This is a genomic window from Cyclobacterium sp. 1_MG-2023 (assembly GCF_030546805.1).
Classification (GTDB): Bacteria; Bacteroidota; Bacteroidia; order Cytophagales; family Cyclobacteriaceae; genus Cyclobacterium.
The window spans coordinates 1-57,671 of the sequence record NZ_JAUOPC010000010.1 but is presented as its reverse complement, the minus strand read 5'-3'; the positions used below and the strand labels follow the sequence as shown (position 1 = coordinate 57,671).

Sequence of the window (57,671 nt, the reverse complement as noted above, 5' to 3'; positions counted from 1 at the left end):
ATGGTTTACAACAATCCTGATTTAAAAGGAGTTGACGATTACTATGGACAATCTCTTCAATTCAGGAATGACGAAGGGACAGTATTGGTCGTAGATACCATTAGAAGTTGGTTCTCTTGGCCTCATTACAAATTGTATATTCCGGAACCTCAAAACATCCGACCTGCAGGGGGACATAGTGACTGGTATATTTTTAGGTTGGCAGAGACTTACCTATTAAGGGCCGAAGCCTATGTATGGAAAGGTGATTTAGCCAATGCTGCCAATGACCTAAATGCTGTAAGAACTCGTGCAGGAGCAGCACCTTACGGACCTGAAAAAATGAATATTGGAACTATCTTGGACGAAAGAGCAAGAGAGTTGTATTATGAGGAGCCTAGGAAAACTGAGCTTACCAGGATGGCGTTTATTTTTGCTAATACCGGTAAAGAAGCTTACAACGGAAAAACCTATTCCTTGGATAATTTCTCGGAAGACAACTTCTTGTATGATAGAATCATGTCTGTTACGGATTTTTACAATAAAGGGGTTTTTACTAGACATGGGGACACTTATACCTACAGTCCCTATCATGTACTTTGGCCAATTCCTGCACCGGCCATAAACAGTAATACACAAGGGATTATCAATCAAAACAAAGGATATTCAGGGTATGAGAACAATGTACCCCCTCTCACCACTATCGAAGAAAGTTCGAATGAATAAATTTTAAGGTATTTACACGTTAATAGCCCGGTTACTAATCAGTAGTCCGGGCTATTTTTATTAAGACCTTATCCCACCCACCTAAATAATCAATGTGAAAAATAATGTAAAACAAACTTGACATTATGAAAATTACACTTATCTTTGTGTAAAGTTTACTTTACAAAATGATTAGAATATGGAAACTCAAAATTGGAAAAATAACCGCAAACAGATCACCAAAAATTTAGCAGTTTGGACAAGTTTTTGGTTAATCACCCTCGCTTTGGTAACCTTTGGACACCAGTTTTTGTGGGATGAAAATCCCCTATTTACTTGGATAGGCTTTTTGGTAAATTTGTTCTTCGCCGGAGGTTTGTTATTGGCAAACATTCGCTTTCTTAAATCACTCGATGAATTGGAAAAGCAAATCCAATTGGAAGCCATGGGCATTGCATTGGGTGTAGGAGTATTTGGAGGAATTTCATTTAACCTTATGGACAATACCAATTTAATTCCGGTAGATGCTGAAATTTCATTTTTGGTCATTGCCATTAGTCTCACTTATATGGCTGCCATTGCAATAGGAAAAAAGCGATATCAATGAAAAATAATCTGAAAGTTCTCCGAGCTCAAAATAATTGGACACAAGCAGATCTCGCAGACAGCCTGGCTGTTTCTCGGCAAACCATAAATGCCATTGAAAAGGGGAAATTTGATCCTAGCCTCCCACTTGCCTTCCGCATTGCTAAACTTTTCGATTGCACAATCGAAGAAATATTTGATGATGAAAGCGAAGTTTAATGAATACCATTATAACTTAGGTCTGACAAAAACCATCGGTTCTGCTGGTTGAAGCTATTGATAATTTTTTCTTGTAAAAGGAAATAAAGCATTCAATCAGAAGCCACTGATTTTATTTTCTTCGAAGAAGCTTTATAAATAGTGGCTACTTTACGCATTGCCTTTGCTAAGGTTCTTTCAGCTTTTTTGTAATTTCTCCAATTGTCCATCAATTTATCGGCAATTTGCTTGCCCTCGGTTTCTTCTATTTCAAACACCCATTCTGCCAAGCCTAGATCATAATACATCTGTCCTTTTATAGTATCTTCAGGCTGTCTTAAATAGAACATCGGGGTACCCTTGGCTGCTGCAATAATGGGGGAATGGCACTCAAAACTAAGCACCGAATGTGCCCTTGCATATATTGACGCTGCTTCATCGGGCAACCAATAAGCCCTTTTGATTACCTTGCTCTTAACATCATCAGGTAAAGGATCAATCAATAGTTCGTTCATTATATCGACCTGGTAGGTCATTTCCGGGCATATCAATACTTTATTTCCAGTTTCTCTAACCCATTCGATCATTGCCATTCTCATTTTGGCATGATCTACTTCTTTATGTTTTTCATTGGTATCTTCCACTTCCTTGATTTTTTCGGCAGACCAATTGACTTTTTTGAATTTATGGTATGGGGTATACCTGAGCCTAGGAATCACACAAATAAACTCCTTCTCTATTAATTGGTGGTTTTCTAAAAATGAAAGGGCTTTGTCATCATCAGAAAGGTCAAAGAAAAACGTAGCGTCGGGTGCAAAAGATATGTTCTTTCCGGAAAGCCCATGTTTCTTTAACACCTCCAAGGAAGCTGTTTCTCTAGTAAAGATAAAATGGGCTGCATCAAGTACTATTTTAAGTGCAGGAGAAATGGATTGAATCGTTGTCCCAAATATACCAAAGGGCTTGTCTGTGTACCTCATCCATGCTTCTAAGTTGTCTTGTCCCACTACAGACGGGCCGGAACCATGTACCAAAATATCCGCCTTTTCCATGGCATCAATTACTTCCTTATCTTTCACAATACCGTCTCTAGCAACTGATCCGTAGATAATTTTTACATCCGGATAGTTTTTATTGAGGAGAGCCTTTACTTTTTCTCCGCGGGATTTTTTCCACAAGATGATTTTATAGTCAGGAAGGAAAGTTTTCAAAACATGAATCAACCCCGGAGTATGGGCAATGTCCCCTATGTTTACATCCTGCCAACCGGAAACTAGCAGAATCGTTTTTGGTGAATCCACCGAACGATTTTCACCTAGGGCATTGGTGATTCCGGCTATCAACATCCCTGAGGACAGAACACCAATATTTTTTAAAGCATTTCTTCTTTCCATTTTTCTTATTTGTGATCAAGTTTATAACCAGGGTGACTAGGCTTTGAAATGAGCAGTACAATCGCAAATACAAAAGCATAACGGTGGGTTAAAACACAGCAAAACTATGAACAAACCGGCCTGCCTGCAGCAGGTAGAAATCTGCATAGAAGCACCTGAATAGAATCCGATTTATCACCTAATAAAAGTACTATCCCTTATATAAGGTCAAAATACCAAAATGATTTTATTAATGCCAATTAAAAACTAAAAGCTTGGAAGTAAACCAAAAGAAATCAGGAATTTATCCGATAGGTATATCTAGGAAGTATTTACTCAGATTTTAAATATAGAAAAGAAATACTCCGTGTTAGGAAAAAAAAAACTCCTCAACCGAAAAGGATGAGGAGTCAAATATTTATAGAAATAAGGGTTTACAAACCAAAAACAGAAGGCAACCAAAGGGTAAGCTCAGGTACCAATGTTATGATAAGTAATCCTAGTAACATGGCCACAAAGAAGGGAAGTAAGGGGAAGAAAACTTTGGCGATGGTGGTTTTGGCCACTCCCACCCCTATAAACAATACTGAACCAACAGGAGGCGTACAAACCCCAATACATAAATTCAATACCATCATGATTCCAAAATGAACAGGATCTATTCCTAAAGTTACCACTGCAGGCAAAAAGATCGGTGTAAAGATCAAAACTGCCGGAGTCATGTCCATAAATGTTCCTACAAAAAGTAAGATTAAATTAATCATAATTAATATTACAAACTTATTGTCACTCATGGTCAATAATGCTGAGCTTATTGACTGAGGGATATTTTCGCTGGACATTGCCCATGACATACTCATTGAGGTAGCGATAAGTAACATCACTATGGCCGTAGTTTCTGAGCTTTTCAATAAGATAGCCGGAAGATTTTTCAATTTTATTTCGCCATATATAAAGGACAAAACCAAGGTGTAAACAACAGCAATTGCTGAGGCTTCTGTAGCTGTAAATACGCCAATAACGATCCCTCCAATCACGACCACCAAAAGCATTAAGCTTGGAAATGCTGCCAAAAATTTGGAGGCCAACTCTTTAATACTAGTAGGCTCACCTGCTTTAAGCTTGTGCTTTTTGATAAAGATGGCTGCAGTAATCATCAAGAACATCCCGATTAGCAAGCCGGGTATATAACCGGCGATAAATAAAGCGGCAATAGAAACGCCTCCACTTGCCAGAGAATAAACAATCAATACATTTGATGGCGGAATGATCAAACCGGTGGTAGAGGCAGTAATATTTACTGAGGCACCAAGTTCCCTAGGATAACCTTCTTTTTCCATTCGTGGGCCTAATATCCCACCAATGGCAGAAGCAGCTGCAGCAGCAGATCCTGCTATGGCACCAAATAACATGGCTGCGATTACATTCACGTACAATAAGCCACCCGGAAGTCTTCCGGTCATGGCCTTGGCCAAATCAATAAGCCGATTTGCTATTCCTCCTTTGTTCATTATTTCGCCTGCCAGAATAAAAAACGGAATGGCAAGTAGGGCAAAGCTATCCAAGCCAACTCCCATTCTTTGGGCAATGGTGGTGGCAGAAGGAACTGAGGCTATGGTCACCGTTAGGGTAAGAAAACTTGAAAAGCCTAAGGCCCAGGCAACGGGCACCCCTATGCCCATCAGAATAATAAAACTAACGATCAGTATAAGTATGCTTAAATATTCTTCCATGGTTTAGCTATTTTGGGAATCTTTTTGGTTCATTAATATTTTAAGGTCTACCAGTTGGTAAAAAAGCACCAATAACCCTGAAAATGGGATCATCATATACACATAAGCCAATGGCAATTGAAGGGTAGCGGATTTTTGTTCCAAAATAAAAGTTATATAAACCAAGTTAGTCCCTCCCATGATCATCACAGGAATTACAAATAATATAATTACCACATTGATGACCATTAATAATTTCCTTTTGGCTTCACCCGTAAGTTTGGTTGGCAATATATCAATCGCCAGGTGATTGCCTTGTCCGGCCACATAAGCAGCTCCAAGCATGCCTAGCCAAACCAATAAATACCTTGAAAGTTCATCTGTAAAAGAACTTGGAGATTGGATTACATACCTGGAAAAAACCTGCCAGGTAACATTCAGCACCATTACGGCCATGATGACCATAAGCATGACCCCTACAATTTTATCTAATTTCGATTTAAAACTGACCATCCCTTAATATTTTCTGATTTCTTGTACCAATTTATACATTTCCGGATCCGATTCTTTCATCAATTCATAGACCTTCTCTGCCTCTTTTCTAAAAGGCTCTTTGTCCGGATACAAAACCTCTACACCGGCTTCCTCTAAAATTTTCATTGATTCAGCAACAGATTCTTCCCATAGTTTGTATTGATAAACTGCCGATTCATCTGCAGCCTCTTGCAACCATGTTTTTTCCTCTTCGGATAACAGGTCCCAAACTTTGGTACTTACAATCATCATATCAGGAATAGCCGTATGTTCATTTAAGGAATAATACTTACATACTTCATAATGGCGCGAAGTAACAAAGCTGGGCGGGTTGTTTTCTGCCCCATCCACAATTCCTTGCTGCAAGGCCGTATATAGCTCACCGAATGATACGGGAGTTGGAGAACCTCCAAAACTCTGCACCATATTTACTGCAGTAGGACTTTCCATGACCCTAATCTTCAATCCTTCTATATCTTGAGGAACCATTACCGGCTTGTCTTTGGTATAAAAGCTACGTTTACCACCATCATAAAAACACAAGCCTTTCAACCAGTATTTCTCTCCGGCTGCCAAAAGCTGCTTCCCAATTGGGCCTTCCAATACCCTTGCTTGTTGGGCATCATCCTTGAATAAATAAGGCTGCCCTAATATTTTTATTTCAGGAGCAAATCCCTCCATGGCGGCAGTAGAGACCTTTGTCATGGCCAAGCTACCTATTTGAAGCAATTCCACAAGTTCTCTTTCCGTGCCTAATTGTTGGTTGGGATAAACTTGTACAATCATTTTTCCATCGGATTTTTCTTCGGCTTTTTCAGCTAAATAGAGCATGGCCGCATGAACAGGGTGGCTGGTATCCAATCCATGACCGAGCTTCAATACCCTAACCCCTCCGGGTTTTGAGCAGCTCACCAGTAGGGCTGCCAAGAACAGCATACTGAGGTAGATTGGGAAATTTGTCATTTTTAATTTCAGCATATGAATTGCAATCTTATTTGGGTTTCTATTATTTTACTTCTTAAAATTATGTGAATTAACTTTTATTACAATAATTCAAGCACATTATCTCTCGGTAAATAATATAGACGGTAGCGTCAATAACTTCAACCTATTTATCTATTCACTGACTAATAATGAATTAGCATGTCTTTTTATCAAAAAACACTTTCCTTAGCTTACACAACATGCCAATACCAATCTTATGATGGCTTACTCTTTTCAAGGCGGACTAAAATTGAAAATCCTATAATCAACCGTCAAAATTAATGGGGAATTAAAAAAAAAGAAGCCCTGAGCCTCTTTTCTTTTAATTTATTTATAAATTGTGCAATCGATTGCTCAAGATAATCAAATAATTGAAATGGTGCATAAAGTTTTACGAATTCATCCTGACGACAACGTTCTGGTTGCTTTAACCGACCTTAAAAAAGGCGAAATTATCCAATTTGAAAACAATGAAATTAAATTAAAAAATAGTGTTTCTGCCAAACACAAATTCACCATTTCCGACTTGGATCAGGGTGAGCAGGTGTACATGTATGGAATTATTGTAGGAAAAGCCTTGTCTCCGATAGCATCGGGAGAAGTCATTACTACCGCTAACCTGGCCCATCAAACGGCTGCTTATACCGGTAAACGCAAAGATTTTAAGTGGGATGCACCAGATGTAAGCAAATGGAAAAACAGAACATTTGATGGTTACCACAGGCCTGACGGACAAGTAGGTACTGCCAATTATTGGCTGGTAGTGCCATTGGTTTTCTGTGAAAACCGGAATGTGGAAATCATGAAACAAGCCTTTGTGGAGGAATTAGGTTTTGCTAAACCTAACCCCTACAAATCCTTTGTTAAGCAAATGAAGCAACTTTACCTGGAAGGCGACAAGGAAGGTTTGGAACAAGTAGGTGTAGAAACCTTGGAACAAGCAGGTGAAGATAAGCTATTTAAAAATATTGATGGAATAAAATTTCTCACACACAATGGAGGTTGTGGGGGAACAAGGCAAGACTCTGAAGCGCTCTGTGCTTTAATTGCCGGCTATATCAACAATCCGAATGTGGCAGGGGCTACCATTCTAAGCTTAGGATGCCAAAATGCCCAACCGGCAATCCTTAAAGAGAAATTAGCCAATATCGATCCGGATTACAAAAAACCTGTGATCATTTTAGAACAACAGGAAGAAGGTACGGAACCTCAATTACTTACCAAAGCCATCCAGTCCACCTTCTTGGCCATGACGGAAGCAGACCAACTGGAAAGAAAGCCTGCCCCTTTAAGTCAATTGACCATAGGGCTGGAATGCGGAGGTTCGGATGGATTTTCAGGAATTTCTGCCAATCCATCCTTGGGTCAGGTATCAGATATAATGGCTGCTTTGGGAGGAAAAACCATCCTTTCCGAGTTTCCGGAACTTTGTGGTGTAGAACAAGAATTGATCAATAGGTGTACTACTGATGAGAATGCTGAGAAGTTTGTTCGTTTGATGCGTGCCTATGCAGCCTCAGCTGAAGCGGTGGGTTCAGGCTTTGATATGAATCCCAGTCCGGGAAATATTAAAGATGGCTTGATTACAGATGCAATAAAATCTGCCGGGGCTGCTAAAAAAGGGGGCACCTCCCCCATTGTTGACATCCTAGACTATACTGAAATCGTCACTAAACCCGGGCTTAGTTTGCTATGCTCCCCAGGGAATGATGTAGAAAGTACCACCGCTATGGCCGGTTCCGGTGCCAATATCATTTTATTTACAACTGGCTTGGGTACCCCTACAGGAAACCCCATTACTCCGGTGATTAAAGTATCTTCCAACCATAAGCTTTCTGAAAAGATGTCTGACATAATAGATGTCAATACCGGAGGAATTATTTCAGGAGAAAAGACCATTCCTGAAATGGGAGATGAACTATTGGAGTACATCATTAAAGTGGCGAGTGGTACCATTAAAGCAAAAGCCGTTTTGTTGAATCAGGATGATTTTATCCCTTGGAAACGAGGCGTATCTCTTTAAATTAAATAGTATAACCATAATATAAAATGTCTCAATTATTTTCAGTAAAAAACAAAGTCATCATCATTAGTGGTGGAACTGGTGTTTTAGGCAAAGCAATTGCCAAGCATCTGGCACAAGAAGGTGCACAGATGGTAATCCTCGGTAGAAATGAGGAAAAGGTCAGTGCACTGGTTAATGAAATCAAGGATGATGGAGGATATGCTTATCCGGCTATAGCAGACGTAACCGACGAAAAAGCCTTATCCCAAGTAAAAGAAGCACTTGAGAAAGAGTTTGAACAAATAGATGTTTTGATCAATGCAGCAGGAGGAAATATGCCAGGGGCAACCGTAATGCCTGATCAAATGCTTACAGACCTATCTTCTGATGCAGTAAAAACCATCATGGACCTTAATTATATGGGTACATTTTTACCGATCAAAAACTTTTTGCCCTTACTAACAAAAAACAAGAAAGCATCCATAATAAACATCTCATCCATGGCCGCCAGCCGACCTATGACCCGTGTGATGGGCTATGCATCAGCAAAAGCAGCCATAGACAATATGACGAAATGGATGTCAGTGGAATTTGCCAAGAAATATGGCGCAGGGTTACGCGTAAATGCAGTAGCTCCGGGTTTCTTTTTGACTGCTCAGAATGAAGCTTTGCTAACCAATAAAGATGGAAGCCTCACCCAACGGGGCAATCAAATCATAGACCATACACCTATGGGTCGATTTGGAAGTCCGGATGAACTTTTTGGTGCAGTGCAATGGCTTTGCAGCGAAGGATCCCAATTTGTGACAGGAACAATTACAGAAATAGATGGGGGATTTAGCGCGTTTTCAGGAGTATGAGTGATAAGAAGCAACCAATATATATGGAGCAAACCATGCGTTGGTATGGTCCAAATGATCCGGTACAATTGTCAGACATCAGGCAGTCGGGTGCCACAGGCATCGTAACTGCTTTGCATCAAATTCCAAATGGGGAAGTCTGGTCCAGGGAAGCCATCAAAGAAAGAAAAGATATCATTGAAGCGGCAGGATTGACTTGGTCAGTGGTGGAAAGTGTACCTGTACACGAGAACATCAAAACTCGATCAGGAAATTTTGAAACCTATATCAAAAACTATCAAGAAAGCATAAGAAATTTAGCTGCAGAAGGCATTGGTACCGTCTGTTATAACTTTATGCCTATTTTGGACTGGACAAGAACCAACCTTGCCTATGAGGTGGAGAATGGTGCCAAAGCCCTGCGTTTTGAAATGAAAGCAATTGCTGCATTTGACTTACATATTCTACAGCGACCCGGTGCTGAAGCAGAATACAGTGAAAGCATGCAACAAAAAGCCAAAGCCTATTTTGACGCCTTGACTGAGGAAGATAAACAACAACTGGTAAACAATATCATTGCCGGTTTACCGGGTGCTGAGGAAGGGTACTCAGTTGAAGACTTCCAAAATGCATTGGACACTTTTAAAGATATTGATGCAGAAAAATTGGGAGAAAATCTCAACTTATTTCTGGATGCTATTATTCCGGTGGCAGAAGAGAATAAGGTACTAATTTGTATCCACCCTGATGATCCACCTTTCCCTATTTTTGGATTGCCAAGGGTAGTAAGCAAGGCAAGTGACTATGATAGAATTCTGGCCAATAATAACAGCCCATTCAACGGATTTACCTTTTGTACCGGCTCATTGGGTATTAGGCCGGACAATGATTTGCCTGCAATGGTAGAAAAATATGGCGAGCACATTCATTTTATTCATTTAAGAAGCACTCAGCGGGATGAAGAAGGCAACTTCTATGAAGCCAACCATATGGAAGGAGATGTACCAATGGCTGATGTGGTAGAAGAAATAGTGAAATTACAGCAGAGAATTGGAAAATCACTTCCTATGCGCCCTGATCATGGCCATCAAATGTTGGATGATCTTGGTAAGGTAACCAACCCCGGCTATTCTGCCATAGGAAGGTTAAAAGGACTTGCAGAACTTCGTGGTTTGGAAATTGGCATTGCCAGAAGTATATTAAACCGGTAGATTGCAAGTATAGAAAACTTTAAAATTTAACAAACCTGAAAATAATTATGAATAATTCAAATGATTCCAGAAGAGATTTTATTAAAAAATCTGCTATGGCTACCATGGGAATTTCCGCTTTAGGAGCTGTAGGCTTTTCCGCAAAAAGCTATGGAAATATCATCGGTGCAAATGACAAATTAAATATAGCTATTGCCGGATTAGGTAGAAGGTTAGGCGCTTATTACGAGCCTATCGGACAAAAATCAAACAATGTAAACCTTAAATATCTTTGTGATGTAATGCCTTCACAAAGAGTAAAGGCCGCTAAAAACTTCGAAAAGCACATTGATTATAAACCAATATTGGAAAATAGTATTTTCAAAGTATTGGAAGATAAAGAAGTAGACGTATTGATTAATGCCACTCCGGATCACTGGCATGCACCGGGTACTTGGTTGGCTTTAGAGGCCGGAAAACACGTTTATGTGGAAAAACCGTGTAGTCACAACCCTTATGAAGGAGAGCTATTGGTAGCTTACCAAAAGCACTACAACAAGGTAGTTCAAATGGGTAACCAACAACGTTCTTCTCCTGAAAGTATTGAAGTAATCAAAGCCATCCATGCAGGTGAAATAGGTAATGTCTACAAAGCCACCGCATTTTATAATTCAGGAAGAGGTGAAGTTCCCCTTCAAAAGAAAGCAAGTCCTCCAAATGGATTGGATTGGGAATTGTTCCAAGGACCTGCACCAAGAAGAGAGTATACCACTGAAACTTGGGATTATAACTGGCACTGGTATGGCTGGGATTATGGAACAGCTGAGTCAGGAAACAATGGTACACACGAGCTAGATGTTGCCAGATGGGCACTACAGGTAGACTTCCCTGAGAAAGTAATTGTGGACTCAGGAAAATACCATTGGCCAAATGATGGATGGACCATGTATGATACCATGGATGCTGTCTTCAAATTCTCCAATAACAGAACCATTCAGTGGGATGGAAAAAGTAGAAACGGGCACAATACCTATGGACCGGGAAGAGGAACCATTATCTATGGTACAGATGGATCTGTTTATGTAGACAGAGGTGGATACAAGATGTTTGATAGAAGAGGAAAGGAAATCAAAAGTAGTGCATCTGAAAGCAAGGAAGCCGGAACTGCCCTAGGTGGAGGTGGTAGCATGTCCACTTTGCATATGGTTAACTTTTTTGATGCGATCAGAGGAAAAGCCACACAAAATAGCCCGATTGATGAAGGTGCAAAAAGTGTATTGCTTTGCCACTTGGCCAATATCGCGTCAAGAACCGGAGAAGTACTTACCTGTGATTCTTCCAATGGTCACATCACCAATAGCAAAAAAGGTAAAGCCCTTTGGAAAAGAGAATATGAAAAGGGATGGGAGCCAAAGCTTAAGGCCTAACCCATTGATTTCAATTGATAAAAATATAAAATCCCTGAAAAAATTTTCAGGGATTTTTTTTGCTCATTGTTAATAGAATGAATTTTAAAAAAAATGGATTATTCAGTCATTCTCTAATTCGGCTTGAGTCTGAACCTATTTAATACGTTAGTATTTTAAGTATTCAATAAATTTGATTTCGAGATCGCTTACCTGGCTTAATTATTTGGAAGTCTTTTTTCCTTTGCCCAATGCATTTAGGTATTTGGCATACCTATTCATTACCCAAAGGTGCAGCCTTGCTTGTGTATTTACATAAATCAACCAAGGGATCTTGGGAACAAATTCATGTATGGCCGAAATAATATATTTCCCACCTAAAACCTCTCTAAATTCCAACCAACCATAATTGGCTCGGCTTACCAAGTAACCTCCGGTAATGTAAAAAAGTTGCCTTTTTTTATCACTCCTGTCCTTTACCCAGGACAATTGAAGCATTGGTTTTTTGATAGAAAATAAATAAAAGCTAATCACTTTATTCTCATCTTCTCTGGCTTTAATTATAGACTTAAAAAAAGTTGGCAACCAAAGCTTGTATCTATTTGCCGCCCAAAAAGCACTTCTACTTCGAATATTGGGCATTCTCTGAATACTTCTCACTGTATTTTTCTGGGTCTTAAGTGCCCTAAACTTCGGTAGAACAGGTTCTTTTTTTGCTTCTAAGGCTATTTTCACAGCTTCATCATAACTTTGGTAGGATATATTAGCGGCCTTAAAAGACAATTCATCCGACACTGTCATGGTATGTTTCAAGCTTTCCACCAATGGTGATACCAATTGAGTAGGGCTTTCGCCAAAATAGCCGACCCATAATTTGGAAAAACCCGGAGAGAAAAAAGGAACAGAGAAAATCCACCTTTTTTTTCCCATTACCACTGCGGTGCGGATCAGCATTTCCTTATAACTCATCACCTCAGGATTCCCTATTTCTATGGCTTTGTCATACACCGCTTCATTCCCCAGACAAGAATCAATTATAGTGAGAGTATCTCTAAGAGAGATGGGTTGTGTCTTTGATTCTGTCCATTTTGGACAAACCATTACAGGAAGTTTTTTCACCAGATTTTTGATCATATCAAAGGAAGAACCTCCTGGCCCTACAATTATACTGGCCCTTAAGGCTGTAAGTGCTGCTGATCCGGTCGATAATGTTCGTTCAACCTCCAAGCGACTTTTCAAATGTTGCGACCATTCTTCTTCAGGTTCTCCTTTAGGCAATATACCTCCCAAATAAATGATCTGCTCCACGGAATTGGCTGAAGCAGCTCTCGCAAAATTGTCCGCCAGAAGGAGGTCTGTATCCTCAAAACTCCCTTGATTGAGCCTGGTGGTAGCATTCATAGAATGTACCAAATAAATGGCATAGTCCACACCTTTGAGAGCCTCTGTAGTGGAGGAAATCGAGTACAATTCCACTTGCCTCCATTCGATTTCTTCCTGAGGATTATTTACTACCTCTTTTCTACTTAAGCCAACAATATGGTAACGGTCTTTGAACCTTTCCATAAACCATTTGCCTATATACCCAGTTGCACCAGCTATGGCTACAACTTTTTTTCTTTCTATAGTCATACTTATATCAACTAGTACCAGCTTAAATTGTTAGTGCTTCTCTAAGTTATTCCTATTTTTGCTTTTATCTTTCTTGAAGTAAATAAAAAACCAATAGTTATGCATAAGTTTTTTCAATTTTTGGTGGTAGCAATGACCCTATCAGTTACAGCAATGGCACAAGAGGAAGCAGATTGGGATGTTTCAAATCCAAATGGTGATTGGGATTTTGACTGGATAAACTTCACCACTGAAGAGGGAACCTGGATGAACCTTGATATTAGCCCTGATGGCAGCACGATAGTTTTTGATCTGCTTGGAGATATTTACTCCATTCCAATCAAAGGTGGTAAAGCGAAGGCCCTTAGAACCGGAATGCCATTTGAAGTGCAGCCTAGGTTCAGCCCGGACGGAAAATGGATTTCCTTTACCTCAGATGCCGGAGGGGGAGACAATATTTGGATAATGAAAGCAGATGGATCTGAAGCCAAACAAATAACAAAGGAGTCTTTTCGTTTGTTAAACAATGCAGATTGGATGCCTGATGGAAATTTTTTAGTTGCTCGAAAACATTTCACCTCAGGAAGGTCTTTAGGCGCCGGCGAAATGTGGCAATATCACATTTCAGGAGGTACAGGTTTGCAACTTACCAAAAGAAAAAATGATCAGCAGGATGTCAATGAACCTTCTATATCTTCCGATGGCAGGTATTTGTATTATAGTGAAGACATGTCTCCTGGAGGAAGCTTTCAATACAATAGAGATCCCAATGGACAAATTTATGTGATCAAAAGGTATGATTTTCAAACCGGAGAAATAAAAACCATCACTGGAGGCCCGGGTGGAGCAGCCAGACCACAAATCTCCCCTGATGGAAGCAAGCTGGCCTTTATCAAGCGGGTAAGAACGAAGACCGTGTTATATATTCATGACCTCAAAACCGGTGAAGAGTGGCCTGTTTACGACCAGTTAAACAAGGACCAGCAAACCGCTTGGGCCATCTTTGGCGTTTATCCGGGCTTTGCTTGGTTACCTGAGGGTGAAGAATTGGTTATCTGGGCGAAGGGTAAACTCCATCGGATTAATACTTCCACCCGTTACCAAAGCATTGTTCCTTTTTCTGTAGATGTGAATATGCCCTTGGCCAAATGGGTTCATTTTGACCATCGTATTGAGCGAGAGGAGTTTTCAGCTAAAATGATAAGGGATGTGAGCACCTCCCCTGATGGTCAAAGCATCGTTTTTAGGGCGCTAGGCTATATATGGACTAAAAAACTACCCAATGGAAAACCAAAAAGGCTGACTAGTGGTGAAGATTTTGAAGCTGAACCCTCTTTTTCTCCGGATGGCAAAAAAATAGCTTTTGTTACCTGGAATGATATAAAAAAAGGGGCCATCTTGGAAATTGACCTAAATAGTAAAAAAATCTCCCCTCTAACAAAAGAAAAAGGAATTTACAGACACCCAAGCTATTCACCGGATGGTAATACATTGGTTTACAGAAAAGAGGGTGGAAACTTGGATCAAGGAAGAACCTTTGCTAAAAATCCCGGACTGTACCTTTTAAATCTTAAATCGGGTCACACTAAATATTTAAATGTCATGGGTGATTTTCCAAGCTTCACTCAAGACGGAAAAAGAATTTTCTTCCAAACCGGAGGAAAGTTTTTTGGAAGCCTGACCAAAAGCTTAAAATCAATCGACTTAAACGGACAAGATGAGCAAACGCATGTGGCCTCTAAATATGGCAACCGTTTGGTTCCAAGTCCGGACAATAAATGGGTTGCATTTATCCACTTACATAAAGCCTATGTGTCACCATTAGTACTTAACGGGCAAACTATAGACCTAGACAACAATAGTAAATCTGTTCCTGTGGCATTACTTGATAAAGATGCCGGATTGTACCTGCATTGGTCAAAGAATAGCGAAACTGTACATTGGATTTTAGGAGACAAATATTTTAGTTCAAATTTGACGGACAAGTTTCCTTTCTTGGCCGAGGGTGACATGACAAATGATATGGAACAAGAAGGCCTTGAAATAGGGCTTACCGCTAAAGTAGATCAACCAAAAGGGAGCATAGCGTTTACCGGGGCCACTATCATTACCATGGAAGGTGAGGAAGTAATTACAAATGGCACCTTGGTAGTTGAAGGGGCTGAAATCCTATCGGTCGGTAAAAGTGGAGAAGTCCAAATTCCTAAAAATGCCCTTGTCTATAATATGGAAGGTAAAACCATTATGCCTGGAATGGTGGATGCACATGCCCATATTGGTGCTTTCAGAGATGGGCTTACTGTTCAGCAAAACTGGCAATTGTATGCCAACCTTGCCTATGGTGTCACTACTTCTCATGATCCTTCTGCCAATAGCGAAACGGTATTTACATTGGCTGAAATGATCAAAAGTGGCCAACTAGTGGGACCAAGAGTATTCAGTACAGGATTTATTTTATATGGTGCAGACGGAGATTTTAAGGCTGTTATCAATAAGTTAGCGGATGCTAAATCCTCCATTCGGCGTACAAAGGCATTTGGCGCTACATCTGTCAAGTCCTATAATCAACCAAGAAGAGATCAGCGACAGCAGGTGCTGCAAGCCGCCAGAGAATTGGGGGTCAACGTGGTGCCAGAAGGAGGCTCAACATTATTCCACAACTTATCAATGGTACAAGATGGACACACAGGTATAGAACACAATATTCCCATTGCTCCGGTTTACAAAGACGTGATTGAGTTTTGGAAAAGGTCGAAGGTGGGCTATACCCCTACCCTAATAGTCAATTATGGAGGGCTTAATGGAGAAAATTATTGGTATCAAAAGACGAATGTTTGGGAAGATAAAAAACTTCTGCGCTTTACTCCAAGAGGGCTAGTGGATGCTCGCTCCCGTCATCGAACCATGGCTCCGGATTCCGAATATGAAAATGGCCATATACTCACTTCCAAACAGGTACAGTCACTTGCTAAAAATGGGGTCAAAATCAACTTGGGTGCCCATGGTCAATTGCAAGGATTGGGTGCACATTGGGAGCTTTGGAGTCTGGTACAAGGAGGAATGTCAAACCATGAAGCTTTAAAAGCAGCCACCATAAATGGAGCAGCTTATATAGGAATGGATAAAGACATTGGATCCATCAATGCCGGAAAATTAGCCGACTTAATTATATTGGACGAAAACCCACTGGAGGACATCCAAAATTCCAATTCAATTTCACATACCATGATTAATGGAAGGCTTTATAAGGCCGACACCATGGATGAAATAGGCCATGAAGCAAAAAAGCGTAAGCCTTTCTATTGGGAAAACAGCCTTTTTCATGAAGCATTCCCTTGGCATGAAAGCATACGAACGTATATGCAGGGTGGTTGTGGCTGCCATGCACACACGAGCCAATAATTAATTGGCTTTATCTATAAAATAAAAGGGGTCTTGTTTCAAATACTTGATCCCTTTTTCCCATATGGCCGAGGCCAACATTACAATGCTTTTGGCTTCCAAAATCTTGCCTGTTCTGTACTCAGAAGGCTCAAGCACATTAAATAGCCGATCATATCGTTGCTCGTAGCCTTTAAACCCATGTCTTTGATAGGTTTTCTGGATCGATTTCCCGTCAGAAAATTGCAAAATATGGTTTACTTTTTCTCCAAATAAATAGGGTGGAATGATTTTCTCTTCCACTGCATGCATGGAAGTATTGGGTCTCGTGCCGCAACCCAAGAACAAGACTTTCCCACCAACAATAGGTAGTCTGGCAAAAGGTGAATAGGGACCACAGGGTGTTTCATCCATGAAATGATCCTTTAAAAGAAAAGTTGCTTTAGCTCCGATTCCGCAAACCGAATGGGTTGGATGAATACTTCTTTTTACACCCGGATATGTTCTAAAGAACTCTGTCAGTGCCCCGACACAGGAAGCTGTATTCTGTTCATTAAAAACAGGCTGTGATTTATTCACGGTTTTATAGGATAAACTAGGCATTAGCAGGGTTCCCTTCTCTCCTATATGCTCGAGAAAAGTTTGAACAAAAATATTGGCCCGATCCGGAAACTTCCCAATGGAATTAAGGGAAGCATGTACCAGCACATGATCTCCTTTTTTTATTCCTAATAAGGATAAATCCCTCCTTATTTGCTTCACATTATCATTCATAAGCAATATTAAAAAGCCAAATCAATTAAATTTCCACTGTACCCAAAATGGTGAACAAAATCTCTTTGCAAAAAGATAGCTATTTCAACTGATATTAAACCTAAAAATAGGATTAGGTTTTTTTACAAATCCACGGTATAAGGCTTGATAAGGGAATATTTACCAATCAAAAAGCTTCCCGGTTTTGCTTGAAAGCAAAACCGGGAAGCTTTTATTGAATTTAAAATAAATTTAATTTTTCTACTGTTAAGAAAAATTGCCCTTTATTTAATTCTCATTTACTTAAGAAGGATGAGTACATCCAAACCAATTTTTCTTGTTCGCTAATATAATCACTCATCAAGGCATTGGTACCTTCATCTTCTGCATCGGCAGATAGCGCCAATAGTTCACGCTGTCTTAGTATGATGGTTTCAAATGCTTCTAATATGCTCTGAACCCCTTCATTCCCATCAGAAACATTACTTACACTTTTAATTTTAGCTACCTTTTTATAGTCATCAAAAGTATGTAAAGGAGTTGCACCCAGTGTTAATATCCTTTCTGCTACTTCATCTACCTTAACCAATAGATCGTTGTACAATTCTTCATACTTCATATGCAGTTCAAAAAACTTCTCACCTTTAATGTTCCAATGTAGCCCTCTAGTGTTTTGATAAAACATCATATAATCTGCAAGTAAATTGTTAAGCCCTTCAGCAAGGGATTTACTTTTAGCAACATCAAGTCCAATTTGATTCGTGTTTTTCATTTTGGTTTATTTTTAAAAATTAATACTAAATTTTACTTTCCAAACTGTTCCAAGCTCCACCATTGTAAACTTCTTTAAAGCCCTTGGCCTTCAGAATTCTTTTGGCTGAGGCACTTCTCATACCACTTGCACAACAAGTGATTATGGGTTGGTCTTTATCATTTAACCTGCCTAGATTGTTATTTAACGTATCTAAAGGCATATTGGTTGACTTTTTAATGTGCCCTCCTTGAAATTCTTTTTTGGTCCGAACATCTACGATTACAGCACCGCTTTTCATTAAATCGGCAAAATTAACTTTAGGCCCAAAACCAAGTATTTGTTTGATTGAATTTAGCATTGTCTTAGACAGTTTGTGTTTGGAAATAATTAACATCCAACCAAGATCCCCCATTGCAACATTCTATTCCCTGTTGTTTCAAAAATTGGGTGGCTTGTCCACTTCTACCCCCGCTCGCACAGCACAGAATTAAAGGCTGACTCAATGATTTAAGTTCCTCTTTTCTGCTTTCAAGTTCTTGTAAGGGTATATTGATTGAACCCGCTGCATTGCCGGCACTAAATTCCATTGGGGTCCTAACGTCTACGATTGTACCTCTATTTTCCTTAATTAACTTTCTAAAATCCATTATAATTCAAGTTTAAATTCCCATTATTAAAACCAACTTAGACCACCGAACCATCAAGCCAGATAGCACAATGTCGTTTGAACACATTTTAATAGACGTGGTTTGTTATAATAAATTAAATTTCATAACTACCCTATCAAAACAATATTCCGTCTATGTTTGATATTGTAAAGGTGCAAAATCTTGATTCCATTTTCAGGGACTTTTGTTACATAAGAAATTAAAAGCATCATTAAACCAATATAAGAACGATAGAAAATAAACTAGTGGATAGGGCTTTAAATATAGAAAAACCACTTGTTACATTTACTGAAAAATTAGTCAATTCAGGATAACTGTTTATCATATCCAATATTCCCAAATACTCCAAATAATCTACCAGTCCGGCAAGTATGGGTAGTTGACAGACATAGAAATAATGCGCATAAAGCTTGTTCAGTTTATTAAGAAAACAAGTCATCAGTAGGCTATAAGAAATACCAAAAAGCGAAGGAAACAACCTATCTACTGGCAGGTGTACAGTAAGCTCCTACCTTCCCTCAAGGCCTTGAATAAGTGGTTTTTGGGTTTATTTGATTGGGAATAAAAAGTATTACTTCATAATGGAAAATCCGATAATAAATAGCCAAAATAAACTCTTTCCACCCTTGAATAAAAGTCTAATTTGAGCTTAACCCCAAACAATAGGTATTTAAACCAATATGTACTCCGAAATCCAAATCTATTTTACCTCCGATTCACTTCAAGTCAAATAACCACAATCCCAAATGCTACTCCTTTAGAAATCCCAAATGCTTACTTGCCTTATTAATCCAAATACGCGCAATTAATTCATGGCCGGCCGGCATGGGGTGTACGCCATCCCACACCCAATATTTTGCAGGGGCCTTTTGGAGAGAAGTATCAAAATGTTCCTGTAAAGCTATGTGAACACAATTATAATCTTCAGCCAACTGCCGAACCATTTTTTGCATTACTTTCATTACCTCTTCCCACTGCTGCTTTTTCTCCTTTGGCCAATCATCTATTAATAAGAAAGGTTCACATAAATATATTGAAGTATTGGGGAGCTCTGCTTTAGTTTTATGGAGCAATTTTTTATACTTCTCCTGCCATTCTTCTAAAGTATATTCATTTGCAATAATCCTTGAAACATCATTTACGCCAATCAGTATGCTCAATACATCAGGTTTTAGATCAATGGTATCTTTTTGCCAACGGTCAAGTAAGTCTTTCACTTTATTTCCACTAATCCCCCTATTATAAAACATTAAATCTTCTTTGGGGTAGTCAAACCAAAGACGGCTAGAAATAAGGTATGCATAACCATGTCCCATAATATGATTCCAGTCTTTGTTTCTTGTGCGGGCACCATCAGTGATAGAGTCACCTTGGAATAGGATCGTTAACCCTTTCTCATTTACTTTTTTTAGGGTGTTTCTAGCCGAAAGAATAGCGGGAAATGTTAAGCCTGCAAAGCCCATTAAACTCATTTTAGAGAAAAAACTTCTTCTTGATTCCTGCATGTACTTATTCAATCAGTTAATCCATTTATATTTTAAGCTAGGAATTATATTGGCTCTTTTCCAGGCCATTCCCAGTTTTTCAAATCATCACTCCAAGCAATCCCAATAGAAGAATTTTTATCAAAATCCCCTTCTTTCTCTGTTTTTGGTCCTGAACCATGAAAAAACATAAGGTACTTGCCATACTTTGAATTCTCCCTTAAGTCCACCACCGTTCCTGCAGTAATTCTTCCTTTGGCCCATTGCCATTGGTCTTGTCCCAGCACAATCAAATCCCCCCAATCTTCCCATTCTTTTAAATTAGAAGAACGTTTGATCCCTATACCATTTTCTGGAGAATGCAACAACAGGTATTCATTATCTTCAGTTAGTACGGTTACATTTTCGCCTGATTCGGTATGACAACAATAGGTCCAGTTCTTTAAATCATAGCTATAAGACATGCTTACACCATTTTGCTTATAAAAGCACCACCATTTTCCTTTTTCATCCATATCTTCCACAAGGTATGGATCGATCATCCTTCCCATGTCTGCTTGACCAACATCAGGCCCTTTTACCTTTAAAAGTTCTGGCTCACTCCAGTTTTTCAAATCCTTGCTCCGCATGGTATACACCCGAGCCTCAGCCGTTCCATACATTACCGGATCCCTTACCCCTAGCCCCGGTCTAGGATAAGTTTGTAGGCTAAGAACCCATTCGTCATTGAATCGTATTACATTTCCCGGACTGCAATAATTTAAATGCTGACCTTTGGGGGTAATAATTTTACCAGGGCTCCAGTGAATCAAATCTCTTGATTGGCTCATGGCCGTATAGGAATAGATTAACCCTCCTTCAGGTTTCACCAATGTATAAAACAAATAAAAAACATCTTGATGGAACAAAATGGCAGGATCTCTATACGCTACTGAATCGTTACCTTGTAATACAATAGGAGATTTAAGTTCTTTCAATACGCTTTCTTGACCTTCTGTTTGCTGAGCAAAAAGCAATAGGAAGAAAAGAAAAGGAAGAGTTAACCTAACTTTATAATTCATTGTTTACTAAATTCAGGGAAAACTTAAATGGATTTGTCTTATTTGCAAGCATTCAATCACATTCAGCCGATAATTCAATTATTTGGAAAGGTAAAACTAAGGATTACTCCCAAAATCCATTATCGGCAGTAAGCACCATAGGTCGGTCGTCCGTAATAAGAATTGTATGTTCGTGTTGGGTTATATAACCTCCCTTGTTCCCAACTAATGTCCAGCCGTCCATTAATTCTACTGCATAGGTAGATTTGGTAGAAATAAAAGTTTCAATGGCAACTGTAGTATTTTTCTTGAATCGATTTCTGTTACTTTTCACTCTATAGTTAAGAATATCTTCCGGATCTTCGTGTAAACTAGCTCCCACACCATGGCCAGCAAGGTTTTTAATCACTTTAAAACCTCTTTTCTTGGCCTCACTTTCAATCAAATGGCCTAAATCAGCAATTTTAACTCCGCCCTTAATACTATTGATGGCCTTTCGTAAAATTGTGCTAGAAGCATCCACCAAAGGTTGATGATTGTAGATATCCTCTCCAATAATAAAGGAACCACCATTATCTGCCCAAAAACCATTTAATTCTGCTGATACATCCACATTAATTAAATCCCCTTCAGCTAAAACTTTATCTACTGAAGGAAGTCCATGGGCCATTTCATGGTTAACACTGATACAAGTATATCCCGGAAAATTGTAGGTTTCATAAGGGGCAGATTTTGCACCAAACCTTTTTAAGACTCCACCTCCATATTGATCCAACTCCTTAGTAGACATTCCCACCTTTGCATAGGCTCTCATTAATTTAAGAGTAGTTGCTACTATCTCACTGATTTTTTTCATTCCGATTAATTCGGCTTCCTTAGTTATCGACATTTTTTTCTAATTAAATTTTATTTTAGCCTAAAAACATTGGGCTAGTGGTTCCAATATTTACTGAACTTTACTCTCTGCACTGCTCATTTTAAGAGGTAAAAGAATTGTAAATATACTTCCTTTTCCAACCTCACTAGTAACCATTATCTCTCCTCCCAGCTTGTTGATAAACTCCTTACTTAATGCCAAACCTAAACCAGTACCTACCTCATTAGCGGTACCAAGCAAAGTTTTAGTCGTATATATATCAAACAGTTTTTCTACCGTCTTCTTGCTCATTCCAACCCCATCATCTTCAATAGAAACCTCTACTAAATCACCTTTTTGAACAGACTTTACATTAATATTCCCACCATAATTTGTGAACTTTATGGCGTTTGAAATCAAATTCCTTAGAACAATTTTTAAAATATTTTGATCTGTATACAATTCAATTTTGTCGAAACTACTATAATTCAATATGATTTCTTTGGTGGCTGCTAGTTTATTTTCAAGTGAAATCACTTGTTCAATGGTTGAAGGTAAAGTAGTCTTTTCGAGCTTGATGGTAAGTTCTCCGGTTTGAGATTTTGCCCAATTCAATAAATTATCGAGTAATACAAGGGTCTCTTTAGCAGTAGCATTAATTATGTCAATGTATTTTTCTGATTGCTTGTCTTCAAAACTATCTGATCTTTTTTGAAGCAAACTCGAGAGGCCGATAATATTATTGAAGGGACTTCTAAGATCATGAGCAATAATAGATAGCAACTTATCCTTGGTAGCATTAAGTTTTCTATACCTATTTTCATTTTCTTTTAAGGCCCTTTCCGCATTTTTCTTTTCAGTGATATCACGAATAGCCCCTACCAAAAATTTCTTACCGTTAGAATCAATAAATCGTGATTTTCGGGTAGAAATGATTTTAGTTACATTGTTAATAGTTAAAGTTTCTTCATTAATATTTTCAATACCTTCAGCAATTACAGCTTTGTCAATTTTCAAAAAGCTTTCTCTTTCATCAGCTGGAACATTTTCAGCAAGCGTTTTTCCTATTATTTCAGTTCTTGAAAGATTAAACAGCTCACAAAAAGCATTATTAACCAGAAGCAGCCTACTTTGAGCATCTTTCACGAAAATTGAATCTCCCATATTGTTAAAAATGGAAGCAGTAGGGGCTATACTTACATTTTGGAGATTTTTTTTATTGAAGGAATCAAAAGGTTCATTTTCATTTTCATGAAAACCATTGGCGATTGATTTTAGTGTCGCGTTTTGCCTTTTCAGTTCACTAATCTGAATTTCTAATTCTTGACGTGTGGGTTTATCCTTCATCCTTAAAGTTCTGAATAAATGAAAATTGATTCCATTTATAGTAATGTACCAAAGAGCAAATGCCTACTTCAATTTTAGTAGTTTTTTATCGGAAATCAAATTTAACGAATTCTCTACCGTTCTGAGCTAAAAACCACCCAATAAAATATGCGCTATCTTTCTAAAAATCAGAAAAAAGCAATCTTAAATTAAAGTAAACATAATAAACTATAAAATCAATTGTAAAATCATATAAAAAATAGCCAACATGATGGATCATATATCTTCTGCAATGCCAAATTTACCCTATGCTCCCTTAGGCATAGAACGAAGACAGCAAAATATTTGGTTCAATTAAAGTGAAAAACAAATATGGGCAAACCCCATATCTAATATGAGTAAGGCTAAATTTCTCACAAATGCAGATCTTTTTTAGAAGAAATAGAATACAATTGGTTCATTGTCATCAGTTGGGCTCCATCTCAAAATAGTTTTCAGGATAATTGTTAAAATTCTTAACGCAAACATATCCTTTAGTCTCAAGGTTCTGAAAATTAGCACCATAACAAAATCGGTTTTAATTCATAGCCTTTCTAATATCTATACTTGCTAAAAACATAGCATTAAGGCTTGTCAATCTATTCAAATAAAAAATATTTTTTTTAAATCGCCTTTAGTATCTTTCCTTTTTAAAACTATTTCCATGAAAAACTTAAAATTTAAATACACAGTGTTAAGCCTTTCTATTTTATTGGCCTTCACCATTGTTTTCCAATCACAGGCCCAAATGCAAGAACCAGCACCGAGTCCTGCTAGTTTTGTTTCTCAAAACGTAGGCTTTACTAAAATCAGTATAGACTACTCCTCTCCGGGGGTAAAAGGAAGGACTATTTTCGGTGATCTTGTGCCTTATGGTAGCCCATGGAGAGCTGGGGCAAATGCACCAACCACTATTGAATTTAGCACTGTGGTAAATATCGGTGGGCAAACATTAAATGCAGGTAAATATTCTATTTTTATTACTCCTAACCAATCTGGAAACTGGACCATACATTTCAATAACAAAGGCAATGCGATTTACGCCTACATGCAAGAGGGAAAAGTAAATGCAGCTGCCCTTGCAAAAGATGATGCTGTATCATTGAGTGTGAGTCCGGTAAAATCAATGGAATCAAAAGAAAGACTTTCTTACTCAATATCAGCTGAAGACAATAAAGTAGCTAGAGTTACCTTTGAATGGGAAAAATTTAAATTCTCATTTGAAATTGACACTCAAATAGATCAAAAATTGAAAGATTTCAATACAGTATTTAATTAAAAATAAATCGTATTGAAACAGTGTCAGTAAGTAAAAAGGTCCTCTTTAATAGAGGACCTTTTTTTTCTCAATATCTTTCCTTTAGCCCGAAATAGGTAAAAAATTTTATAATACGTGTTGAAATCACCTCAAAATCAGCCACTTTATTGCTGTTTTCAAGCCTATGGTTCACCACCTTAGTGATGCTAAGCTAAAATTTCTAAACAGCCGGATTTTTTTTGCGATCCCAACCTTTCCCGTATACATGGGAAATCCTATTTCATAACCCAAGTTTATAAGCAATTAGAAATAAATCCAGTTTTAAATAGAGGAATAATCAAATGGTTTTAGGTAAAATTCAAACGGGGATAATAACTTCAAAAGCTGAGTATTCCCCCAACTTGGAATCTATTTTTAAAACTCCCCCTAGACCATCAATAAGATGCTTTACCAATGGCAAACCAAAACCATAGCCCAACTCACCTGCGGTGCCTTGAGTAGTTTGACTCTCACCATTTAGTATTTCTTCAATTTGTGCCGCCGTCATACCAGTTCCAGTATCACTTATTTTTGCTCTCAAATTATTTATATAATTTTTTTCCTCAAGGCTAAGTGAGATGCTTACACTCCCACCTTCGGGCGTAAATTTGATGGCATTGGAAATTAGATTACCTATTATTTGCAAAAGTTTAACTTTTGAAAAACTCTTTTCCAAGTTCTTACTGCTAATTTGCACAGAAAATTTAACCTTTTTTTGTTCTGCTTGAACGGCATAGAGGTTGTTCAATTTTTCTTTCAACACCTGGAGGTTATACTCGTTTTGAAGGTTCAATTTATTCTGAGATTTCCCTTTAGCCTTTGTTGAAAGTATTTGGTCTGCCAACTCTAACAGAGATTGGCTACTGCTTTGTATTACCTTAATAAATTCCAGTACATCTTCCAATTGATTATTGGTGCCTTGATCTTTAATAATTTGGGCCAAACCAATAATACCTCCAATTGGTCCCCTGATATCATGGGCCACCTGCTCTTGTTTCTCAATTGAATCCTTAACTTCAGATTTCAATTCATTTACCGACTTGATAATATCCAAGCGATTTATGATTTCTTCCGCGATTATTTTCAGAAGATCTGTTTTTTCGGGAGTAATCGTTATGGCCTTGGTATCTAACACGCATAAAGCACCAAGGTTATGCCCTGAACTCGTTTTTAAGGGAACGCCGTAATAATACCTTAAATTCGGATCATCTTCAACATAAAACTTATCCTTAAACCTGTCATCCTTTGAAAGGTCCTTTATCTCAAGGGATTGATCTTCTTTAATGGTATACTGACAGACCGAGTCCTCTCTTGGCAATTGCATGACCGGCATTCCTACTCCTGCCACGCTCCACTGTGTTACCGCATCAATAAGGTTTACAAGTGAAATATCAGTACCAGCCACTTTGGCTGCTAATTTGGTCAAATCTTTTAATTGATCTTCTAGTTCCGTAGTGTCCAAATCATAATCAGCCAATGCCAATAATCTGTCAAATTCATTTGGGATGTTGGGACTTTCCATAAAAATATTTATAATAAATTTCTAGAAATATAACAGAAAATTAGGTTTATACCTAAAAATATTTCACAGCTAGTGGTCTGAAAAAATATACCCCTGTCGCTTTTGAATGAAAATAGTTGAGTATCAAAGTGATTTTATACTATCAAAAAAAAATTCAAAGATTTAAAAAATTGGTATTAACAAATTAATTAAAACAGGTAATCTTAAATCGAATGACGAATTCCTATCCAAACTGACTTGTTTAAACCTAATCAATAGGTTTTACTTTAGTAACGAAATCACATTCGGGAAAAAAGCATTTTATTCACACATGGTTGAGTAATCATAAACAAATTGTTCGAATTCTGACCATTTAGGTTCGTCCTTATACTTTTCGATGACAGCAGAACATTCAGCAAAAATCTCTTCCATGTCTTTTTTATATTCTTTTTTCTTTATTCGTCTTGCTATGTCTTCACCATTTTTCTTAATGTAATAAGACTTGTCCAATCCACCTGCCACAGTCATCCCTCCAAAACTTAAACTTGCTGTTTCCTTTGCAAATGGGTCATTGTAAACTTTTATTTTTTTACTGAAGGTAGGGTTCATTACTTGTAACATGCAATACTGAGACTTGTTCTTTTTCACCTGAACATTAGATGACTCCATGTAAAGATAGCCATCATCCAAATGTTCTGAGGATAGTTCATTGTCTTGTAACTTATTTAAATCAGAACTTGCATCCACAAACTGATTAAACTTGGCCAAGGCACTGGGCGGAATATACATATGGTCAATTTCCTCAGGATTAATTTTTATCTTTTTACCATCACTTGATTTCTCAACTTTCAAATCATCAATTAGTCCTTTTTTAAAGAATAATTTTTTCACAACTACTGCTATTTCATTTCCATTTTTAAGTGTAATAAAAGTAGTCTTCTTTCTACTATATCCTTGAAATGCCGGAGCAAAAGTTTGTGCCACTGTTGAAAAACAAATTACAAAACACACAAGCGTCAATAAGTATTTATATTTCATAATTGAAAGAACTTTAGCCTAACATAGGATTTTTTCTAATAAAAATCACCAACCATACTTTAGATAAATAATGTTTTTTATAAAAAAAAAAAAAAAAAACAATAATATCTAAATTACTAAATATTATAAAGAATTAATTTATAATTGTAAAAATTTATTATATTCCATACCTATAAATAATAATATTTCTTTTTAACTACTCTATATATACACTAGAATTGTAAAAAAAAGAAATGAGAATTTATCTGATAATTTGGAAAAATATATTTTATTAAACACAATTGTTGAATTATGAGTTTTAAGAAAAAAATATGAAAAGTCAGTTCAAGTTAATTAATAAATTCTCTATTGACTTTTTTCAAATCACCCTATCTAAAAGAATAGCTAACAAAAATGATTGTTGAATACCATATCAACCACTAATTGTTAGCTCTTTATATACGGATTGTGAAAAGAAAACAACCTACCAAAGCACTTACAAAATGAGAAGTTGAAATTAAAAAGTCAATTGCCCTATACCAAAGCTCCATTGGCCCCAATAACCTGACCCGATATCCACTTTGAATCATCACTGGCTAAAAACAATACTACTTTTGCTATATCGATTGGTTCTGCTAAACGGTTAAATGCATTCATAGCACTTAATTTGTCAATGGTTTCTTGTGATTTCCCGGTTAAAAACAATTCTGTAGCGGTGGCTCCGGGCGCTATGGAATTTACAGAAATGCCTCTTCCTATCTCCTTTGAAAAAACCCTTGTTATTTGTTCCACTGCTGCTTTTGAAGCAGAGTACAAAGAGTAAGTTGGGAACATTAATTTGGCCGTACTTGATGAAAAATTAATGATATTTCCATTGTCAGCAAGTTTACTTTCAGCCTCTTGAAGTGTGTTAAAGACTCCTCTTACGTTTACATCAAAAAGCCTAGTAAAGTCTTCTTGAGTATTGTCTTTTAACATTTTAGAAAACATAATTCCTGCATTGTTAACTAAGACATCCACTTTTCCAAAAGTTACTATAGCCTTGTCAAATAGTTCAGTTACTTGTTCTCTTTTGCTAACATCTGCTTTTACCGCTATGGCTTCTCCTCCATTGTTAAGGATGGTATTAACTGTATTCTCAGCTTCCTTTTCACTATTAGAATGGTTGACAATTATTTTAGCCCCATTTTCTGCCAATAAGATTGCCACTTCTTTTCCTATCCCTTTTGAAGAACCGGTTACTATTATTACTTTATTGTTTAAGCTTTTCATAATTAAGGATGTTATTTAGTTTATATATGGATGTGGATGTTAACAGAATGGCTATGACCACCAAAAGCAAAACCGCTTGTGGCCTAACAAAAAATTCTATTGCTAAAGCTGAAATCATAGTTGCCAGTAAAAAAAGAAAAGCACCCGTACCTACCATCTTGTTCTTGGTGAAAACATAAATTAAAATTAACGAGGCTATTACCAACTCTGAAAATCCTGTAAAAAGCCTGAAAAAATCCGCATTGATATGCAACACACTTTCAAACTGTGAAAACCCAGCCATACTTTGTGGGAGGCCAATAATTTTTGGCACAGCAAAATACAATAGGAGTAAAATGGATAATAGATTAATTATTTGATTTACTACTTTTTTCATTTCAATGCGATTAATCTATCCGTCACTAATTTTAAATCCTTTTCATTAATTTCAGGATTTGGAGCAAGGGGATACAGTTGCGCTCCAGGCCTGCTAATAAAAGCACCTCTCCATCCGGCCCAAACTGCACCTGCAATATCCCAACCATGGGCTGCTACTAATAAACAGTCACTTGGAGCAACTCCCATTTTTCTTGCAGCCCAATCATAGGCATCTGTATGAGGCTTAAATTTTCCAATGTCTTCTACACTTAATCGCTCCTCAAAATAGGAAGTCAAACCTGCATTTTTAAATTGCGTTTCTACACCTTTATTTGATGAGTTTGTAAAGGATACCAATTTATATCCGGCTTTTTTTAATCTTTCCAGCGATTCCTTTACTTCGGGGTGGGCCGGCAATGATCGTATAGGGGTAAGTATAGCTTCTTTTGCCTGGGCTTCTGTAAGGGTAATATTATTGTTTGCAGCCACCATCTGTAATGCTGCTACCCCAATTATTCCAAAATCATTGTACTGTCTACCTACAGTTGTCACGAGAGAGTATTGCAACATTGTAGTAAACCATAAAGGAAGTAATTCGCTCCTGTTTCCTAATGCCTTGCCAACGCTCTCTTTCATGACTGTTAAGTCCAATAAGGTTTCATTCACATCAAAGAACAAAACTTTTGGCCCTTTTTTGTTGTCCATTATTTCCCCATCCCTATTACCAGCTGTAGCTGCTACTTGTGAGGTAGCTGCTGCTCCAAGACCTAATAAGGTCGATCTTTTTATAAAATCTCTTCTCTTGTTTTTCATGTGATTAATGTTTTAAATTAACATACTAATCAGTATGTTTTTGGGTAAAAAAAATTAAAATTTTATTTGTTTTAAGTACAATGAAAGTCCTGTCAGAAATTCATCAAAAACAGCATCATTATTATATAGTTTTCTTAAACCTCTGATTCCTTCAAACGCACTGATCAAGTAAATGGCAACGGCCTCACTTGGAGTATCATGTTTGATGGATCTTTCAAGCTTGCCTCTCTCTATTATCTGAATTAGATGGTTTTTCCAATCTTCTATTATATTTTTAAGTGCCGATTGATAGGCAATTTCATTGTCTCCCAATTCGTTAATAAAATTATTCATAGGACAACCGTGTTGTTTCTCAAACAATGAAAACCCTTTTAATCGTTTCGTAAATACATTTTCAATTGTATCGTAGGCATTTCCAGGCTCTTTTAAAGGCAAAATCATCACATCCATGACCCTCTTTTGAATCTTTAAACCAATTACTGCCAGTCCTATTTCTTTTTTGCTTTTAAAATGGTGGTAGAATGCTCCTTTGCTTAATGAAGTTTCTTTCATTATGTTATCAATGCTTGTGGACTTAAAACCATTTTTATAAAACAGGTTAAAAGCCTTTTCAGCAATAAGTTGTTTGGTAGCTTCGGACTTTATTTCTTGTTGCATAACTCAAATTTAAAAAAAATACCAACCAGTATGTTTATGGTTTTGATAATTGTTCCTAACGGGCTTGTTTGTATTTGGTTGCGAGACCCCGCAAATAAAAGTCAAAATAATCAAAACAAGAGGACAATATCTACCTCAGAGTAATAGTGAATTTATTCTAAAAACTGGACAATTTAAACATAAAAATAGCAGCCCGGAGTGTGACTTCGGGCTGCTTTACTTTTGGGTCAAAAATCACCTGCAATAGGTTGAAAATTAACATTGTACTAGAGGAAATTATTACTCCAATAAATCATCATTTCTATTCCCTGGGTTATCTTTATACCAATCTACATTGGTGGTACCTCCAGATTCTGCCCAAGCACCAAAATAGTTATATGCAGAAGTTATATTTGTTTTTTCTTTTGGAACCTTAAAATCATGAATGATACTTATTGCCCATGGGAATCCATTGTCCGAAATAAAATCACCATCAGTATCTTTATTGTCCCCGGTAAATTCCAAGCTAGAATTCCCTAAACTAGTAATCTTCATATAAGGCAGGTGAATTTCTTTCTCTCTGTCCATATCGACAATTATGAAAGGATTGAAAGGAGCTACCCCTAGATCAGAGGTACTGACAGGTGCTACAAAATTTACAGAAATGGTGGTTTCATTTAAAATATTATCCACATCATCGGCTAAAATAATAACAGCATTTTCTTGGCCTGACTCTGTACCATTAGCATTTAAGATAATAAAATTCTCTGTTAACACAGGCCCTGATACACTTTCAATTTGAGAGGGATCCAGGCCTTCTATTTCAATTCCGATTCCATTTGTATAACCTGCACCATTGGCTTTAATATTGCATATTAAATCTAAACGTACGGCCAAATTATCAGCATTCAATACAGCAATGGCTTGATAACTTAAAACAGCATCATTGAAGTCATAATCCCCGGTCGATGGCCATAAATCTTCGAATGCTATTGTCCCTTTACCGTATTTACTTGGAGTAAATAACTCAAAAGCTGCCTCAGCATCATCAGGGTAGGCATCATCTTGATCAAATATACCATCTCCGTCTGAATCGGTTTCATCTACAATATCAGAATACACCCTAAAAGTCGTTAAATCATGTATTGACCGTTTATAGGTAGTATTGTTATTTGCCTTGACTCCATAATTGTATTGCCAACCACCGGTTTCCGTATCCATAATAATTAAATTGGCATAGCCGGAAATATCTGCTATCCACAATTCTTGATTAGAATCAAAAGTCATGGATGTAGGGGTAAAAGGCAAGTCATCTGCACTTATTCTAGTGCTTTGATAATTACCATCTGCATCTAATTCCATTCCATACAAACCAGAAGCTGAGCATAAAAACAACTCACCTTCATCTGAAAAGGCCAAATCTCCTCCACTTGTATTGTGAAGGCCAATAATATTCCATGTGTCTAATCGGGCTCCAGTGGTAGGATCAAGTGTATAAAGCTTGGAACCATTTGAAAAATACAACAAACCATCTTTTGAATTAAATTCTAATCGAGGGCCACCAAAGCCAAGGTTTGCCACAGTTTCCCAGGTATCTTCCTCAATAGAATATTTCATAATGGGATATGGGCTGCTTCTACCAATAGAATAGAGCAACTTATTTTCCTGATCAATTGCACAGGTATAACTGCCCATTGGCATATTTGACAAATCTGTAAGCACACCCGTTAAAGGATCTATTTGAAATAGTTGCCCATCGCCATTTACAGCATACAAATAATCAGTTACGTTTTTTACTGCAGTAGTTCTTAAATTTCGCTGATTGTCAGAAAAATTGAATTTCACTTCTTGGTCCACAATATCCTCGATTGAAGAGGAGAAGTTGAGGTGCTCATTTCTCCGTATATATACTTTGCTATAAAATTTAGGTAAATTAATTGTTTGATTAAGCACTCCGTTTTTTGGTACACCGCTAAAAATCAGTTTATCCAAAACTTCTGATTTGTAAACCGTTTCCGTAACAGTTTCGCCGGATTCATCTTCATAGGTTTCAGTTCCTGCATCGTATAATTCATCGGTATAGGCATAGACATCGTATTTGGCATAACCTTCATTGTCAATAATATTAATTGTGACATCGTGATAAGTACTAAAGTCAAACCCTTCAGGTAAAGACAATGTATTGGCATTATTATCCAGATCATCAATGTCTTCTGGTGAAGATAGATTGCAGCCATAAAGTAATAATATGGCAAAACTCATTTTCAAAAAATCATATATTGTAGTTCTCATAGTTATGGTGTTTTCTAGTTTAAATTAATCCGAAAGCATTGAAACGGGGTGTTTATATTCGCAAATATTCAATTCGCATTCTTTAAACTTTATAGTCAAAAGACCTGAAAAAAAGTTTTCTATTTCCGACCTCATAAAAATTATGGATCAAAGCTTAATTTATTATAGGTAGACAAGACAGCCAAATTGATAAAGTTTCAACAGTCATATTTTAAGATTTTATTCTTAAAATACTTATGTAAATGGTCGCCTGTTATTTTCTATCACTGACTTTTAAAGTTAAAACTCCTACTTAACCGATGTCTAAATTTTTTTCCTTCAATGCTTGCCGATATATTGGCAAAAAATTATTTTAATATTTTCCTGAAAGGGTTAACAATAGTTTTAGTATGTTTTTAAATCGTCCATATTCAAATGTGAAAATGAATACCCTATAGAATTGCAGATGTGAAAAGAAATATTGCCTTTGTTGTACCAAAAAGACATAATAATTAAATCTAAAAATTATGACTCAAACATTGGCAACTCGAAAACACAAGATTAATTAATGAATCAATCGAAACTGCAATAAGAGTAATGAAAGTAAAAAAATTACTTTCATTGATGCTTTACATTATGGTAGAGAGGTTAAAGTGATCCCCACTACAAATAAAAATAAAAAAGCTGTACTTGATACTAGATTTGATAAGTTACAAATTTAGTTATTTAATGGGAGATTTCAAAAACCATCAAAAGTAGGTCAAGGTTTATGTGCTGCCGGAGGTCCATGCTATCCCTACCGATTTGCAACAACCACAGGGCTATACTTGAGCGGGGAATTTTTAATAAACTTGAATTTTAATAGCTAATTGTTATCTGCTAAATAAGCATAGATTTTATATTAACTGACGGGTATTATTTTTTAGGATTATAAACCCTATTCCGGATCCATTGGAAACTATTGGTCAGTTTATTTTTTTTTGAGAGTACTTCTGAAATCCCCATTGTCGACAGCAAAGCGATCAAAGCCAATGCCCCAAGTGCTCCTCCATAGCCTTCATAAAAACCACTATTATTGATATAAACTATGCTGAATAGAGATCCTGCCAAGGCCAATCGAGTATATCCACTCATGAAGTTTGAAGAAACCATGCCAACAAAAGTAGATCCGATAAACACAATCTGTATATTTTTAGTGAGGTACGGATTAAGTAAGTCAGGAAAACAATAAAAAAACAGCCCTACAATTAAGGACAATAATGCCGAAGCCCTTACAGCTCCTTGCTCTAGCTGCTCACTAACAATAAATGTAAGTATGGCGCCAATAGCTCCGGTAATAATTAGAATTAGCCAGTTCATTTAATAACCCAATAAATTAAGTAAACAATAACAACTCCCACAAAAGCAACGGTCCCAAGCTTTCCACCTATGCCCAAGAACAAATTCTTAGACAACAGCATTGTTCCACTTCCAATCATTCCGGCTGCCATCACATAGCCAATGGATGGGGTAATTTTCAGGCTTGACATTCCAATGAAAGCGCCACAATAAATGGCTGTTGGTACTTTACTCAAATACTCGGATTTCTTATTAAACAAAGGCAAAAAAGAGGCCAAGGTACCGGTGATCCCAGCAGATAAAACACTTCCCAAGCCTGCAGTGATATTTAAAAGATAACATATTACAGCTCCAACAGGAACCCAGAGAACCACGGAAATATTTTCGTAAGCGTATTCTTCGTGATGTAAATCCAAATACCTGTATCCCAGTAACATGGTTATTGAAATAATAAGCAGTAAAGCAACAGCAAAGAAGGTTTCTGATTCGTATTTTTCCTTTACCATAAAGGCTAAAAATGAAATTTGGAGGAATAAAAAAGTGGAAACCATTATAAATCGAATGGCTTTGTGTTTCTTCATTAATCAGGTTTTATAACATTCTCTTTGTAAACTTTGGGATTAAGAAGGTTATTCCAGGCGAGGATACAGCATAGTCTGTAAACTACCACTGTATTGAACTACAAATCTAATGGGTTTTCCCTCGCCAAAAAAGAATTTGCAAACAACATCTCTGATTTTATTTAAATGGTTAAAAAAATCACCAAAATTAAAATTTTCAAAAACTACTTGCTGTTGGCAAGTAATAAAAATACCATGAAGAGAATAAAAGGCATCCCGAAACTGAAATTAGGGATGAAACATCAATCGAGCCTTAATATAGAATCACAAAGTTTGAAACCCTTTGGTACGCTGCCAAAGGGTTTCAAAAAAAACACTACGTATATTATCAAGAACTGAACATACGCATTTGCATTAGGAGAAGACTCAAAGACTTTAGTGAATGTAAAAAAGAGGTGATTTTTAGCAAGTTTCAATCCTATATTAAATCACCGACTTCCACAATTTCATTTACCTACGTAGCTGCTTGAAATTAACCAAGTCCCAGTAGCTAAATTCACTCTTCTCTTTCCCCATTTTATCTGCTACTTTTTTATAGCCTTTGTTTTGGTACTTATAAGCCCCAATATTCAATTGTTCTTTTATTCTGGAATAATCAATTGCTTTGATTTGTTCATATGTCCACTCTTCTTTAGCATCAGTGAAGGAATTTAAAAAATCCAATGCCTTTCTGATGCTTCCTCCTTTTTCATTCTCTACGCTCCAAAGGTCCATTCCTACTTTTTCACAGGCTTGGGCATAGTACATAATGGCCAGAAGATTCATAGAACTATAATCATAAGACCGTGTTCTCGCCAATTCAGCGGGTTGGCTTCCATCTTTCTCAATCATTTCTTCCATTATCAAAGGAAGCCCTGCTTTGGCCAAACTATCCGCTCTATCCATTTGGCCCAAATGCAAAGTAAGCGGAATGATCTGTGCAAAATACCAAGTGGTGTGATTATTCCCATGCACTGCCTCGTCTTTGCCATGTTTGCTATTGACAAGCCAAGAAACATAGGAGCCAAGCCAATCCTCCATTCCCTTGCTTATTCCTTCGTCCCAATGTTCAGAAGCTGAAAGTACATTTAATATATCAGGCAACTCTGCCAAATGCCTAGTGTCAATGATACCGATCCCTCTACCTTCTGTCCTTCCGGGTATTCTCTGGGCAAAATTCAAATTAGGATTCATCTTGGTCTCAGAATCAAGAAACCATGTATTGACCAGTCGGATGGCATGTTGGGCATATTTTTCATCTTCAGTGAAATAAAAAGCCTGACTCAATATTTCTAAAGCATTCATTAAGGCTACAAATTCATTATGGTCTTTGTAATCATGAAATTCAGGGTTAACCTCACCATCCCGCCTAATATAAGGTAGACCATCCTCTTTTTCAGGATCAGGCCACCAATAAGGCCCCATACTTGTGTAATCATGAATGTCACCACTTGGTGGCAATTGCTTTTTATGAACAACGGAAAAAGGCCCACTACCTAGGGCTTGGTCAGCTTCTTGAATCAATGCCTTTAATTCAGGTATGTCTTGAGAAGATCCAGAGCGAATCACTTCTTTGGCCTTTTTCAGTACAGCACCTTCCAATAGAATAAAATCATCTTGTTGTGCCCAAAGCAAGCTTGGGAATATCAAAATATACAAAAGAAGACTAAGCGTGTTGCAAAATTTTGGATTAAGGCTCATTTTAGAGATTTCGGGTTTATTAATTTTCAGTTTAAAAGTAAGCAGATTGGGAATAAAACAAAAGGGTAGGAACACTATACAGGGTGTGCCTACCCTTTTATAATTCATTTTTCTATTCTTATTTGAAATCAGTAGCAGAAATAACTAACGTTCGCTGAAAAAATCCATAACCGTAACTCAAGGTAAGGCTGTCATTCTTGCCAAAAGGTAGCCGTTGGTTTTCGAAAAGTAGGGCATCACCGGTAAATTCTACTTCACCAGTTAATTTTACCGCTAAAGGTTGTGCTTCTTCTAACTCCACCACAATCGTATCCCCAGATAGATTGGATATCGTAAGCGCAGCTTTTTCTATGGTCTTATAGTCGAAATTAATTGGGGCTGTCAGGGCAATTTGGTATTTGCCCTCATCCAATTTCTCCAACGCAATAGCTGTATAGTAATGGGCCATATAAGCCATGCTCAAATTAAAAGCAGTGTTGAACTGAACCCAACCTTCCGTCCATCCCAGGTCTCCGACTTCCGGGAAATTGGGATAGTGGAAAGATTTTGGCGATCCGTCAAATACAAACTGTACCTCATCCAATAAACCTATCCCTCCTCTATGCCTGCTGTACCAGCCCAGGTCTACGCCCTCTACCTCTTCTGGCCCCTTGTAAGAAAACTGCCTACCTGTTGGATTGCGTCCAAAGGCATTCTCAATATGAGACCAAGCCAACATTTCCATATCATTGATTAAAGCCTTATCCTCCAAAATTCCATTTGCTGCAAAAACTGCGGCAGGGAATCCCAAAATATTTCCGGTTTCATTCCAGCCGGGAGGTGTCCATTCATCGGCACTGTATTTCCTGAAATCCCATAGATTTTCTGAACGGTCCAACATCAGCTGTGCCCATTCCTTCACTTTATCAGGAATACCTTCAGGTGCCCTATCCGGAAATTGCTGGTAGAAATAAGCAAAGGCACGCATGGTCATGTGCTCTGACATCCTTTGCCCTTTGGTGGTCATGGGATCTGACCAATCCAAATTGTTAATCATCCAATCCAACTGTTTATGGGCAGCCTCAAAGAATTTCTCAGCAATTGCATCTCCTTCCCTTTTGGCTACTTCATACAGCATCAAATTTGGAATGACAGAAAACCCTGGAGGCATCTCCCCTTTGGTAGTGCCCAATTGGGTCTTCAAGGAAAGCAGGTTGTGCTCCTTACTCAGATTGTACTGGGAAAGGGAATGCTCAGAAACAGTCTCTTTTTCCCAATTGTCTTTTACATATTGGTAAACCAAATCAAAGTTTTGCTGAGGTAGCCATTGTTTTAAATAAGGCCAGGCATAAAGGAAATGTGCCAACTCTGCCTTTTGCATTTCATGATCCAGTTGTTGGCTAATTTTCACATCCGCATCCCAATGTATAAGTTGGACGATGTCTGGTGTTTCAGCAGCAAAAGGTTCCAACTTTCCCCAAAGCCCTTTATAATTGTCAGGAAAACTATCGTTGGAAACATACCTTCCTTTTCTTTCCATTCGCTCATAAGCTTCCGGATTGCTCAGGTACATGGCCACCAAACTTTGCATGGACCAGTTGAAGAAATCACCATCTCTCCAAGCAAAACTAATCTTCCGAATATCATCTACCGTCCCTATATAATGTCTTGCCCCCATCATAAAATCCACCATGTTTCGATAAGTTACCCGCTCTATCCAATTGGGTCCGATCCTAAATGGGTAGGATTCAAGTTCCTTGATTTTAATTAAAAACTCATCTTCACTTAACGGGTTAAAATTTGAGAAATCTCCTTTCTCTCCCATTACCTTTCCGGTGAATTCTTCCTTTCCGGTTTTGACATTTACAACTGCAAAAGGAGTATGGTCTTTGATACCAGGTGCAGTAAAACGTTTGCTTCGGTTAAGGTTGTAACCGCTTTGATTGACCAGCACGGGTTTGTTTTCCAAGCCACTAGTATCAGCATATTTTTGCCCCAATAAAAGCACCTCACTTACCTGCATAATTTGACCATCCATAGCCAACAATCTTACCCGATCTATCAATTGAGGTTTCGTCAAATCCACCTCCACTTTTTGATCTTTATTGTTGGTGACTTTATGAAAAGTTCTCCATTCACCATTGAGTAAATACTGCAGGTGGAAGGCATTATTTGGAATGACTTTTGGAGCAAAATTAATCTCAATTTTCACTACCTCCGTTGCCCCCGGAAACCGCAAAACTAACCAGGCATTTTCATCCTCGGACTGACTACTCCAATAACTTTCCGGACTACTATCAATGGCCAAATTTGGATCATGATTTTCTAAGGATGAACTGCTCGTTGCTCGTGCTGAAACGGACAAATTATTTTGGGCTTTTGCAGCAAAGGCAACACAGAAAGTAAGCATTGCACAGACCCAAAATCCAAGGGTAAATTGTCTCCTGTTTTTCATCCCTTTTATAAACATACAATTCCAAATAAGGCCACCGGAACATGAACATTTTGCTGCTTAAAAGTAAGCAGCAGCTTGTCCGTTTGAACTGGGGTTTTGAATTTAATTGTTACTACCGTTTGGTGATTGTCCTTGATTTCTGCCAGTACATTTTCTCTACCATCGCTAATTTTAAAGTCTTTCACACAAAATGGAATTTCAGATTCCGGATGCCCCATCAAAGTTGATTCCAAAGCATGGTCAAAATCAGTATCAAAGTAAATATTTAAACTACTTATATTCTGAACTTTATCCCAAATCATTTCAATGCAAGGATGAGTATCATTTAAGGCTGCTGCCCATGCATTTGTACCCACTGTTGGACGGAAAACCCCATTCGTTAAGCATTCTATTGAATACGGGTCAATAGGCGTCGAAAGCTCAAATGCAAAGTTATGCCCTTCAGGTCTTCTTTCCGGTAACCAGAAGTCAAAAGCCTCAATACCAATGCCTTTTGGCGGTTCCTGTCTACTGGTAGTGGCTACAGCTTTGTTGAATTTTTGGAAGACAGTCAACAGTCCGGTGGCCCTGGTTTGACTACTCCTAATAGACACCTTTTCATTGGCTGAAAAGGCAACAAAATAATATTCTGTTTTTCCTATATTAACCTGTAAATCAATGGTTAAATATTGCTCACCTAAAGTTAATTCGAATTCCTTTTCAACTAAAATAATCTCAGGACTGAAATTACCTTCTTTCTCACTTTTCAATAATGAGACCACTATTTTAGTATTTTCAGTTGCATTAAACTGAAATTTCATGGCGGGTAATTTGCCGGGCACAAGCGGTAACATTTGTGCAGCTGCAAAGGTCAGTGATTTCCAAGGACCATCAAAGGACAAGCCCAACAATTGCATGGTGGAAGAGGTAGAAATTTTCGCGTCCTGAGCCAAATCTTCTTTCAATCGAAGGACATGATTTGGGATGTATTGTCCCTGTAAAACCAAGCGATCTTTTAAGACTTCTACCCTACCCTCCTTAAGGATTTCTGAAGGGCAAATTTCGTGCTCTTTGCAAAGCACTGCAGCCATGGCTACGGCCTGTGCATTGTGTGCACAAGTGGCCATTACTCGACTCGATCCGAAGGCCACATGACTGGCACTTATGATCCTGCCGGTGAGAAAAAGATTGCTAATATTTTTGCTGTACATGGTACGGTAAGGGATCTGATAAACCCCCTTGGTATGCCACTGTGTACAGCCTGGTTTTTCACCATAAACACCATCTGCTGGATGAAGGTCAAGCGCCCATCCACCGAAGGAAATGGCGTCCTCGAAAACTCGTTGTTCTACCAAATCTTTTTGAGACAAAATGTAATCTCCTTCAAATCTTCTGCTCTCTCTTTTTCCCGGAATTGTACCTACCCACTCTAGAGTATGGGTATTTACTTCGGGATATTCTCCCGAGTTTTTCAGGTGATTCCAGATGCCATATATTACTCGCCAAAGTTCCCATTTTATTGTTTCTGATTCGTGGATGGTGTCTTTCCTCCCACCGTATTCCACCCACCAAAGTCTACAACCATGGTCCTTCAAATTGAAGGATTTGAATCTTGGCAATTCATCTATTTCTGTATTGGCATATTGGGGGGCAACAAAACGAACCGGCTTGCCTGTGTCCTTGCTATAGAAGTAAAGGCTGTGTCCCAATAGCTCGCCGTATTGGTGATCGGGAGCAAATGCCTCGTCGAATTCATCAGCAGATTCTGCTCCCATTCGGAAAGCTGCCCCTGCCATAAAACTCATAATGCCATCTCCTGACCCATCTACAAATAAGGGGGCTTTAAGTTTATACTGGGTAGAGTTTTGACTACAAAAAGCCCATACATATTCAATTTCATTAGGCCCCTTCTTTTCCAAATCATACATCGCTGTATTCAAAAGCAAGGTGATATTTGGCAAGGCTGTCACTTTCTCAATTAGGATGGTGTCCAATATCAAGGGATTGCCTTCAGGGTTGCGGTAGAGGTTTTCCAACAGGATCTCATCCACTACGCCACCCTCTCTTGCCCAGCGGTTATTATTACCCATATGTGAAGTTGCACCAAGGATCCATAACCGAATCTCTGAAGAGCCATTGCCGCCCAGTACAGGCCTGTCTTGTACCAATACCACATTGACTCCTTGCCTGGCCGCTGTAATGGCACAACAAGTACCCGCAAGACCTCCACCTACAATCACCAAGTCTGAAGCTATTTCTTCGGTTTTCAGGGATCGTTTCTCTTTGGTAAAATTTTCTTTAATCATTAAGTTAAACTGAATTCAGGTTTTAATTTATTATTTGAGCTTTCGCTTTTTTCTTGGAATAGTGAATGGCATAAAAACCCAAAGAAAGGATTATAGTCCCCATGAGTAGAAGGTAAAAAGCACCTCCACCTCCCCATATCCCGAGAGCCAGAAAAAGAATGCCTATACTTACAAATGCCCATCCCATTACTTTGTATCCGAAAACATTTTGAGCTTGACCACTATTTAAACTATCGGTCAACTCCTCTTGAGTGGGCTGTTTCCTTGATATATATTTTTGGTATTGCGAACTTTCTAAACCTTTACTTTTTGCATATAGCTCATATATAGCCAACAAAGCAATAGGTAAAAAAACACCTACAATCATTTCACTGCTTCTACCCAGAGAAAAAGAAAACAGTACTGGAGATATAAATTTAAAAAAAAGGTTGATCAGAAGACTAAGGCCTGTAACCGTTAAAATAGAAGTGCCTGTTTGACGTTTGGAAAACAAGCCCCAAATGGCCGGTGCATACAAAGCCCCGCCCGTTACTGCCCCAATACTTAATACCACTTCCACTATTCCTCCAGCCAAAGGCACCATAAAGGCCACACCGATTGTACCCAAGCCAAAAAGCAGGGTAGCAAATCTGGCTACTTTCATTAAAGTTTTGTGACCGGCATTTGGATAAAGCGGTTGATAAACATCATTGGTCAGAACGGCTGCTGCAAGGTTCAGGGAAGTATTTACTGAGCTGGCTGTTGCAAAAATCATCCCTCCCAACATCAACCCAAGCATCCCTACAGGCAAGACAGTCATGCACATTCTGAGGTAAGCTCCTTCTGTTTCCAATCCTGTTAAGCTTGGATCCAACACCCTGTAAATCATGGGAGGCAACATCCAGATCAAAGGACTTATTAGGTAAAGTATTCCGAAAAGGTAACCTACCTTGCTGGCTGAAGCTTTATTTTCAACCGAGGTGTACCTTTGCACATAAGCCCAATTTCCTCCTATGAAGATGGTATTGTAGCCTACGAAGGCCAGAATAAACCAAAAGGTATATTCCCCATTAAATAGGTTGAAAAAGGTGTCAGGGGCTTCTGCTATAAATTGATGCATTCCCCCTACCTTTTCCAGAGAAAGTGGCAAAACGATCAAAACAGCTGCAGTTAGAATCACAAACTGTAACACATCTGTGACAATCACAGCCCAAAGACCTCCCACAGCGGTATAAATCATGATCATACCTCCTAATAGCAATATTGCATAGTAGATATTGAATCCGGTTACCACATTTAGGATTTTAGCCACAGGATAAAGAAAAGCACCTGTGTACCCAAGAGAAAGTACCAGAAAAATAAAAGTATAGTATTGTTGGACATTTTTACCAAACCTATTGGTCAAGTACTCGGCAACGGTAATGGACTGGGTTTGTTTCCATTTCGGGGCGAGGTATTTTCCTATTAAAAATCCGCTGATGCACATGGCCATTTGTATCGTGATGGCCACCCAGCCCCATTCATAGGCAATGGATCCCCAAACAACAAATGTCCCTGCAGAGAAAAAGCTCATAAAAAGGGACAAGCCGCTAATGGACCAGGGAACAGCTCCTCCTGCAGCAAAAAAGGACTTCATGTCGCCTCCCTGTTTCCCAAAAGACAATCCAGCCCCTAAAATAATGAGCGTAAAAACAAAAATAGTTAGGTAGTCTAGTTGATGCATAACAATGATAAATAGGCTAAAGATAAACTGTAGAAGGCTAAAGGTAACCGTATTTTTTATACTTTTAAACTGTGCTATCAGTTCAATAATACTGGTCCGGGATGATTGTTTTGAAAAGCATTTGTTGCCTCTCCGGGCATTTCTCTTCGTTCCCATTCCAATAAAGTCCCGTCTAAAGCAGCTTTATTGGGTGTTGGATTAGTGGGAATGTTATCTTCTGTTTGGTTGGTCCAGGTTGTAAGCAAAATCCTCATTTGGTTCAATATCACCTTGTTTTCAGGTGCATACACCACATTTTCAAGGTTATGTGGGTCAGTTTTGGTATTGTAAAGCTCCTCTGCCGGCTGAGGCAATAGGGTGATTAAAGACTGAGCAGCCGTTAGTTGGCCTTTTTCGTGCATGTTCCACAACTCTTTTCCTGCAGGAAAAGCGTGAGGGTCTGACTCTCCCGAAAGGTTCCGCTTATTGGGCCAATTGTTTCTAATGTAAATCCAATCCCCCATGCGGACCATCCTTTCATGCATGCTGTATCGATGCCAATTTCTTTCTGCGAAGGCCACATCACGAACAATGGCTGTATGGTCTTTAAAAACTTCAGTAAAGCTTATACCTTGAATGCTTTCTGGAGCTTCTAAACCGGCAAGTTCTAGAATTGTCGCGGATAAATCGATGGCACTGACAAGAGAATTGGTCCTACCTTGTTTGACTCCTGGGCCCGCAATAAGTAGAGGTGTTTGAATGCCATTTTTATACAAATAAGTCTTGCTTCTGGGAAAAGGCCTGCCATTGTCTGAGACGAAAATTACATAAGTATTTTCAATTATCCCTTGAGCTTCCAGTTCATTCAGTACCAATCCTACATAATGATCCAGCCTACTTATTTCATGATAATACCCGGTTAGGTCTTCCCGAGTAAGCGGACCGTCATACATATATGGTTGTACCACCACTTGGGAAGGAAGATAAATGCGGGCCTTATCATTTACTTGCCAGTCTCTGTGGGCATCATGGGAGGCAAACCAAAAAAAGAAAGGTTGGTATTTGGGTCGGTTTTTTAGATGAGACAACCATTTTTCACTCCCTGCAGGTCGGCCTTCGGAATGCGCTACAAATCCCAATTGATTGGGAGCTGCCATGTGGTTTTTTCCCGATAATACTGTATGGTAACCTATTTGTTTTAATTCCTGCACAAAGGTATTTTGACCGGATGGAAGTGGCACATGAATTTCAGGTGCTCCGGTATTGTGGGGATATCTCCCTGTAATCATAGAGACCCTACTGGGTGAGCAGGAACTCGCGGTAAGGTAGGCATTGTCAAATACCAACCCTCTCATCGCAAGCTTTTCTATATTTGGGGTATCAATCGATTGATTGCCATATATGCTTAGGTCTTCAGCTGAAATATCATCAGTGATGATAAAAACAAAATTCGGCGGCCTATTGTTGGCTAAAGCAGCATATGCCCCAAACAAAATCAAGGATAAAAGAATTGGTATTTTACAATAATTCATTTTTGAAACTAGACTTACTTATTGGGCAATGTCGGATAGGTATAAATATTTAAAGGAGATTCGATAATGCCCATGTATTCTTCCAGGTGCCTGGTATACACTTCCCTTGGGCTGGCATTGTTTCTTTTGGCTACATAAGCTGCATAACCTACGGCCTCACCCATCATTCCACAGGTTCGCATCACTCGAGTACTACCAAATGCTACGTGTGTTGTACTGATATTTCTTCCGGCCATGTACAAATTATCAATGTTTCTTGAATACAAGCAGCGGTAAGGAATGGTGTAAGGTTTAACTCTAATATGTTTGGTCGCAGCAAAAAACTCTTCGCCTTCAAAATATTTGCTATTTTTCGCATCCGGAAAATGTAGGTCAATCGTCCATGTAGCTGTTACACTTCCATCCGGATACATCACTCCATCTTGAATGTCCATCTGGGTCAATACATGGTCACCCATCAATCTCCTTGATTCTCTTTTTCCTCCAATATAAGACACCCAAGCCAACTCATTGTTTTTGTACTTGTCGGCTTTCTCTTTTTTCAGGTAAGACCAGTTGCCGTAAATCGCACGAAGGTTATGATCTCTAATTTGCTCCGCTTCATAAATGGTATTGAAGTTACCAAACCCTGTTTCCCACTGCCAATCGGCCTTATGGTCATCTATATGGTACTCGTCTGAAAACTGAAGGGCCCAAGGTGTTTCCGGAAAATCAGAAGGATAATCCTTCTCAAGGGAGGCCCATAAATTAGAGGTTCCTAAAGTAAAATCATCTGCGGTTTCAGCGGCCAGTGATTCTCCGGTTTCCTCTTTACTTTCACGTCCCATTCTATATTCTGCCCCTGCAAGGAATCCCAAGGTACCATCTCCTGTACAGTCGGAGAAATAGGTGCCTTCAAACCGGTATTCTTGATTGGTAGCAATGTCACGACCGATCACCGCTTTGATGCTATTCCCATCCATTTCCACTTCATAGACATGGGTATTGAGGTGAAGAGAGATATTGGGCTCAGCCCTTACAATTTCAAGCTTTCTGTCATCTCCATATCTTTTGTCATCAGGATTTCCATTGCCCGGATCACCATTGTCCAATTCTCTGACAATTCTCCCTAATTTAGGGTAATGGTTGACATCCACTCTTCCCATTAGGTGTACCCTGATTTCAGAGCTATTGTTTCCTCCTAATACAGGCCTATTTTGAACCAAAGCTACCTTTAAACCCATTCTGGCCGCAGAAATTGAAGCTGTCGTTCCTGCAATACCACCACCAACAACTACCAGATCAAATTTTCCCATCTCCTCAGGTCCATCGGTCAATCCCAACAATTCCTTACGAAGAGACAAGAGCTTTTTGTTGTCATTGGTAGGCTTGTCTGACTTGGAGGTAGAGAAATAAATGGCGTCAAACCTTCCGTTAAAACCGGAAAGATCCTTGGCTGTTAAAGAATTCTCTCCTTGCTTCATTTCTACTTCCCCTGCATAATACCAGTCCCAATCAACAATCCCACTTTGACCAAAAACCTGATCGATCTCTCTCTCATTAATAGCCAATTTAAAAGCGCCGGGTCCTGTAGGATACGGAGCCCAGTCTTTGGTCCTAACCCACATATGGTAAGTTCCTCCTTTTTGGAAATTCACTTTAGTGCTGGCATCCTCCACCACACGCCCCATTCCATGTGCCATAAGGTAAGAACTGTATAAAACATCAAAGGACTGCTGATCAATCACCCAGCCCCCAGTATTTTCAAATGATTCTGCTTCTACAAGCACCCTGTCTTGGGCTTGTAAATTGAATTGGGTAAAGGCCAGCAGGAGGCCATAAATCCATAGTATACGTTTCATTTCAGGTTTATTTATTTAGTGTTCAATTGTTTTTTAATTCTTTTATCCAATTTTTCTTGATTGAGCAACAATTCTTTCAACCCATCTTCCCAAATACCATCCTTTATATAGTCTAAAAGCTTGTGCTGTTGTGATTTGCTAAGGTTTAACTGGTTTTTTAATACGGAATAAATCATTTTTTGCTGAGCCGGATTGCCTTCCTTCATCCCTTCCAACAATTTACTTTGTATATCTGGGTACAAATTCAAAGTGTTGAATTTATCAAGTATCTTCATTTGTAATCTATATGGGCTTTTCTCCATGGTCTCCCAAAGCCAAATCTGCCGTTCTAAAGAGGAGAAAATCTCTACAGGAAGTACCTTAATTAAGTAGGAACCCAAAAAAATATTGTCTCCAAGCAATACATCAAGCATTGCTGTGGATACTGTATCATCCTTATAGAGATTTTTATCAATTACCTTTTCAATGGCCCAATATTGATAAGGATAATGGCCACTTTCAAGAAATTGTATCAACAATGCTTTTGAATATAGGCCCTCTGTATGGACCTTAATCTTCTCTACCATTTCTCCATGGGCTAAATGCCATAGCGTATAACAAGAATAAACAGCCCCGTCAATAACTTCATTTTTTATCGTTTTGAGAGTAGCTCCAGTCACAGCATCCACCCCATTTGCAGCTACAGTTTGTGTGCTTCCCACCAACTCTTCTATTTTATATTCCTTGAGAAGCGACCTTTCATTGCTAAGAATCTCCTGCAACTTTTCATGGTCTTCATCATCAAAGGGTATATGGTCCAATTTGGTTAGCAATTCCCCTTCCGGTACTTCATATTTTTGATAATTTCCCAAGAGGTCCCAATAGAAATCGATATAAACCGGATAACATTCATTGGTATGACAAACAGGTGTGAAAATTTCTGCCATATATCCCTCTGCCTGTCCAAGCTCATCTTCAAGCAAATACATGTCATAGCGCAAAGAATCTGTTTGCAAACTTTCAATCAAAGTCTTCTTAACAGGCTTTTCACGCTCATGTAATCCTACAAGGCTTATCGTAACAATCAACAGGATTAAACCTCTAGTCAAATTCATTAAATATTATTCAAGTTTAGTTGTTTTCCTTTTATCTATTATTTATAAGTAAATTGTGCACTTGCTTTACAATCTTTGTCACCAACCAATCTTACCCACCTGGCTTCAATTCCTTCAGGAAATTGTTCCACATGTGTTTCGCCTACAGGTACGGTTACCTCTTTGTAATCCATCCAAGGTCCATGACCTATTGGCTCCATTTGAATTGTAAATGTAATGGCCTCCTTGGCATCATGACGCAGCTCTAGTGTACGCTTGTCATAAAATGCAAACAAGTAGGGGTCGGATGGTTCGCCGGCTTTGATATCAGAATTTGCCCACGGTCCGCCTTTACCCACAGGTTTACCTAACTGCCACAAGTCATCTATTGCTCCTGTCCAAACAGCTACTTCGCCATCGTCAGACACCACTATATGTTCATTAGAACTAGCAGCTTCCGGATCAACACCTGTTAGCAGCAACATCCCTCTATAGGAAGCATAATCATTGATTTTCAATTGATGGGAAGCCACAGGTCTGATTTTAGCGTATCCATCTGCATTTTCAGCAGGCAGTTCATAAAAAGTACCATGGCAATTGAACAAATCTCTTTCAGTAGCCACTTCCCTGTCAATTCTAAGGTTACCGGCTAAGGAAGGTTCTGTGTACCTGTCATCTCCCTTAGGTAAACGCCACCTTCTCCCTTTGTCATCAATGATCAAAACTGAAGCTTCGTCCACTTCAAATACATTTTTAGGAATCTGGAAATTTTCATTGATAAACTGCTGGGTAGTGGGATCATCCACTTTTACCAATTGGAATTTATCGTCCATTTCATAATAGCCAATATCGGTGGGCTGACCATCTTGGTAGGATTTGGCAACCAAACCTAACTTTCTGCGGTCATCTCCCAGCCCATACAAAAATCCTCCGGTAAAATCATTCTTTTCTATAGTATTGACCCCTTCGAAAATCCCTGTTTGCATTACTTTCCTATCATCAGGGTTGGAAAAAGCCATATGGGCAGTAACTGTGGTATTTTGCTTGGCTGTCAAGCGTATCCATTCTCCTTTGGTGGTCTCGTCAAAATAAAGCCTGGCACTTTCTCCGGCTTCAATCTCTTGCTCTTTAAGCATTTCCCAGTTGCCATCTCCTTTAGCATCCACTTCAATGACAAAACTCACTTTGGTTTTTCCCTCATTGTTAATCCAAAGATTTCTGTTTTCCCAACCGGCAAATAACATGGGATCAGAGGGAGTATTTGCCTTCACCTCTTCATTCAGCCACAGGGCACCATTGGCTGTATTTGGACCTAGTGCATCAGGCAAATCCATGTCTCCAAACCAAAGGTTAGAATTGGATTGTCCGGGGCCCTGTATATTCCCTTTGGCGCTTCTTTTATTTAAAAACTCCTTATTGGCAGAATCATCGGTTCCGAATACCAACCCATCTTTCCAACGGGTAAAATCTCCAATCACTTTCAGGTAAGCCGATCTCGGCCTAATTCCCGCAGTATTACCCTCTTGAAAATTTTCGGGAAATCTCCAAAACATACCATGCATGGTCATCAGGTAATCCGGTTCACCTTCTTTTCCAACATTTCGAATTCTTGGCCACTCGGTATTCCATCCATGGGCTCCATCATAACTGTGACTGGCTTTTGGCAAGCGATAAAAAGACCAACCCTTTTCAGCATCCCTAGCAGCAAGAATTACTGACTTATGATCCCAACCTGTAGCCCAAATTGGATCTGTTGCCGGGTTTTCATTGCCATAGATGCCTCCGGGACCGGTAACTTCTACAAATTGATTCCTTCTAACAAGTTTCCAATCCTTGCCATCCCATTCAGAAAGCGAACCTGCTTCTATGTCAAATTGCTTTTGAGCCAAACCTCCTGACTCGCCATTGTTCGAATAAACTGTCACGCCTTGACCTGAATAATACCCCTTGCCATGGGCACCCTTTAAAAGACTTCCGGCAGGGTTGGCATCAGTGTCATTCTTTTTTTTGTTGGTTACATTTCCATCTTCATAGAACTGTTTAACAGAAAGGTCATGCACATCCACTTCATAAAAGCCTTCTTCCATACTGGCATAGTAGATTTTATTGGCCGGGTCTGTCAGGTGTCTGGCATTCCCGGTATGCCTACCCGGCATAGCTGTATAAGGGATGGTCCTTACTTCTCCATTTTTTCCTATTGCATAAGGACCTATGAACAATTGCTCCGTTTCTTTGTGAATCATACGATTGGCCGGAGTGCCGCCTATACTCTCAGGCCGGATGTTCATATTCAGGTTTTGATCTATCTCATAAAGTTTATCAGAGGAGCCAAATGGCAAATGAGGCCCATATGTGATTACCCAAAGCTTATCCGCCCAAGGGACCACAGCGCCTGTTCCACATTCCCCTTCATTGTTATAATAAGCTAAATGTGGGTAAATACCACTTATGGATCGATGTTTATCGGTGCTTTCGGCTTCTTCTTGTTGACAAGCCGAAGTAGCCAATATTATTAGCGATAATAAATACAGAAATCTATTTTTTTTCATTTCAACTATTTTGATTCTGAAGTTAAATTACTTTTTTAACACCTTATTTATATGTGCTTCAATAAGTTCTTTGGCTGCAACTACTTTTGCTTGTATACCCGGTGAACCGATCAGGTTATTTTCTTCCAATGGGTCCTTTTTTTGATCATAAAACTCTTGAAAAATAACTGTTTCCAAGCTACTGTTTTCAAAGGTTTCAATATAACGAAATTCTTTGTTGATTACTGTTAAATTCGGCAAAGCTCCGCCATAAGTACCTAACCCTTCGTATACAAAAGATTTCCTCCAATCTACAGGTTCTTTCTTTAAAAGTGGAAATAGGCTTTCACCGTGTAAATTTTCCGGTAACTGAATGCCTGCCAATTCCATTATAGTTGGAGCAATATCAATATTGACTACCAAATGATCTAAATCCGTTGGTTTTAAATCAGGGCCAATTACAAAAAGGGGAACTTGAGTGGATGGTTGATAGGGCAATACTTTACTTGTAAAGCCATGTTCACCTAACATCCAACCATTGTCACTCATAAAAAACACATAGGTATTCTCATTCAAACCAAGCTCTTCTATTGTTTTAAACAGCAAGCTGAGATAATCATCCATTTCTGTAATTACTGAATAATAATCCAAGGTATGTTTTTGAATAGCCAGGCTATCCGGATACCCATATGCTTTTGCTTGGCTACGGTTTCTTACAGATTTAAGGTATTCCGGCTTTCCTGAAAGATCATCTAGGCGGCTTTTGGCAACAGGCATTTCCGAAACCCGGTATTTTCTTTTGGTCTCCTTTCGGGCATCCCAAATTAAATCTCCATTCATATGTGGCAATTGGGTATTGTGGAAAAGGAAAAATGGCGTTTCTTTTTTAGCTGCATGCTTAATAAAATCCACTGCCCGTTCAGCACAATAAAGGTCGCAGTGTCTCTCTACCTTCTTTATGTCACCCTCATCATTTATGGTTCTGCCATAATAGGTGCCATTGCCTTTAAAGAAAACAGAAAAATCAAACCCCAAGGTTTTAGGCTCTTTTCCAAGATGCCATTTACCCGACATTCCTGTATGGTACCCTGCTTCTCTCAAATATTCGGCGACCGTTAATTCTCCTTCATTTAAATCACTCCCAAGCTCCAATACCCCGTTGGCACTGCCATATCTTCCAGTTAATAGGGCTGCTCTACTGGGGCTACACAAGGAAAACACCACATTGGCCTGATTGAATCGAACAGCTTTTGCTGCCATGTGATCTAACATTGGGGTGATGATATGTCGGTTTCCATTAGCCCCTAGCCCATCAAATCTCAAATCATCTGCATATATAAAGATGATATTTGGTTTTTTGTCATTGGTCTCGGATTGGGCAATACCAAAATAAGGGAGCAATACTATGGCACCTACCATTAAAAGATGTATAGATTTTATCATAAAACTGGTTTTCATCTATCCGCCAAAAATCCCTCTTAAAATGAATTTAGCCTTTGTTAATGATCCGGTCGGGAAACCTACATTCACCCGACCGGAATTCAATTTATTCTGTTTAGTAACCCGGATTTTGTTCCAAGTTACTATTGATCAAGATCTCTTTTGAAGGGATAGGCCAAAGGTATTGTTTGGGTGCCTCAAATTGTCTGATGGCAAGTCGTTTCACCAAGCCGGCTTCATACATTGGAGACAAGTCTGCCACGCCATCTTCATCAATCTCAGGTGTCATCGGGAAAAACCATAGGTCTTGATCGATCACTTTATCCTTCAATTCTGCTACGTCCAGCATGCCATAAACATCTCTATTGAGCACTTTTTCAGCAATTTTCCATCGAATGATGTCACTGTACCTGACACCTTCAAAACCAAATTCCATTCTTCTTTCAGTTCTAAGTATTGTTCTTAAAGCTGCTTGATCGGTGGTGGTAATCTCCGGGTATTGGGTTACCTCTCCCTTGTCCACACCATAAGCCCTAGCACGGACTGCGTTCATGGCATCATGCACACTTGCATCTATCTCTCCCAATTCAATTTTTGCCTCAGCATACATCAACAATACATCTGCATAGCGCATTAATATTTCATCATTTTCTGCTTGATAATTCAATAACCAATCTTCATCTACTCCTTTCTTCCTGAGCAAACCATTGAATGAAGCAAAAGCAGCAACAGATCGTGTGTCATTATTGGTTTGGTAGCTTCCGGTATTGAAATTCATCACCTGTGTGGAATCCGGATGCGGCTGATACGTGAAATTCAAATGCCGTGATTGAAAAGGTACAATAGTAGCAGCGCACCTTGGATCCCTATTTTCAAAAGGGTTTCTGGGATCATATAAAGGGGATTCATCTATAGGCAAGCCATCTGTACATAAGTAAGCATGAAACAGGTCCCAAGAAGGGGCAAAAGCGCCACCCCAGCCTCCAACATTCCTAGGCAGGTAATTTCTTACACTCCAGGTTACATTCAGCGATCGAGACCTTGGCATGGCAAAAATTACTTCACTCGGATTTCTTGTACTTGTAAGAAACAATTCCTCATAATCGGGATACAATTCATGAACACCCAGGTCCATGCAGGCTTTTGCTGCATCCCTAGCTATGGCAAAATCACCCATCTGCAAGGCGAATCTCGCCTTCATGGCATAAGCTGCACCTTTAGTGGCCAATTTATTTTCTGAAGAACCATAAGATTCGGGAAGCATACTAGCTGCAATATCAAAATCCTGATAGACCGCTTCCTTTACTGTATTTTTGTCTGTCCTTCCCATAGTGAAAGCCTCTTCCAAACTTAAAATATCTGTAGAGTAAATGACATCCCCAAAGTAAAAGACTAGCTCTCCATACTTAGCAGCCCTCACAAAATGCGCATTCCCCATGTACTTGTCAATGGTGGCTTGAGGAACTGTTCCTTGGATTTTGTCCATGTTTAACAATAAAGTGTTAGACCGCGCTATAACTTTATAGGTATTGGCCCAAAGAGTATTTAAGGTCCCCCACTCTCCATTTATTGTAGCATTGGTCACAGGGGTCAAGGCTTCCCTGTTGGTAAAGTCATCCGTCCAGCTATCTTCATAGCCTTGCCAAAATACACTTCTAAATATATCGTTAACTGACATTTCAACTTCTGTGGCATTGGAATACCAGGCTTCACTCGAACCTTCTGATAAAGGATTCAGGTCTAGATCAGCACAGCCAACCATTCCTACCAAAAGTGTGGAATATAATATTGATTTTAATTTCATGGTAAAGTTGGTTTAAAATTGAACAGAAACACCCATTAGAAAAGAAGAAGTAATCGGATAACCTGTGGTTGAAACCTCCGGATCCCATCCTGCAGGGTAATTATCAAGCGTTAACAAATCTGTTGCATTGCCATAAACCCTAATATTTTGCATGCCCAATCTTTCTGCAATGGTGGTAGGTAGGGTATATCCCAAGGAGATATTTTTTAACCTGAAATAGGCACCATTGATCATCCAGAAATCCGACATGGCATAGTTATTTGAACGGCTATTTCGGGTAAGTCTGGGATAACTTACACTTTCATTTTCTGCCAAAGTATTGTAAGTACTCCAGTAATTACCATCTAGAATTTGAGGCACAGACCCCCAGTTTTCATAGATCGGTTCCACCATCAATCCTGACAAGCGGCTATTTTGTTTTCCCACTCCTTGAATCACAAGACCGAAATCAAAGTTTCTAAAATCCAACTGTATATTACCTCCATACAATAACCTTGGCATGCTACCTCCCAACAAGGTCCTGTCATATTCCGGACTAATTTTCCCATCTGGTTCTCCATTCGGACCGCTGATGTCCAGGTATTTTACATCTCCCGGCCCTACATTGGCATTCATTACCGGAGAATTGTCCACCTCTTCTTGCGTTTGGTACAAACCCTGGGAAACATAACCATACCATTCATCGAATTCTGACCCTTCTTTCCTAACTTGACTTCCTAAGAATTGGATCCCACCGAGATCCCCCATCACTGATTTGAAATCAGAAAGGTTGAAACTCACACTGTATCCCAACTCATTGATATCATCCGCCCAGCCAAGGTCAAATTCCCAGCCTTTGGTGTTCATTTTACCTGTGTTTTGGTCAGGGTTATCAAAACCGATATAATCAGGAATCTCTAATGGCAAGAGCATATCACTGGTAGTCTTTTCAAAATACTCAGCTGAAAGTCGCAAGCGATAGTTCAGAAAGTTAGCATCAAAGCCTATATTATAGGAAGAAGTCTTTTCCCAAGAAATGTCAGGAATGGCATATTGCCACTGAGCAGAGGACTGGGAAGAAACCACATTGGAACCTTGGTGGAACAGCACATTACTAAAACCAATGGTTGACTGGTAAGGGTAATTACCAATTCGTTCATTACCTAAGGTACCATAAGAACCTCTCAACTTAAGAAAGGAGATGGACTCATGGCCTTTTAAAAAGTCTTCTTCAGACAATACCCAACCTGCTGAGAAGGATGGGAAGGAACCCCAGCGATAATCGCTGGCAAAGCGGGAAGAGGCATCATATCTCAAATTTCCCTGGAGAAAATATTTGCTGTCATAATTGTAAGAAAACCTCCCAAACCAAGAGTTATAGGCATTTTCATAAGCATTCCCTCCATTGTCTCTATATTCCAATGGCCCCAAGTTCAAGTAGGGGTAATTGTCTAATAAAAACTGATCTCTGGAGGCAGAGAGGTTTTCATAAAAAGCCTGAAAACTTTCGTTTCCCGCCAAGACATTCAAAGTATGCTTACCAAATACTTTGTCATAATTTAAGAGCAACTGGGTAGTTAACTGGTAATTGTCATTTCTGCTTTCACTTAATTGAGTGGAGTTGGCCCACTGAAGATTCCCCAAAACCACTGTAGGATCATCCCAAGCGGTGTAGCTCACTTTTTTCTGAAAATTTTTCCCCTTGTTGAAACCAAAATTAGGGGAAGCGATGGCAGATATTTTTAAACCTTTGGCAATTTCATAATTTAACCCTAATCGACCACCAACTTGGTTTTCCCAATTTTGCCGAGAACCGCCATATTTTAACTGGCCGTAAATGTTAGCTCCGGTTTTCCCTTCAGCAACCCTGCCATCTTGCCATTCTGCTGCATAAACCGGTGCTGAGATATTCATCATATAGATAGGGTCCATACTTGGCTGATTAAGAATCTCTCTCCTAAGAAAAATATCTGCTGTAAAGCCAAGTTTCTTAGTGATATTTCCATCCGTATTTACCCTGGCAGTAAATCTTTCAAAGGTCCTTCCTTCATACAAAGCATCAAATTTGTCATAAACAAAGGAGGCTTTGGTGCGGATAGCATCTGTTCCACCCGAAATATCCAATGAATGTCGTTGTCTGGGCGCACTTTTCTTCAGAATCAAGCCAACCCAATCTGTATTGGGGTACAAATCCGGATTGGAGGCATTCAACTCCATATAGTTGTCAACCATATCCTTGGGGTATAAGGGATACTCGTTGCCATCATTTCCGTTGTCATTCCATCTCAATTCATTTACCATCTCCATATACCGTGTTACATTCACATATTCCGGAATTCTGGTAGGTACTTCTGTACCATATTCGAAATTATAATTCAGACTCAACTCACCCTTTTTGGCCCTTTTTGTCGTTACCAAAATCACACCGGCAGCGGCCCTTGATCCATAAATAGACGCTGAAGCTGCATCTTTTAGCACTGAAATATTTTCAATATCATTGGGATTGATATGGTCTATACTGTTTACAGGAACTCCATCCATAATGATCAAAGGATTACTATCTCCAATGGTAGTAATTCCTCGAATTCGGATATTGGCAGAAGAGCCGGGTGCACTGTTACTACGGGTTACCATTACGCCGGAAACCTGACCTTGTAGAGCTTGAGATACAGTGGCTGTTCTTCTATTGGCCAGGTCTCGACCACCTACAGTAGCTACAGCACCGGTTAAGTCAGATTTTTTCTGTGTACCATAACCAACTACCACCACTTCTCCAAGATCAGAGATCTCAGATTCAAGCTTGACATTAATATTGTCTTGGTTTCCTACAGTGACTTCCTGATTTTTGAAGCCTAGAAAGGAGAAAACGAGTACAGATTGCGCGTTTGGCACACTCAATTTGTAGTTGCCATCAATATCCGTCACAGTTCCTTGACTGGTTCCTTTCACCAGGATACTTACTCCGGGTACGGGTAAATCCGAATCATCTGTGACAGTACCTTTTACTTGCACGGATTGTGCATAAGATTCCCCGAAACCTAACAATAGAGCTAGGCATAGGAATAAAAGTAGTTTTTTTTTCATTTTGGGTTTATTTTAAGTTAACATACCGAAGCAGCATGACCACAGGGGTAAAAATTAAATTCTAAACTACGGATATTTTTCAATCATTATAATAGTTTATTTAATGATTTTAAATTTTTTATACTGCAAACGTTTCCGATAACGTTATCATTTAGGAAATGAGCAATAAAAGCTTACTTTTATTAAAAAATAGTAAATTGGCTTTTACCCAGAATTAGTATTATTAAATAGTTAGTTTATTTTTACAGTTTACAATCAAGCCCAAATTTTTATGTCAAAACCCATTACCATAAAAGATATTGCCAAAAAATTAAATGTATCCGTTGCCACGGTATCAAGAGCTTTAAGAGGTTCCACTGAAATAAAGAAAGAAACCAAAATGGCTGTTCTTGAGATGGCCAAAGAAATGGACTATCATCCTAACCTCCTTGCAAGTAGCCTTAGCAGCAAAAAATCCAAGATTATAGGTGTAGTGGTCCCAACAATCAACCGTTACTTCTGGTCCAATTCCATTTCAGGAATTGAAAACATTGCCTATAAAAAAGGCTATAAAGTGATGATTTTTCAATCAGGAGAATCCTTTACCAAGGAAGCCGAAATTGTAGAAACACTAGCCAATAGCAAAGTAGATGGAATTATCATAGCTTTCTCTAAAGAAACAAAGGATTTTATTCATGTTCAGGATGTTATTAATAGAGGAATTCCGGTGGTAATGTTGGAAAGGGCTTGCAAAAAATTAACCGCATCCAAAGTCCGTACAGACGATAAAAACGGTGCCTATACCATCACAAAACATTTAATTAGTAAAGGAAGAAAAAATATTGCGTATATCTGTGGCCCATTGTCCTTGGATGTATGTCGGGATAGGCAAAAAGGTTTTCAAGATGCTTTGAAAGAAGCCGCACTTCCATATAGGGAAGAGTTTGTTGTGGAAGTAGAAGATTTCAGATTTGACCAAGCCGGCAGGGCATTGGAAAAACTATGGGGTTTGCAAATAAAACCAGACGGTATCCTTTGTTTTGCCGATATTCTGGCCATTGGCACTATTCATGCGGCGGAAAATCTAGGGATAAAAATACCTGATCAGCTATCTATTGCAGGTTTTGGAGATGATGAAACCAGCCGCTTTATACGGCCTGCCATCACAACTATGTCCCAACCTTCTTTTGAAATGGGAGAATTGGCTGCTCAAATCATTTTGGAGGAGATCCAACTTTTGGGAGAGCCCCACCCAATTCGGTCTGAAATCATTAAGCCACAGATTATTATTAGGGAGAGTACCTAAGATATATATATTGCGTTAAGTTTATTTATCTCGCTAAGGGGCTCAGACGTTAAGAAAATAGAATTCTCGCTAAGACGCTGAGACGCAAAGGTTGAATTGCACCTTATTTTGAATACTTATGCCTTTGATCAGTTATTTTAAGGTTTTATTTTATTTAAAGAGTAAAAAAATTTCTTTGCGACTTTGCGCCTCTGCGTGAAATTCATTTCCTGAATACGAATACGTCCTATTGGTTTGCTCGCTAAGGCGCTGAGACGCTAAGGTGGTAGGGGCACTTCTTTGAATACTTGCGCTTTTAACCAGTTATTTTAGGGCTAAATTTTATTTAAAGAGTAAAAAAAATTCTTTGCGACTTTGCGGCTTTGCGTGAAATTCATTTCCTGAATACGAATTTGTCCTATTTATTTGCTCGCTAAGGCGCTGAGACGCTAAGGTGGTAGGGGCACTTCTTTGAATACTTGCGCTTTTAACCAGTTATTTT

The 57,671-nt window shown here is 38.7% G+C and carries 44 protein-coding genes (1 of these 44 running past the window's edge); 10 read left to right on the top strand and 34 right to left on the bottom strand.

The genetic code is table 11. The features are described from left to right. The 3 genes from Q4534_RS16245 to Q4534_RS16235 all read left to right on the top strand — a co-directional run. A protein-coding gene (locus tag Q4534_RS16245) for a RagB/SusD family nutrient uptake outer membrane protein (RefSeq protein ID WP_303614199.1) crosses the window boundary here: on the top strand, positions 1-705 show its 3' portion. Its footprint begins 1,140 nt before the window's first position; the window shows 705 of its 1,845 coding nt (coding positions 1,141-1,845); its start codon lies off the left edge, out of view; its stop codon occupies positions 703-705. A gap of 178 nt (positions 706-883) precedes the next feature. Continuing rightward, the gene (locus Q4534_RS16240) at positions 884-1,291 is read left to right on the top strand and encodes a hypothetical protein (protein WP_303614198.1); all 408 of its coding nucleotides are present in this window, start codon (positions 884-886) and stop codon (positions 1,289-1,291) included. Continuing rightward, complete coding sequence (locus Q4534_RS16235; protein ID WP_303614197.1) at positions 1,288-1,488, top strand: helix-turn-helix transcriptional regulator; 201 nt, start codon at positions 1,288-1,290, stop codon at positions 1,486-1,488. The genes Q4534_RS16240 and Q4534_RS16235 overlap by 4 nt, the downstream gene beginning before the upstream one ends. A gap of 92 nt (positions 1,489-1,580) precedes the next feature. Here Q4534_RS16235 and Q4534_RS16230 read toward each other — a convergent pair whose 3' ends face one another. From Q4534_RS16230 to Q4534_RS16215, 4 genes are all read right to left on the bottom strand, one after another. Beyond that, positions 1,581-2,861, bottom strand: a complete 1,281-nt coding sequence (locus tag Q4534_RS16230) for a polysaccharide pyruvyl transferase family protein (protein ID WP_303614196.1) — start codon at positions 2,859-2,861, stop codon at positions 1,581-1,583. A 413-nt stretch (positions 2,862-3,274) separates the two neighbouring features. After that, the gene (locus Q4534_RS16225) at positions 3,275-4,573 is read right to left on the bottom strand and encodes a TRAP transporter large permease (RefSeq protein WP_303614195.1); all 1,299 of its coding nucleotides are present in this window, start codon (positions 4,571-4,573) and stop codon (positions 3,275-3,277) included. A gap of 3 nt (positions 4,574-4,576) precedes the next feature. Beyond that, on the bottom strand, positions 4,577-5,065 hold the full coding sequence (locus Q4534_RS16220) for a TRAP transporter small permease (protein ID WP_303614194.1): 489 nt from the start codon (positions 5,063-5,065) through the stop codon (positions 4,577-4,579). Positions 5,066-5,068: 3 nt separating this feature from the next. Next, positions 5,069-6,049: a TRAP transporter substrate-binding protein gene (locus Q4534_RS16215; protein WP_303614193.1), complete on the bottom strand. Its 981-nt coding sequence runs from the start codon at positions 6,047-6,049 to the stop codon at positions 5,069-5,071. Between the two features lie 397 nt (positions 6,050-6,446). On the opposite strand from Q4534_RS16215, the gene Q4534_RS16210 reads away from it, so the two are divergent. The 4 genes from Q4534_RS16210 to Q4534_RS16195 are packed head-to-tail and all read left to right on the top strand — an operon-like array spanning position 6,447 to position 11,531. Beyond that, a complete protein-coding gene (locus tag Q4534_RS16210) occupies positions 6,447-8,093 on the top strand; it encodes a UxaA family hydrolase (RefSeq protein ID WP_303614192.1) in 1,647 nt (548 codons plus the stop codon). A gap of 26 nt (positions 8,094-8,119) precedes the next feature. Then, the gene (locus Q4534_RS16205; protein WP_303614191.1) at positions 8,120-8,935 is read left to right on the top strand and encodes an SDR family oxidoreductase; all 816 of its coding nucleotides are present in this window, start codon (positions 8,120-8,122) and stop codon (positions 8,933-8,935) included. 23 nt (positions 8,936-8,958) lie between these two features. Beyond that, positions 8,959-10,125, top strand: a complete 1,167-nt coding sequence (gene uxuA, locus Q4534_RS16200; RefSeq protein ID WP_303614335.1) for a mannonate dehydratase — start codon at positions 8,959-8,961, stop codon at positions 10,123-10,125. Between the two features lie 47 nt (positions 10,126-10,172). Continuing rightward, complete coding sequence (locus Q4534_RS16195) at positions 10,173-11,531, top strand: Gfo/Idh/MocA family protein (protein ID WP_303614190.1); 1,359 nt, start codon at positions 10,173-10,175, stop codon at positions 11,529-11,531. Between the two features lie 201 nt (positions 11,532-11,732). On the opposite strand, the gene Q4534_RS16190 is transcribed toward Q4534_RS16195, so the two are convergent. After that, the gene (locus Q4534_RS16190; protein ID WP_303614189.1) at positions 11,733-13,142 is read right to left on the bottom strand and encodes an NAD-dependent epimerase/dehydratase family protein; all 1,410 of its coding nucleotides are present in this window, start codon (positions 13,140-13,142) and stop codon (positions 11,733-11,735) included. 99 nt (positions 13,143-13,241) lie between these two features. Between Q4534_RS16190 and Q4534_RS16185 the strand changes: the two genes are divergently transcribed. Further along, positions 13,242-16,523 (top strand): amidohydrolase family protein, encoded by a 3,282-nt coding sequence (locus tag Q4534_RS16185; protein WP_303614188.1) that lies wholly within the window; start codon positions 13,242-13,244, stop codon positions 16,521-16,523. Here the strand turns inward: Q4534_RS16185 and Q4534_RS16180 are convergent, their stop codons facing one another. From Q4534_RS16180 to Q4534_RS16140, 9 genes are all read right to left on the bottom strand, one after another. Next, on the bottom strand, positions 16,524-17,276 hold the full coding sequence (locus Q4534_RS16180; protein ID WP_303614187.1) for an AAC(3) family N-acetyltransferase: 753 nt from the start codon (positions 17,274-17,276) through the stop codon (positions 16,524-16,526). Positions 17,277-17,550: 274 nt separating this feature from the next. Beyond that, entirely contained in the window at positions 17,551-18,027 is a 477-nt protein-coding gene (locus tag Q4534_RS16175; RefSeq protein ID WP_303614186.1) for a Dps family protein, read from the bottom strand. 25 nt (positions 18,028-18,052) lie between these two features. Further along, entirely contained in the window at positions 18,053-18,367 is a 315-nt protein-coding gene (locus tag Q4534_RS16170) for a rhodanese-like domain-containing protein (protein ID WP_303614185.1), read from the bottom strand. A 4-nt stretch (positions 18,368-18,371) separates the two neighbouring features. After that, positions 18,372-18,656, bottom strand: coding sequence for a rhodanese-like domain-containing protein (locus Q4534_RS16165; protein ID WP_303614184.1), 285 nt, complete (start codon positions 18,654-18,656; stop codon positions 18,372-18,374). Between the two features lie 232 nt (positions 18,657-18,888). Next, positions 18,889-19,116 (bottom strand): hypothetical protein, encoded by a 228-nt coding sequence (locus tag Q4534_RS16160; protein WP_303614183.1) that lies wholly within the window; start codon positions 19,114-19,116, stop codon positions 18,889-18,891. A 310-nt stretch (positions 19,117-19,426) separates the two neighbouring features. Next, entirely contained in the window at positions 19,427-20,182 is a 756-nt protein-coding gene (locus Q4534_RS16155) for an SGNH/GDSL hydrolase family protein (protein ID WP_303614182.1), read from the bottom strand. Positions 20,183-20,226: 44 nt separating this feature from the next. Beyond that, complete coding sequence (locus tag Q4534_RS16150; RefSeq protein ID WP_303614181.1) at positions 20,227-21,222, bottom strand: hypothetical protein; 996 nt, start codon at positions 21,220-21,222, stop codon at positions 20,227-20,229. Positions 21,223-21,325: 103 nt separating this feature from the next. Beyond that, positions 21,326-22,090, bottom strand: a complete 765-nt coding sequence (gene map / locus Q4534_RS16145; protein ID WP_303614180.1) for a type I methionyl aminopeptidase — start codon at positions 22,088-22,090, stop codon at positions 21,326-21,328. Between the two features lie 57 nt (positions 22,091-22,147). After that, on the bottom strand, positions 22,148-23,404 hold the full coding sequence (locus tag Q4534_RS16140; protein ID WP_303614179.1) for a PAS domain-containing sensor histidine kinase: 1,257 nt from the start codon (positions 23,402-23,404) through the stop codon (positions 22,148-22,150). A gap of 682 nt (positions 23,405-24,086) precedes the next feature. Here Q4534_RS16140 and Q4534_RS16135 point away from each other — a divergent pair. After that, the gene (locus Q4534_RS16135) at positions 24,087-24,701 is read left to right on the top strand and encodes a DUF2911 domain-containing protein (protein ID WP_303614178.1); all 615 of its coding nucleotides are present in this window, start codon (positions 24,087-24,089) and stop codon (positions 24,699-24,701) included. A gap of 337 nt (positions 24,702-25,038) precedes the next feature. Here Q4534_RS16135 and Q4534_RS16130 read toward each other — a convergent pair whose 3' ends face one another. The 20 genes from Q4534_RS16130 to Q4534_RS16035 all read right to left on the bottom strand — a co-directional run bounded on the left by Q4534_RS16130 (position 25,039) and on the right by Q4534_RS16035 (position 55,905). Next, complete coding sequence (locus tag Q4534_RS16130) at positions 25,039-26,241, bottom strand: ATP-binding protein (RefSeq protein ID WP_303614177.1); 1,203 nt, start codon at positions 26,239-26,241, stop codon at positions 25,039-25,041. A 300-nt stretch (positions 26,242-26,541) separates the two neighbouring features. After that, complete coding sequence (locus Q4534_RS16125) at positions 26,542-27,258, bottom strand: hypothetical protein (protein ID WP_303614176.1); 717 nt, start codon at positions 27,256-27,258, stop codon at positions 26,542-26,544. A gap of 513 nt (positions 27,259-27,771) precedes the next feature. Beyond that, complete coding sequence (locus Q4534_RS16120) at positions 27,772-28,509, bottom strand: SDR family oxidoreductase (RefSeq protein WP_303614175.1); 738 nt, start codon at positions 28,507-28,509, stop codon at positions 27,772-27,774. After that, complete coding sequence (locus Q4534_RS16115; RefSeq protein ID WP_303614174.1) at positions 28,490-28,885, bottom strand: hypothetical protein; 396 nt, start codon at positions 28,883-28,885, stop codon at positions 28,490-28,492. Before Q4534_RS16115 ends, Q4534_RS16120 begins: the two co-directional genes overlap by 20 nt. Beyond that, the gene (locus tag Q4534_RS16110) at positions 28,882-29,679 is read right to left on the bottom strand and encodes a haloacid dehalogenase type II (protein WP_303614173.1); all 798 of its coding nucleotides are present in this window, start codon (positions 29,677-29,679) and stop codon (positions 28,882-28,884) included. Before Q4534_RS16110 ends, Q4534_RS16115 begins: the two co-directional genes overlap by 4 nt. Before the next feature lie 54 nt (positions 29,680-29,733). Next, a complete protein-coding gene (locus Q4534_RS16105; RefSeq protein WP_303614172.1) occupies positions 29,734-30,336 on the bottom strand; it encodes a TetR/AcrR family transcriptional regulator in 603 nt (200 codons plus the stop codon). 279 nt (positions 30,337-30,615) lie between these two features. After that, on the bottom strand, positions 30,616-32,607 hold the full coding sequence (locus Q4534_RS16100) for an LruC domain-containing protein (RefSeq protein ID WP_303614171.1): 1,992 nt from the start codon (positions 32,605-32,607) through the stop codon (positions 30,616-30,618). 894 nt (positions 32,608-33,501) lie between these two features. Then, on the bottom strand, positions 33,502-33,945 hold the full coding sequence (locus Q4534_RS16095; protein WP_303614170.1) for a hypothetical protein: 444 nt from the start codon (positions 33,943-33,945) through the stop codon (positions 33,502-33,504). Beyond that, positions 33,942-34,505 (bottom strand): hypothetical protein, encoded by a 564-nt coding sequence (locus Q4534_RS16090; protein WP_303614169.1) that lies wholly within the window; start codon positions 34,503-34,505, stop codon positions 33,942-33,944. The genes Q4534_RS16095 and Q4534_RS16090 overlap by 4 nt, the downstream gene beginning before the upstream one ends. Positions 34,506-34,994: 489 nt before the next feature. Continuing rightward, positions 34,995-36,224 carry an alginate lyase family protein gene (locus Q4534_RS16085; RefSeq protein ID WP_303614168.1) on the bottom strand — a complete coding sequence of 410 codons (1,230 nt, stop codon included), beginning with the start codon at positions 36,222-36,224 and terminating at the stop codon, positions 34,995-34,997. Between the two features lie 118 nt (positions 36,225-36,342). After that, a complete protein-coding gene (locus tag Q4534_RS16080) occupies positions 36,343-38,658 on the bottom strand; it encodes a discoidin domain-containing protein (protein WP_303614167.1) in 2,316 nt (771 codons plus the stop codon). Positions 38,659-38,663: 5 nt separating this feature from the next. Further along, the gene (locus Q4534_RS16075; RefSeq protein ID WP_303614166.1) at positions 38,664-40,943 is read right to left on the bottom strand and encodes an FAD-dependent oxidoreductase; all 2,280 of its coding nucleotides are present in this window, start codon (positions 40,941-40,943) and stop codon (positions 38,664-38,666) included. Positions 40,944-40,965: 22 nt separating this feature from the next. Then, the gene (locus Q4534_RS16070; protein ID WP_303614165.1) at positions 40,966-42,645 is read right to left on the bottom strand and encodes a sodium:solute symporter family protein; all 1,680 of its coding nucleotides are present in this window, start codon (positions 42,643-42,645) and stop codon (positions 40,966-40,968) included. A 77-nt stretch (positions 42,646-42,722) separates the two neighbouring features. Next, positions 42,723-44,156 carry a sulfatase gene (locus Q4534_RS16065; RefSeq protein ID WP_303614164.1) on the bottom strand — a complete coding sequence of 478 codons (1,434 nt, stop codon included), beginning with the start codon at positions 44,154-44,156 and terminating at the stop codon, positions 42,723-42,725. 14 nt (positions 44,157-44,170) lie between these two features. Further along, entirely contained in the window at positions 44,171-45,997 is a 1,827-nt protein-coding gene (locus Q4534_RS16060; protein WP_303614163.1) for an FAD-dependent oxidoreductase, read from the bottom strand. 11 nt (positions 45,998-46,008) lie between these two features. Next, complete coding sequence (locus tag Q4534_RS16055; RefSeq protein WP_303614162.1) at positions 46,009-47,091, bottom strand: hypothetical protein; 1,083 nt, start codon at positions 47,089-47,091, stop codon at positions 46,009-46,011. A gap of 38 nt (positions 47,092-47,129) precedes the next feature. Then, positions 47,130-49,619 (bottom strand): hypothetical protein, encoded by a 2,490-nt coding sequence (locus tag Q4534_RS16050; RefSeq protein WP_303614161.1) that lies wholly within the window; start codon positions 49,617-49,619, stop codon positions 47,130-47,132. Positions 49,620-49,646: 27 nt separating this feature from the next. Further along, a complete protein-coding gene (locus Q4534_RS16045; RefSeq protein ID WP_303614160.1) occupies positions 49,647-51,041 on the bottom strand; it encodes a sulfatase-like hydrolase/transferase in 1,395 nt (464 codons plus the stop codon). A gap of 112 nt (positions 51,042-51,153) precedes the next feature. Next, positions 51,154-52,842 (bottom strand): RagB/SusD family nutrient uptake outer membrane protein, encoded by a 1,689-nt coding sequence (locus Q4534_RS16040; protein WP_303614159.1) that lies wholly within the window; start codon positions 52,840-52,842, stop codon positions 51,154-51,156. 12 nt (positions 52,843-52,854) lie between these two features. Then, positions 52,855-55,905 carry a TonB-dependent receptor gene (locus tag Q4534_RS16035; protein ID WP_303614158.1) on the bottom strand — a complete coding sequence of 1,017 codons (3,051 nt, stop codon included), beginning with the start codon at positions 55,903-55,905 and terminating at the stop codon, positions 52,855-52,857. 271 nt (positions 55,906-56,176) lie between these two features. Between Q4534_RS16035 and Q4534_RS16030 the strand changes: the two genes are divergently transcribed. Then, positions 56,177-57,190, top strand: coding sequence for a LacI family DNA-binding transcriptional regulator (locus Q4534_RS16030; protein ID WP_303614157.1), 1,014 nt, complete (start codon positions 56,177-56,179; stop codon positions 57,188-57,190). Positions 57,191-57,671: the final 481 nt, after the last annotated feature.

Excerpts from the sequence above, each read along its gene's own strand:
- Q4534_RS16120 (WP_303614175.1), bottom strand. The coding sequence starts at position 28,509 with ATGAAAAGCTTAAACAATAAAGTAATAATAGTAACCGGTTCTTCAAAA.
- Q4534_RS16075 (WP_303614166.1), bottom strand. The coding sequence starts at position 40,943 with ATGATTAAAGAAAATTTTACCAAAGAGAAACGATCCCTGAAAACCGAA.
- Q4534_RS16100 (WP_303614171.1), bottom strand. The coding sequence starts at position 32,607 with ATGAGAACTACAATATATGATTTTTTGAAAATGAGTTTTGCCATATTA.
- Q4534_RS16230 (WP_303614196.1), bottom strand. The coding sequence starts at position 2,861 with ATGGAAAGAAGAAATGCTTTAAAAAATATTGGTGTTCTGTCCTCAGGG.
- Q4534_RS16125 (WP_303614176.1), bottom strand. The coding sequence starts at position 27,258 with ATGAAATATAAATACTTATTGACGCTTGTGTGTTTTGTAATTTGTTTT.
- Q4534_RS16205 (WP_303614191.1), top strand. The coding sequence starts at position 8,120 with ATGTCTCAATTATTTTCAGTAAAAAACAAAGTCATCATCATTAGTGGT.
- Q4534_RS16055 (WP_303614162.1), bottom strand. The coding sequence starts at position 47,091 with ATGAATTTGACTAGAGGTTTAATCCTGTTGATTGTTACGATAAGCCTT.
- Q4534_RS16220 (WP_303614194.1), bottom strand. The coding sequence starts at position 5,065 with ATGGTCAGTTTTAAATCGAAATTAGATAAAATTGTAGGGGTCATGCTT.
- Q4534_RS16235 (WP_303614197.1), top strand. The coding sequence starts at position 1,288 with ATGAAAAATAATCTGAAAGTTCTCCGAGCTCAAAATAATTGGACACAA.
- Q4534_RS16090 (WP_303614169.1), bottom strand. The coding sequence starts at position 34,505 with ATGAAGAAACACAAAGCCATTCGATTTATAATGGTTTCCACTTTTTTA.
- Q4534_RS16080 (WP_303614167.1), bottom strand. The coding sequence starts at position 38,658 with ATGAAAAACAGGAGACAATTTACCCTTGGATTTTGGGTCTGTGCAATG.
- Q4534_RS16240 (WP_303614198.1), top strand. The coding sequence starts at position 884 with ATGGAAACTCAAAATTGGAAAAATAACCGCAAACAGATCACCAAAAAT.
- Q4534_RS16035 (WP_303614158.1), bottom strand. The coding sequence starts at position 55,905 with ATGAAAAAAAAACTACTTTTATTCCTATGCCTAGCTCTATTGTTAGGT.
- Q4534_RS16175 (WP_303614186.1), bottom strand. The coding sequence starts at position 18,027 with ATGAAAAACACGAATCAAATTGGACTTGATGTTGCTAAAAGTAAATCC.
- Q4534_RS16160 (WP_303614183.1), bottom strand. The coding sequence starts at position 19,116 with ATGACTTGTTTTCTTAATAAACTGAACAAGCTTTATGCGCATTATTTC.
- Q4534_RS16115 (WP_303614174.1), bottom strand. The coding sequence starts at position 28,885 with ATGAAAAAAGTAGTAAATCAAATAATTAATCTATTATCCATTTTACTC.
- Q4534_RS16085 (WP_303614168.1), bottom strand. The coding sequence starts at position 36,224 with ATGAGCCTTAATCCAAAATTTTGCAACACGCTTAGTCTTCTTTTGTAT.
- map (WP_303614180.1), bottom strand. The coding sequence starts at position 22,090 with ATGTCGATAACTAAGGAAGCCGAATTAATCGGAATGAAAAAAATCAGT.
- Q4534_RS16135 (WP_303614178.1), top strand. The coding sequence starts at position 24,087 with ATGAAAAACTTAAAATTTAAATACACAGTGTTAAGCCTTTCTATTTTA.
- Q4534_RS16150 (WP_303614181.1), bottom strand. The coding sequence starts at position 21,222 with ATGAATTATAAAGTTAGGTTAACTCTTCCTTTTCTTTTCTTCCTATTG.
- Q4534_RS16225 (WP_303614195.1), bottom strand. The coding sequence starts at position 4,573 with ATGGAAGAATATTTAAGCATACTTATACTGATCGTTAGTTTTATTATT.
- Q4534_RS16095 (WP_303614170.1), bottom strand. The coding sequence starts at position 33,945 with ATGAACTGGCTAATTCTAATTATTACCGGAGCTATTGGCGCCATACTT.
- Q4534_RS16140 (WP_303614179.1), bottom strand. The coding sequence starts at position 23,404 with ATGAAGGATAAACCCACACGTCAAGAATTAGAAATTCAGATTAGTGAA.
- Q4534_RS16180 (WP_303614187.1), bottom strand. The coding sequence starts at position 17,276 with ATGAATGATAATGTGAAGCAAATAAGGAGGGATTTATCCTTATTAGGA.
- Q4534_RS16065 (WP_303614164.1), bottom strand. The coding sequence starts at position 44,156 with ATGAATTATTGTAAAATACCAATTCTTTTATCCTTGATTTTGTTTGGG.
- Q4534_RS16165 (WP_303614184.1), bottom strand. The coding sequence starts at position 18,656 with ATGGATTTTAGAAAGTTAATTAAGGAAAATAGAGGTACAATCGTAGAC.
- Q4534_RS16050 (WP_303614161.1), bottom strand. The coding sequence starts at position 49,619 with ATGAAAAAAAATAGATTTCTGTATTTATTATCGCTAATAATATTGGCT.
- Q4534_RS16060 (WP_303614163.1), bottom strand. The coding sequence starts at position 45,997 with ATGAAACGTATACTATGGATTTATGGCCTCCTGCTGGCCTTTACCCAA.
- Q4534_RS16170 (WP_303614185.1), bottom strand. The coding sequence starts at position 18,367 with ATGCTAAATTCAATCAAACAAATACTTGGTTTTGGGCCTAAAGTTAAT.
- Q4534_RS16030 (WP_303614157.1), top strand. The coding sequence starts at position 56,177 with ATGTCAAAACCCATTACCATAAAAGATATTGCCAAAAAATTAAATGTA.
- Q4534_RS16110 (WP_303614173.1), bottom strand. The coding sequence starts at position 29,679 with ATGAAAAACAAGAGAAGAGATTTTATAAAAAGATCGACCTTATTAGGT.
- Q4534_RS16045 (WP_303614160.1), bottom strand. The coding sequence starts at position 51,041 with ATGATAAAATCTATACATCTTTTAATGGTAGGTGCCATAGTATTGCTC.
- Q4534_RS16155 (WP_303614182.1), bottom strand. The coding sequence starts at position 20,182 with ATGCAGGAATCAAGAAGAAGTTTTTTCTCTAAAATGAGTTTAATGGGC.
- Q4534_RS16105 (WP_303614172.1), bottom strand. The coding sequence starts at position 30,336 with ATGCAACAAGAAATAAAGTCCGAAGCTACCAAACAACTTATTGCTGAA.
- Q4534_RS16070 (WP_303614165.1), bottom strand. The coding sequence starts at position 42,645 with ATGCATCAACTAGACTACCTAACTATTTTTGTTTTTACGCTCATTATT.
- Q4534_RS16190 (WP_303614189.1), bottom strand. The coding sequence starts at position 13,142 with ATGACTATAGAAAGAAAAAAAGTTGTAGCCATAGCTGGTGCAACTGGG.
- Q4534_RS16185 (WP_303614188.1), top strand. The coding sequence starts at position 13,242 with ATGCATAAGTTTTTTCAATTTTTGGTGGTAGCAATGACCCTATCAGTT.
- Q4534_RS16040 (WP_303614159.1), bottom strand. The coding sequence starts at position 52,842 with ATGAAATTAAAATCAATATTATATTCCACACTTTTGGTAGGAATGGTT.
- Q4534_RS16195 (WP_303614190.1), top strand. The coding sequence starts at position 10,173 with ATGAATAATTCAAATGATTCCAGAAGAGATTTTATTAAAAAATCTGCT.
- Q4534_RS16130 (WP_303614177.1), bottom strand. The coding sequence starts at position 26,241 with ATGGAAAGTCCCAACATCCCAAATGAATTTGACAGATTATTGGCATTG.
- Q4534_RS16210 (WP_303614192.1), top strand. The coding sequence starts at position 6,447 with ATGGTGCATAAAGTTTTACGAATTCATCCTGACGACAACGTTCTGGTT.
- uxuA (WP_303614335.1), top strand. The coding sequence starts at position 8,959 with ATGGAGCAAACCATGCGTTGGTATGGTCCAAATGATCCGGTACAATTG.
- Q4534_RS16215 (WP_303614193.1), bottom strand. The coding sequence starts at position 6,049 with ATGACAAATTTCCCAATCTACCTCAGTATGCTGTTCTTGGCAGCCCTA.